We start from the raw sequence: 57,671 nt of genomic DNA on the forward strand, positions 1-57,671 counted from the left end.
GGAACGCATTGGCTGAACAGGGAGGAAACACATGGCCAGAAGCCCCAATATCCTAGTCATCATGGCAGACCAGCTGGCACCGCACTTCTGTGGTGCCTACGGACATAAGGTTGCCAAGACCCCACACATCGATGCGCTTGCCAATCGCGGAATGCGGTTTGACGCGGCCTACTGCAACTCGCCGCTCTGCGCACCATCGCGGTTTTCCTTCATGTCCGGACAGCACATCAGCCGCATCGCCGCCTATGATAACGCATCAGAATTCCGCGCCACTGTCCCGACCTTTGCCCACTACCTGAAATCCCTCGGATATCGCACCTGCCTTTCGGGCAAGATGCATTTTGTCGGCCCGGATCAGAAACACGGGTTCGAAGACCGGGTCACCACCGACATTTACCCCGCCGATTTCGCCTGGACCCCGGATTGGGAAGCCCACGACGAACGCATCGACAAGTGGTATCACAACATGCAGACGGTCAAGGAAAGCGGCGAAGCCATTGCCACCTTCCAGACCGACTATGACGACGAAGTCGAATTCGCCGCCCGCCGCTGGCTGATCGACCGCGGGCGCGACCGCACCGCCGGAAACAACGCCCCCTTCTGCATGGTGGCCAGCTTCATCCATCCCCATGACCCCTATGTCGCCAAGCCCGAATGGTGGAACCTCTATTCCGACGATGAAATCGACATGCCGGACTTCACCCTCGCGCCAGAAGAGCAGGATCCCTTCTCGCGCCGGGTCATGGATGGCATCGAGGCCAGCTACGTTCCCCTGACCGAAGAAGAAATCCGCCGCGCCCGCCGCGCCTATCTCGCCAACGTGAGCTATTTCGACAGCAAGGTCGGTGCGATGGTCAAGGCGTTGGAGGACATCGGCGAACTGGACAACACCGTCGTCATCGTCACCGCCGATCATGGCGACATGCTGGGCGAACGTGGCCTGTGGTACAAGATGAACTTCTTCGAAAACTCTGCCCGCGTCCCCCTCATCATGGCTGGCCCCGGGATTGCCAGCGGCACTGCCTCCAACGCCTGTTCGCTTGTCGATCTGCTTCCGACGTTCCTCGACATCGCGGGCAATGACGGTGCGATCATCGGCGAACCCATCGACGGCCGCTCCCTGATGCCGCTGGCCCGTGGCGAAGACGATCCCGTTGATGAGGCCATCGGCGAATACTGCGCCGAGATGACCCCCTATCCCGTGTTCATGATCCGGCGCGGCGCGCTAAAATACATCCATTGCGATCCTGACCCTCCGCAATTGTACGATCTCGCCATCGACCCGCTGGAAACCACAAACCGCGCCTCTGACCCCTCCTACGAGACGGCATCAGAGGCCTTCGCCGCCGAAGTCACCAACCGCTGGGACAGCGAGAAACTGCGCTCTGACATCATCGCCACCCAGAAATCCCGCCGCGCGCTGCACGCCGCGATGGAAGCAGGGGCAGGTGAACACTGGGATTACAACCCGCCGTCTGACGCCAGCCATCAATACGTGCGCAACCACATGGACTGGACCGTGGCCGCAGAACACTACCGACTGAACAGGAAAGACACCGCAACATGATGCTTGAAGGAAAAACCGCCCTTGTCACGGGTGGGCGTGGCGGAATCGGCCGCGCCATCGTCGCCCGCTTTCTGCGTGAAGGGGCCACTGTCTATGCCACAGACCTCTCGGAGACCGGTTCACTGGACCAGCACGACGACGACGGCAGCCGCTTCATCCGAATGAACGTGGCTGACGAAGGCGATGTGCAGGCCGCCATGGCACAGGTGCAAGCCGAGGAAGGCAAACTCGACATCCTGGTCAACGCCGCCGGGATCGAGATCGAGAAGACCATCGAAGAAACCTCGCTTGCGGAATGGAACCAGAGCTTTGCCGTGAACGTCACCGGCACTTTCCTCACCTCGAAATACGCCCTGCCGCTCCTGCGCGCCGCGGCCAAATCCGGCTCCAGTGCCAGCCTGATCAACTTTGGCTCCTATGATGGGTTCATCGCTGACCCCGGCCTCGCCGCCTATTGTGCCACCAAGGGCGCAGTGCACGCCCTGACCCGTGCCATGGCCTGCGATCATGGGCCCGAAGGCATCCGCGTCAACGCCATCTGCCCCGGCTATATCGACACGCCCATGTTGCAGAGTTTCTTCACCGGAGACGGCTCGGGCGCGGGCGGCAAATCCATCGACCAACTGCAACGGGCGGTGCGCGACGTGCACCCGATGCGCACCTACGGCACCCCCGACGACATCGCCAACCTCGTCAACTGGCTGGCCTCGGATGAAGCCCGCTACGCCAGCGGTCAGCTTTGGGTGCTGGACGGTGGCCTGTCGGCGCAGGTCCAGCAAATGAAGCTCTGAACTAGGAGGCGGTCATGAAATTCATTAAATCCGGTCAGGCCCCACGAGACCCCGCCACAGGTGACCTCTATGTGATGGGCGACATCGGAGCAGCCTTGCTCGCTGGCGCACCCGACACCGGCCAGCTCGACATCTACATGGTTGATTTCGCAGCCGGAGCCCGCAACCGCGTTCACGTCCACAAGAACGATCAGGTTCTGATCGGCGCTTCGGGGCGGGGCATCGTGGCAGACGCCACCGGCGAACGCGTCATGGAACCCGGCGATGTCGCGGTGATCCCTGCCGGTCATCCGCATTGGCACGGCGCAACCGCCGACAGCGCCTTTTCCCACATCGCCATTTCCACCCCCGGCGACGAGATCACCATCGTGGATGGCGACGATCGCGGTGCTTGGGGGGCTTTGCCCGAAGGGTCCGACACATGAGCAAACCCGTCATCATCACCTGCGCCCCCACCGGCGGCATTCACACCCCCACGATGTCCGAACACCTGCCGATCACACCAACTGAGATCGCAGAGGCCAGCATCGAAGCCGCCGAGGCAGGCGCGAGCATCATCCACCTGCACGCCCGCAACCCCGAGGATGGCCGCCCTGATCCGAACCCCGATCTTTTCATGGAGTTCCTGCCGCGCATCAAGCAGGCCTCGGACGCCGTTATCAACGTTTCGACAGGCGGCGGCCTTGGCATGAGCCGCGAGGAACGCCTACGCGCAGCCACCCGTGCCAGCCCCGAAATGGCCTCGATGAACATTGGGTCGATGAACTTCGGCATCTTCCCGATGAAGGACAAGTATTCGAACTGGAAACACGCCTGGGAACCCGAGTTCCTCGACATGACGCGCGATTTCATCTTCCGCAACACATTCGCCGACATCGAATACTGCATCAAGGAACTCGGTCAGGGGCACGGCACCCGTTTTGAATTCGAGTGCTACGATCTCGGTCACCTCTACAACCTCGCCTGGATTCGCGATCAGGGATGGATCGAAGGCCCGATCTTCGTTCAGATGGTCTTTGGCATTCTCGGCGGCGTCGGGGCCGATCTCGATAACCTCATGCACATGCACACCATCGCCAACAAGCTGTTCGGCGATGACTACGAATGGTCCGTGCTGGCCGCCGGACGCCACCAGATGCCCTTCACCACCCAAAGCGCCCTGCTTGGTGGCAACGTCCGCGTCGGCCTCGAAGACAGCCTCTATATCGGCCCCGGGCAAAAGGCCGTCTCAAGCGCACAGCAGGTCCGCAAAATCCGCGAGATCATCGAAAACCTCGGCCTCACGGTCGCCACCCCCGACGAAGCCCGCCAGCGCCTCGATCTAAAGGGCGGCGATCAGGTCGCGTTCTGAAGCGAGGGAAGGAAACCATGCAAACCAAGATGCTAATCAACGGCGAATGCGTCACAGGTGACGGCGAGGCCCTACCCGTGATCGACCCTGCGACCGGTGCCGAAATCGCCACTGTAAACGAGGCCAGCGCCGAGCAGGTCGAGGCCGCCGTGCGCAGTTCCGAGGACGCCTTCGAGACCTTCTCGCGCAGTACCCCGGCAGAGCGTGCCGCACTCCTTCTCGAAATCGCCGATTGCCTGGAAGCCAATCAGGACGAACTGGCGGAACTGGAAAGCCGCGATGTCGGCAAACCCTGGCCCTCAGCGCGAGACGACGAGATGCCGCTGACCATCGACACCTTCCGCTTTTTTGCCGGCGCTGCGCGCACCATGTCCGGTTCAGCGGCCGGGGAATATGTCGCCGGTCACACCAGCATGATCCGCCGTGACCCGGTCGGCCCCGTCGCTGCCATCGCGCCTTGGAACTATCCCCTCATGATGGCCGCATGGAAGCTCGCGGCCCCAATCGCCGCCGGTTGCACGGTGACGCTCAAACCTTCCGAGATCACCCCCCTTTCGACCCTGCGCGCCGCCGAACTTCTGAACGACATCCTGCCCAAGGGTGTGTTGAATGTGATCCATGGCCGTGGCCCCTCGATCGGCGACCAGCTGATCAACGCGCCGCAAATGGAAGCCATCACCGTGACCGGCTCTCCATCGACCGGCATGGCCGCCATGCGCGCCGCCAGCCAGCAGATCCGCCATGTTCACCTTGAACTCGGCGGCAAGGCCCCGGTCATCGTCTTTGACGACGCCGACATCGCCGCCGTGGCCGAGACAATCCGCTATGGCAGCTTCTTCAACGCCGGTCAGGACTGCGCCCAGCCCTGCCGCGTGATGGTGCAGGACGGGGTCTATGACAAGCTTGTCGCCGCCGTCGAAGCACAGGTGAAAGAAATCCGAATCGGCACCCAAAGGGCCGAGGGAACCGAGATGGGGCCCGTGGTCTCCGCCGCTCAACGTGACCGCGTCGCTGCCTTCGTCGATCGCGCGTCGACCTCCTGCGAGGTCGTCATCGGAGGAAGCGCGGGCGACGGCGACGGTTTCTTCTACCGCCCGACCGTTCTTGCCAATGTCGACAACAACGCCGAAGTCGCCCGCAACGAAATTTTCGGACCGGTTGTCACGCTGTCGCGTTTCTCCGAAGCCGAAGAGGCCCTCAAGATCGCCAACAACAGCAGCTACGGCCTCGCCTCCTCGGTCTGGACGGCCAATGTCGGGCGCGCGATGGAGATGACCAGCCGCCTGCGCTATGGGTTCACCTGGGTCAACACCCACGGCGTCGGGACACCCGAAATGCCATGGGCCGCCATGAAAGGCTCTGGCACCGGTTGCGACATGAGCGTCTATGCCCTCGACGCCTATACCGCGATCCGTCACGTGATGGTGGCCCATGGATAAGCCAACAGCAATCGTGACCGGCGGCAGCCGTGGCATCGGCCGCGCCATCGTCAACCGCCTACTCGCCGACGGCTACAACGTCGTCACCTGTGGTCGCGGCCCGCGCCCGGATGACCTTGATAACGCCGTTCACTGGGTACAGGCCGACGTTTCCATGACCGGTGACGCCGCGTATCTGATCAAGGATGCCAATACCGTCTTTGGCAGGGTTTCCCTGCTTGTGAACAACGCGGGCGTTCAGGTCGAAAAGACCGTCGCCCAAAGCGATGATGACGACTGGGATCTGGTGATGAACGTCAATTGCAAAGGTGTCTTCAACATGTGTCGGGCTGCTCTCGTCGACATGTCGGACCATGGCGGCAACATCATCAACATCGGCTCCATTTCCGGCATGGTCTCCGATCCTTCCATGGCGCTTTACAACGCGTCCAAGGCCTTTGTGCATGGCCTGACCCGCTCCATTGCCGTGGATCATGGCCCCAAGGTGCGCTGCAATGCCATCCGCCCGGGCTGGATCATGACCGAAATGGCCGAAGACGGCTTTGCTCTCGCGAATGACCCGGCCAAGGCCATGTCCGATGCCCTCGCCCGCCATCCGGTTGGCCGCTTTGGCGAACCCGACGATATTGCCAATATCGTCTCGTGGCTGGCGTCTGACCAATCCGCCTATCTCACGGGCGAATGTATCACCGTGGACGGCGGCATGACCGCCGCCTCCCCTCTCAATCCGGGACTGTTCTGATGGATTTCCAACACACCGCATGTCTGGGTGGCGGCGTCATCGGCGCCAGCTGGGCCGCGCTCTTTCTCGCTTCGGGCCGCTCGGTCGCCCTTTTCGATCCTGCATCGGACGTCGAAAAATCCGTGCGCGCATACATCGACCGCGCTTGGCCCACGCTTACGGAGATGGGCCTGACCGACCACGGCACCCCCGACGCCATCACCTTCCACCCAAGCGCTGCCGAAGCGGTCGCCGGGGCCAAGTTCGTTCAGGAAAACGTCCCCGAACGCCTGCCGATCAAACACGCCACCTTTGCCGAGATCGAACCCGCCCTTGATGCCGACGCCATTGTCGCCAGCTCCGCTTCCGGCCTCATGCTCTCGCAGATGCAGGGCGGCTGGCAGACCCCCGACCGCTTTGTTCTCGGCCACCCTTTCAACCCGCCGCATCTCATCCCGCTGGTGGAAGTTCTGGGCAACGAAAAGACGGCCAAGGGCGTGGTGGAAGAGGCCCAGCGTTTCTATGAGGCCGTTGGCAAGGTCACCATCCGCCTGCACAAGGAAAAGAACGGCCATGTCGCCAACCGACTGCAAGCCGCCATCTGGCGCGAGGCAATCAGCCTCGTGATGGAGGGCGTCGCCAGTGTTGAAGACGTGGACAAGGCGGTCTGGGCCGGCCCCGGTCTGCGGTGGGCGGCCATGGGGCCAACCATGCTGTTCAATCTGGGGGCGGGAGAAGGCGGCCTGCGCGCCTTCTGCGATCACTTCACCGACACGTTCAACGGCTGGTGGGACGATCTTGGCCAGATCCATCTCACTCCCGAAGTTGCGGAAACGCTCATCGCGGGGATCACCGAGGCGGCCAACGGCCAAACCCCGGCTGATCTCTCCGCGAAACGTGACGCCCTGATAACCGCCATGCAACGCGCCACGGTGGGGATGCGCTAAACAACGGTTTCTCGGAAACGAAATCGGGCGGGGAATTCCCCGCCCGTTTCTATTTCAAATCATCCATTGCGATCAGCCGCACTTGGAATGGCCGCAGCTGCCGCAGGTCATGCATCCTTCGACCATGCGCATGTCGAACTGGCCGCAGCTCGGGCAGGCCTTGCCGCGGGGTGCTTCACCCACGGCCATCACCTCGGCCTGTGGGTCGGTCTTGAGGCCCATGCCTTCGCCTTCGATAAACCCGATGGCGATCATGTGGCGCTCGATCACGCCGCCAATCGCAGCGAGGATCGACGGAATGTACTTGCCTTCCATCCAGGCACCGCCGCGCGGATCAAACACCGCTTTCAGCTCTTCCACGACAAAGGACACGTCCCCACCGCGACGGAACACAGCCGAGATCATCCGGGTCAGCGCCAGCGTCCAAGCATAGTGCTCCATGTTCTTGGAGTTGATGAACACTTCGAACGGGCGACGATGACCATTGATGATCACGTCGTTCACGGTCAGATAAATCGCGTGCTCGCTGTCGGGCCACTTCAGCTTGTAGGTCGCCCCCTCAAGCGATTGCGGACGTTGCAGCGGCTCGGACATATAGATCACTTCGCCGTCCGCCACGTGATCCGCGGGCTTCTCGCCCGGCGCATCCTCGGACTTTTCGGAAACCGCCAGAACCGATCCGGTCACATCGTTCGGACGATAGGTCGTGCAGCCCTTACAGCCGGTATCCCATGCCTGCATGTAGACGTCCTTGAAGGCATCGAACGAAATGTCTTCGGGGCAGTTGATGGTTTTGGAAATCGACGAGTCGATCCACTTCTGCGCCGCCGCCTGCATCCGCACGTGTGCCTGCGGCTCAAGCGTCTGGGCATTCACGAAATAGTCCGGCAGTTCTTTATCGCCGAACTTGTCGCGCCACATCTGCACCGCATAGTCGACCACCTCTTCCTCGGTGCGCGAGCCGTCCTTCTGAAGAACCTTGCGGGTATAGGCATAGGCAAAGACCGGCTCGATCCCCGAAGACACGTTGCCAGCATAAAGCGAAATCGTGCCAGTGGGAGCGATCGAGGTCAAAAGCGCGTTGCGGATGCCATGCTCGGCAATCGCCGCCTTCACGTCTTCGTCCATATCAGCCACAAGGCCGCCGTTGACGTATTTGTCCTTGTCAAACAGTGGGAAGGCACCCTTTTCCTTGGCCAGTTCCACCGACGCCAAGTAAGACGCACGCGCGATCGCTTTCATCCAAGCCTCGGTCTGCGCAGCGGCATCCTCGCTGCCATACTTCAGGCCCATCATCAAAAGGGCATCGGCAAGGCCGGTCACCCCAAGGCCGATCCGGCGCTTGGCCTGCGCTTCCTGAGCCTGGGCATCCAGCGGGAAGCGCGAGGCATCCACCACGTTGTCCATCATGCGCACGGCCATCGCGACCAGTTCGGTCAGTTCGGTTTCATCCAGACGCGCGCCGCCTTCGAACGGGTCTTTCACCAGACGCGCAAGGTTGATCGACCCCAGCAGGCAGGCGCCATAAGGCGGCAGCGGCTGTTCACCACAGGGGTTGGTCGCCGCGATCTCTTCGCAATAGCCAAGGTTGTTCTTCTGGTTGATGCGGTCGATGAAGATCACGCCCGGCTCGGCATAGTCATAGGTCGACTGCATGATCTTGTTCCAAAGGTCACGCGCCTCGACGGTGTGATAGACGCGACCGTCGAACTTCAATTCCCACGAGCCATCGTTCTTCACCGCTTCCATGAAGGCATCGGTCACCAGAACCGACATGTTGAACATGCGCAGCCGCGCCGGATCAGACTTGGCGGTAATGAAGTGTTCGATATCGGGGTGATCACACCGCATGGTCGCCATCATCGCACCCCGGCGCGACCCGGCCGACATGATGGTGCGGCACATCGCATCCCAGACATCCATGAACGACAGTGGGCCCGAGGCATCCGCCGCAACGCCCTTCACATCCGCACCACGCGGACGGATGGTCGAGAAATCATAGCCAATGCCGCCGCCCTGTTGCATCGTCAGCGCGGCCTCCTTCAGCATGTCGAAAATGCCCGACATGCTGTCCGGGATAGTGCCCATGACGAAACAGTTGAACAGGGTCACGTTGCGCGCGGTACCAGCACCGGCGGTGATACGCCCGGCGGGCAGGAATTTGAAATCCTCCAGCGCGCCATAAAAACGCTCTTCCCAGGCTTCCGGGTCTTTCTCAACCTTCGCCAGATCCCGTGCAATCCGCCTCCACGAATCCTCCACCGTCATGTCGATCGGTTTTCCGTCCGCCTGTTTAAAGCGGTACTTCATATCCCAGATCTGTTCGGCGATGGGGGCAGCGAAGCGAGTCATGTGCGAATCCTGTATGGTCTTGATGGCAGCAAAGTGGCGGTCTGGTTATCCGCGCCTCTGGTCTTCATCAACGCAAAAGATGCGGTTGACAAAAAGAAAGTTAATCAGCGCGAAGCCCTAGCGTAACACAACACCTTGCATCTACCAAACTGAAATATACTATATACAGACACCCACGAGTCACACTCAAGCAGGTACATCTTGGCTGGTTTCGTCAATCTCATCAAGCTCAGCGTCGGCAGTGAAAGCGTCGATACGCTTGCCGAATGGCAGGCTTCCCGCGTCGCGCAATCTGAAGACGGCCTGCCCCGCCACGTCACCCGCATGTGGCCAAAACGCGAAAGCGAGATCCTACAAGGTGGCTCGATCTACTGGGTAATCAAGGGCGTGATCCAGTGCCGGCAAAAAATTCTTCGCCTGGACGAGGTCATCGGTGCCGATGGCATCCGCCGCTGCGCCATTGTCCTTGATCCGCAACTGGTGCGCACCGAAACCGCGCTGCGCCGCCCTTTTCAGGGCTGGCGCTACCTCAAACCCGAAGACAGCCCTGCTGATCTCTCAGATGCACGCAAACAGGACGACGACATCCCCGTCGAACTTGCCGCCGCCCTTGCGGAAATCGGGGTGCGTTAAACGCGCCCCGACGACAATCCCAACTTCACCTTGAGCGCCTGCATAACCGCACGCTCCTCGTCATCCATCTGCGCCTTGCGCGACCGGAACAACGTCGCCTGCGATTGCAGCACCAGCGCATCCGACAGGATCTTCAGGTGGTTGGCTCTCAGGGTATCTCCGGTCGAGGTAATATCCGCCACCCCTTCCGCGGTCAGGTTCTTCACCGTCCCTTCGGTCGCCCCTTGGCTGTCAACCAGTTGATAGTCCGCCACGCCTGCATCCATCAGGTATTCGCGTACGAGGCGGTGGTACTTGGTGGCAATCCGCATCCGGAACCCGTGTTCGGCACGAAACGCCGATGCCGCCGCATCCAGATCATCCAACGTATCTACATCAACCCAGCAGTTCGGCACGGCGATAATCAGATCAGCGTGCCCGAAACCCAACAGCGCAAGCTCTTCAACCTGCTGCTCCCACTGGCCAAGCTTTTCGCGCACGAGGTCGGTACCGGTTACGCCGAGGTGAATTCGACCTGCGGCCAGTTCGCGCGGAATTTCCCCCGCCGACAGCAGCACCAGTTCGACACCTTCGACACCTTCGACCGCACCGGCATATTCCCGGTCCGAGCCGGTTCGCGCCATGGACACCCCACGCGCACCAAACCAGTCAAAGGTCTTTTCCATTAGCCGCCCCTTGGACGGCACACCCAACTTGATCGTCATAGCGCGCCCTCCAGTTCCAGAAGCAGACCGGGACGGATCACGCCTCCAACAGCCGGAATCTCGCGCCCCTGACCCAGCGCACGGGTCAGCGCATCATAACGTCCGCCCGTCGCCACCGGCGGCAGGTCCGGCCGCCCCGGCGCATGGAAACCAAAGACAAACCCGTCATAATATTCCATCGACGTCCGGCCATAGCTGGTTTCAAAGTCGAGGTTATCCACATCCACACCGCGCGCTGCCAGCGCATCAATGCGATCCTTGAGCCGGAACACGGCCTCGGTGATCGCGGGCATGTCGACAGCAATGTCACGCAGTTGCTCAAGCGCAAACGGCATGGTTTCGCGCACGTTCAAAAGCGCCTCGATCAATTCGACCTGACCAGAAGAAAGCGGTGCCGCCTCGGCATCTTCACGCAGCCAGCCGATCCGCGCTTCGATCTCCGAAGCCGACCGCAAACCGATCTGCGGGAAATCATTCTCCATCGGTGCCGGATTTTCCAACAGCGCCTTGCGCGTTGCAGGCACCGGGCTTCGCCCCGAGAACCGATCCATCAGCGCGCGGAAACGGCGCGGCCGCCAGACATGGCGCATCAGCGCCGCCTTGCGCCGTTCGGTTGTCTCCAACCCCTGCACCGCTGCCATCAACACGCCAATGTCACCGGTCGACGCCTTCAACTCGGCCCCGCGCAGTGCCTTGCGGATCACATCGAACACTTCGGCATCTGCCGCCGCGGGGTTGTCCCGTTCGAAAACCTCGTAGCCTACCTGCGTATATTCGTTGTCGCGATCGATATCGTCTTCCTGACGCCGGAACACCTGCCCGGCATAGGTATAGCGGGCAGGTTCTGCGCCATGTTCCATGTGCATCTGCACCACCGGCACCGTGAAATCCGGGCGCAACATCTGCTCGCCCAGCAAGGTGTCCGACGTCACATAGGCACGTCCGCGGATATCCTCGCCATAAAGGTCCAGCAAAAGGTCCGCAGGCTGCAATACGTTGGTCTCGACCGACCGCGCACCCTCGGCTTCGAACATGGCTTTCAACCCGGCGGCGCGGGCGCGAATTTTCGCCTTTCTCGGCATCAGTTCTCCTGACCCTCCAGGATCTCGCGCACCTTGGCGACCAGATCAGAGCGCGGCACCTCGAACTGGCTCGGGCGTTCCTTCCACTCTTCCAGCGTCGCGCTTTCGGCGATCTTGGCGCCAAGGATCAGGTCCTTGATCTGCACCACGCCGCGGTCTTTCTCGTCGCCGCCTTCGATAACGGCAATGGGCGAGTTGCGCTTGTCGGCATACTTCAGCTGGTTGCCAAAGTTCTTGGGGTTGCCCAGGTAAACTTCGGCGCGAATGCCCGCATTGCGCAGGTCCGCCACCATCGCCTGATAATCGGCCATCCGACCCTTATCCATCACGGTCACAACCACCGGCCCAACACTGCGGCCACCCATACGGCCTTTCTCGCGCAGCGCCGCCAGCAGGCGATCCACACCAATCGACACGCCGGTCGCAGGCACAGCCTGTCCGGTGAACCGCTTGACCAGATCGTCATAACGACCGCCCCCCGACACCGATCCGAACTGCCGCTTGCGGCCTTTCTCGTCGAAGATTTCAAAGGTCAGTTCGGCCTCGTAAACGGGCCCAGTATAATACCCCAGACCGCGCACGATGCTCGGGTCGATCTCGATCCGATCCGCCCCGTAGCCGCCAGCCTCCAGCAGCTCTGCAATCTGCTCCAGCTCGGCAATACCCTCGGCTCCCACACTCGACGCACCAACCGCGCCGCGCAGGTTCTCGAACGTCTTGGCCACATCCGACGCTTTCGAGGTCAGGAAAGCAATCACCGGCTCGGCCTGATCCGCGCTTAGACCCACGCCATCAATGTAAGCCCCCGAGGCATCCAGACGCCCCTTGGTCAGCAATTCGCGCACGCCTTGTTCGCCCACCTTGTCGAACTTGTCGATGGTGCGCAGCACGTTGTCACGCGCGGCCTGATCATCACCAAGGCCCATGACCTCCAGAACACCGTTCATGACCTTGCGGTTGTTCACCCGCACAAGATAGTCGCCGCGCGGAATGCCAACGGTCTCAAGCGTATCCGACAGCATCGCGCAGATTTCGGCATCTGCCGCCATGCTCGCCGTGCCGACGGTATCGGCATCGCACTGGTAGAACTGGCGATAGCGCCCCGGGCCCGGCTTTTCGTTGCGCCAGACCGGCCCCATCGCATATCGGCGATAGGGCGTCGGCAGATCATTGCGGTGCTGTGCATAGACCCGCGCCAACGGCGCGGTCAGGTCATAGCGCAGGGCCATCCAGTCGCCCTTGTCGTTCTCGTCGAACTCCTGCCATGCAAACACGCCTTCATTCGGGCGATCTACATCCGGAAGGAACTTGCCCAGCGCCTCAACGGTTTCCACCGCCGACGATTCCAGCGCCTCGAACCCGTAATGATGATAGACCCCGGCGATCTGTTGCAGCATATGGCTGCGCTCGGTCACTTCGGCACCGAAATAGTCGCGGAACCCTTTTGGCGTCTCTGCCTTGGGGCGGGGGGCTTTCTTCACTTTGGCCATGTCTCATGGTCCTTTCGGGTTTACTCGCCCGTGCGTTTACCCAATGCCCCGCACGGGGGCAAGCAACGCCTTTACGACAAAGCGCCCCGCCCCGGTTTTCTTCTGGATACAGGTGCACGGAAGCCACCTAGGTAAACCGCTTGGCACAAGGCGCGGAAAACGAAAACGGGGCCGCCAAGGCGACCCCGTTCCAATCATGGCTTCAGAAGTGTTTAGTCTTCTTCGTCGAGCATGCGAACCGCACCCAAAGACGCGTTCGAAACATGCGCGGCATAGACCTTGAGGGCCTTCGACACCGCGCGCGGACGACCTTCGGCCCTCCACACTTTCTTGTCGGCTTGCGGGTGGTTGGCACGGCGTTCGGCCAGAACCTCATCGCTCACATCCAGATGGATGGTGCGGTTGGGAACCGAGATCTTGATCTTGTCGCCGTCTTCCACAAGCGCGATCACGCCTTTCTCGGCGGCTTCCGGCGAAGCGTGACCAATCGAAAGGCCAGCGGTACCGCCCGAGAAACGGCCATCCGTCAACAGCGCACAGGTCGTATCCAGCTTCTTCGACTTAAGGTAAGCGGTCGGATAGAGCATCTCCTGCATACCCGGCCCACCTTTCGGACCTTCATACCGGATCACGACCACCGAATAAGGCTGAACCTCGTTCTGCAGAATGCCGTGCATCGCGTCTTCCATGGATTCGAACACCTTCGCAGTGCCTTCGAACTCATACATTTCCTTGATCACACCGGCGGTCTTCAGGATACACCCCTGCTCGGCAATGTTGCCGAACAACACGCAAAGCCCACCCTCTTCCGAATAGGCGTTGTCAAAATCACGCACACAGCCGTCTTCGATGTCGAGATCAAGCTCCGTATACATGCGCGACTGGCTGAACGCCTCGGTGGTGCGCACACCACCCGGCGCGGCGATGAACAGGTCACGCGCTTCGTTGCCTGCGCTTTCACGGCGCACATCCCACTTGTCGATGAACTCACCAACGGTCTTTTCATGTACCGTGGCACAGTGGCGGTGAATTTTGCCTTCGCGATCCAACTCGCCCATGATCCGGGCGATACCACCGGCGCGGTGAACATCTTCCATGTGGTACTTGGGCGTCGAGGGCGCCACTTTACACAGATGCGGGATCTGGCGGCTCATCCGGTCCATGTCAGCCATGGTGAAATCAACGCCACCCTCATGCGCGATCGCCAGCAGGTGCAGAACCGTGTTGGTCGAGCCACCCATGGCAATATCCAGCGCCATTGCGTTCTCGAAAGCTTCGAAGTTGGCGATACCACGCGGCAGGGCGGTCTCGTCACCGTGCTTGTACCAGCGTTCGCAAAGTTCGATGATCTTGTGACCGGCTTCCTCGAACAGACCACGGCGTTTCGAGTGTGTCGCCAGAAGCGAGCCATTGCCCGGCAGCGCAAGGCCCAGCGCCTCGGCCAGACAGTTCATCGAGTTCGCCGTGAACATCCCCGAGCAGGACCCGCAGGTCGGACACGCAGAACGCTCAAGCTTTTCAACTTCTTCTTCGGAACGGTCTTCATCGGTCGCGCCAACAATCGCGGTCACGAGGTCGGCCTTGTGCTCACCGTCCTGAAGGATCACCTTACCGGCTTCCATCGGACCACCCGAAACAAAGATCGCAGGGATGTTCAGACGCATGGCCGCCATGAGCATACCCGGGGTGATCTTGTCACAGTTCGAGATACAGACCAGCGCGTCGGCACAGTGCGCATTGGCCATGTACTCGACACTGTCCGCGATCACTTCGCGCGAGGGCAGCGAATACAACATGCCGTCATGGCCCATTGCGATACCGTCATCCACCGCGATGGTGTTCATTTCCTTGGCAACACCGCCCGCCTTCTCGATCTCGCGCGCAACCAGTTGGCCCATGTCCTTGAGGTGGACGTGACCGGGCACGAATTCGGTGAACGAGTTGACCACTGCCACAATCGGCTTGCCAAAATCTTCGGTTTTCATACCGGTCGCACGCCACAGGGCGCGCGCAGCTGCCATACGGCGGCCAAACGTGGACGTCTTAGAGCGAAGATCAGGCATTGCGGCTCTCCTTGAGATAGCTGTTTCCCTGCATATGGGATTGATCCTGACGGGTGCCATCAGAAATGCGCATTTGCAAGCCGGAACGGCAATTTTATTACCAGAATCCCCCTGTTTTCCTAAGAAACACGATCGCCCTGAAAGGAGTCCCTTTCGGCGGAGCAAAAGACTGGCCGAAATAGCCTGCCCCTCTCCAATCAACAAGCGATTCTCCAACGGTTACGTACGGCGCAAAGGCAAGCCATCGATAAGTAAGTGCAAGTCATTAAAATTTTAATCCTAATAGCAAAAAACACCCTCAATTGATGAAATCACCCGCCCATGACACAAATTCTTCATCCAAATTCTCTAGCGCACGGCACGAAAACGGCCGGTCTGTCGCAGTCAGGCCAGCCGGAAAACACACTCGTCATTCATTCTTCAGGAAGAAGCTCGAAAAGGAACGCGCAAATGGATCGAAAGGTCATCCTCGTCATCATGGACGGCACTGGCTACAACGCTGCCCTGTCGCAATGTGGCTACCTCGAAGGCGCCGTCGAACTTGGTCAGGCGCGACGCTGGAAGATGCAGACGGCCCTGCCTACGCTGTCCGGACCGATGTACGAGACCATTCACACCGGTCTATGGCCGCACGAACACGGCATTACCTCGAACGAAGGCATGCGCGCATCGACCTCGGCCAATGTCTTCTCGCTTGCGCGGTCCGCGGGCAAGACCACCGCCGCCGTTGCCCAGGAATACTATCACCGTCTTTACGTCGACCGTCCCTGGGATCGGCTGCGTTCGATCGAGCATCACGATCCCGACACCGACATCCAGCACGCCCGTTTCTACTCGATGGAGGGCTATGGACCGGTCAACGCCGTTGCCCCCGCCGAAATCGACCTCTGCGCGCAGATGACGATCCTCGCCGAAGCCCACCAGCCTGACTACCTGCTGCTGCACACATGCGCGGCAGACACCCTTGGCCACACCTACGGCGGCACTAGCGCTGAGTATCACTATCAGGTCTGGATGATCGACAATGCCCTGTCCCGCGCGGTGCCCACATGGCGCGAGCTTGGATACGAGGTTATGGTCACTGCTGACCACGGAATGAACGCAGACAAACACCACGGCGGCACCGAAGACATCATGCGGGATGTCGCCTTCTACTATTTCGGGGATGCAGAAGGCCCCGACGGTGACACCGTCCTGAGCCAGCTTGGCATCGCCGCAACAATCCTCGAGCGCATGGGCGTTGAACCGGATACCGGGATGCGCCCGTCCTTCCTGAAAGGCTGAAGAGGTTGCGGGTGGTCCAACGGGCCGCCCCGTCCATGTTTTCCTTCCCACAAGCCGCGACAGCCCCTAGCCTGAAATCACAAGACGATCCGAAAAACGGATCGCAAGGGAGGAACATCGTGAGACTAGAGAACAAGACCGCCATCGTAACTGGCGGAGCTTCCGGCTTTGGCGCGGGCATCGTACGGAAATTCGTGGCCGAAGGCGCCACCGTCATGATCGCGGACATAAATGCCGAAGCGGCGCAAGACATGGCCGCAGAGGTCGGGGGGTTGGCGCAGGAAGTTGATGTCGCCGACAACATCAGCGTGCGCACCATGATCGGCGCGGCGCAATCGGCCTGGGGGAAGGTCGACATTCTGGTCAACAACGCGGGCGTCACCCACCTGCCAGCACCGCTGGACACGATCAGCGAAGAAGACTTCGACAGCGTGTTCGCCGTGAACTGCAAATCGGTCTACCTGACGGCCCGCCATCTCGTGCCCTTGATGAAATCTCGTGGCGAAGGGTCAATCCTCAACGTCGCCTCGACCGCAGGCATCAGCCCGCGACCCAACCTCAACTGGTACAACGCCTCGAAGGGATGGATGAACACCGCAACCAAGACCATGGCCGTGGAACTCGCCCCCTTTGGCATCCGCGTGAACGCCCTGAATCCGGTGGCAGGGGAAACCCCGCTACTCAAGTCCTTCATGGGGGAAGACACCCCCGAAATGCGCCGCAAGTTCCTGTCCACAATTCCGATTGGCCGGTTCTCCACGCCCGAAGACATGGGCAACGCCGCTTGCTTCCTGAGTTCGGAAGAGGCCTCGATGATTACCGGAACCTGCATGGAGGTTGACGGCGGGCGTTGCATCTAGCGATTCAATGACGCACACAAAACAGGCAGACCGCACAATTTTCCACATTTGGTCGCACCAGCTATGCTGCATTGCAGCAAACCCTCTGGCCCCCCTCGGCACCTCGCATTAGTTTCGTACCGTGCGAACAAGCGGGGCAAGAACCGGGCCGTGCCAGAATCTCTTTCCATAATCATTGTCGAACAGGACAAGGATCGCGCCGAGGCCATCGTTGACAGCATTCTGGAAACCGGCGCTCACGAGATCCGGGTTCTGTCGGAACCAACCGGTCTTGCCCGCTTTGTTGCCGAGTTCGACCCGGACATTGTTCTGGTCGATGTCGCCAACCCGTCCCGCGACACGCTCGAAGAACTGGCACTCGCCTCCTCTCCCTTGGACCGGCCCGTCGCAATGTTCGTGGACCGTTCAGACGACAGCCTGACCAAGGCCGCCATCGACGCCGGTGTTTCGGCATATGTCGTAGACGGGTTGCGCGCAGACCGGATCAAACCGGTCATGGATGCGGCGATTGCACGGTTCCACGTCTTCCAGCGCATGCGCACCGAACTCGAGGCAACAAAACGTGCCCTCGAAGAACGCAAGATCATTGACCGCGCAAAAGGTATCGTCATGCGCAACCGCGGCATTGGCGAAGACGAAGCCTATGCCCTGATCCGCAAGACCGCGATGGATCAGGGAAAAAAGCTTGTCGATGTCGCCCAGGCCCTCGTCACTGCGGCGGAGCTTTTGTCATGAGGACGGTTTCACTGAACGTCGGCTTCATGCCCCTTGTCGATGCCGCCCCCCTCGTCATCGCGCGGGAACTGGGCTTTGCAGAAGAAGAGGGGCTCGACCTGTCGCTTCAAGGCGCGCCTTCATGGTCGACCCTGCGGGACCGCTTGGCGCTTGGCCAGATCGAAGCGGCGCATATGCTGTCACCGGTTCCGATTGCAATGGCCCTCGGCCTCGGCGGAATGGCCACGCGCTTTGATGCCCTGTGCGTTCTGTCCATCAACGGCAACGTCATCGGCGTCTCTCGCGAGATGGCCCAGGACCTCAAGGCAAACGGCGCTCGGCTCGATTTCCTCGACGCCACGACAACGGGTCAGGCCCTGTCCTCCTTGAACAAGGACATTCGGATCGGTGTTCCCTTCCCGTTTTCGATGCACGCCGAACTCCTCTATTACTGGCTCGACAGCATCGGCCTGCCCTCCCCGCAGGGTCTCGATGTCCGCACCATTCCCCCACCGCTCATGTCGCAGGCCATCGCGGCCGGTGAAATTGACGCCTTCTGTGTCGGTGAACCTTGGGGGTCCATTGCCGTCGAAAACGGACATGGAGAACTCATTCTGCCGGGCCAGTCGATCTGGCAATTCGCTCCGGAAAAAGTTCTGGCCGTGCGCCATGACTGGGCCGAAGCCGAACAGGATCTGACGGGGCGCCTTATGCGGGCGGTCTGGAAAGCTGGCCGCTGGCTGGGTGATCCAACCAAACTGTCGACGATTGCCGAAGTGCTGTCGTGGCCGGAATACCTCGGGGTCAGCGCGGAAATCATCGAACGCGCCCTGTCCGGGCAGATGGTGATCTCGCAGCGTGGCGAAACCCGCCGTGTTCCGCGCATGATCGGCTTTTTCGAAGGCGCGGCAAGCTTCCCGTGGAAATCCCAGGCCGCCTGGATCGGCAACCGCATGGCAACGCGCTTCGGACTCGACCGCGTGCAGGCCGCAAAAGCAGCGTCGGATGTCTTCCGCTCCGACCTCTACAGAAAACACCTGGCCTCAACCGGCGCGGAAATGCCCGGCGCATCCCAAAAAGTCGAAGGCGCAATCTCTGTCCCAACCCCTGTGGCCTCCAAGGCGGGCACCCTGATTCTTCAGCCGGATCGCTTTTTCAACGGTGCAATCTTCGACTCGAGCCAGACGAGTTGATTAAAAATTGTGCAATCCCCCGCGCATTGCGGCATTGCAGCATGAAATTCGCACTCGCAGCATCCCCCAACCTTGTTCGCCGACACTTCACCCGCCTTAATGGTCTCAAGACGGAGCAATGGCGTTCCGTTGTCACCTCCTCCCATAGACTTGGGAACGCTGAGCAAAGCCGCTCGACCCGCTGCCTTCGAAGGGCAGTGTGCGTCAGCGGCTTTTTTGTTTTTACCGCCCGCGAACAGGGCCACATCGAGGAAAGACACATGAAACGGATTGCATCCATCCTCGCGGCGACCACCATGATGGTCACACCCGCAATGGCAGAACTGGAACTCGAAAAAGACGAACTGACCTTCGGCTTCATCAAGCTGACCGACATGGCACCCCTGGCCGTCGCCTATGAACAGGGCTTCTTCGATGACGAAGGCCTCTTCGTTACGCTGGAAGCACAAGCCAACTGGAAAGTGCTGCTGGATGGTGTGATCGACGGCCAACTCGACGGCGCGCACATGCTTGCAGGCCAGCCGCTGGCGGCCACCATCGGTTTCGGTACCGAGGCACATATCATCACCCCCTTCTCGATGGACCTGAACGGCAACGGCATCACCGTTTCCAACCAGATCTGGGAAGAGATGAAGCCGCACATTCCGCATGACGCCGAAGGCAAGCCGATCCACCCGATCTCGGCCAAGTCGCTCGCACCGGTTGTCGAGAAGTACAAATCCGAAGGCAAGCCCTTCAACATGGGCATGGTTTTCCCGGTTTCGACCCACAACTATGAACTGCGCTACTGGCTCGCAGCTGGTGGTCTCGAGCCCGGCTTTTACAGCCCCGAAAACATCACCGGCCAGATCGGCGCAGACGTTCTCCTGTCGGTGACCCCGCCGCCGCAAATGCCCGCCACCATGGAAGCCGGCACCATCTACGGCTACTGCGTAGGTGAGCCCTGGAACCAGCAGGCCGTCTTCAAAGGCATCGGCGTTCCGGTCATCACCGACTACGAACTCTGGAAGAACAACCCCGAGAAAGTCTTCGGCATCACCGCAGAATTCGCCGAGGAATATCCGAACACCACCCTCGCCGTGGTCAAGGCTCTGATCCGCGCCGCGATGTGGCTGGACGAGAACGACAACGCCAACCGTCCCGAAGCCGTGAAGATCCTGTCGCAACCGGAGTACGTGGGCGCCGACTATGAAGTGATCGCCAACTCGATGACCGGCACCTTCGAATACGAAAAGGGTGACAAGCGTGAAGTTCCTGACTTCAATGTGTTCTTCCGCTACAACGCGACCTACCCGTTCTATTCGGACGCCGTCTGGTACCTGACCCAGATGCGCCGCTGGGGTCAAATCGCCGAGGCCAAGCCGGACAGCTGGTATGACGAGGTCGCCAAATCGGTCTACAAGCCCGAAATCTACCTCGAAGCTGCCAAGCTCCTGGTTGAAGAAGGTCTCGCCAATGAAGCCGACTTCCCCTGGGATAGCGACGGCTACAAGGCACCGACCCCGGCCGAAGACATCATCGACGGCATTGCCTATGACGGCAAAACCCCGAACGCCTACCTCGACAGCCTGCCGATTGGTCTGAAAGGCCAACAGAAAGTCGTCGGCACCGAGGTCCAAGGCTGATCTCTAGCGAGCCACAATTCCCTCCCCCTCACAGGGGGAGGGCAAGCGAGCGGGTCTGACCCGCCCCGCGACGGGAGCCGCGCCTCCCCCAACAGAAAGCAAGCCCATGACAACCGTAGATCCCGATTTCGCAGAACGGGAAGCCCGCCGCGCCCGTCTGTTTACCCGCATCAACAAGGCCGACACCTGGTTCCAGGTCCTTGGCCTCAGCTTCCTCACACCCGTTTTGAAAGCCCTCGCCGGTGACAACCCGCGCGCCCAGGTCAAGGAAATCTGGCGCCTGCTTGGAGTTCCGCTGCTGGCGATCTGTGCCTTCCTGTTCCTGTGGGGGTCGCTCGCACCCACCGTTCAAACATCTCTCGGCGCGGTTCCCGGTCCGGCACAGGTCTGGTCCGAAGCCGTCAACCTGCACGAGGACGCGCAGGCAAAGGCCGCGAAAGAGGCCAAATTCTATGACCGCCTCGAAGCCCGCAACCAGAAATACATCGAGAAGGGCCAGCCCGAGAAGGTCAAGAACATCGCCTACACCGGCGCGCCGTCCTACTACGATCAGATCTGGACCTCGATCAAAACCGTCTTCTTCGGCTTCCTGATCGGTTCGATTGTCGCGATCCCGCTGGGCATCCTCGCAGGTCTGAGCCTGACCGCCAACGCCGCCATCAACCCCCTGATCCAGATCTTCAAACCGGTCTCCCCGTTGGCCTGGCTGCCCATCGTGACGATGGTTGTCTCGGCGACTTACACCGTGGATGACGGCCTGTTCTCGAAATCCTTCCTGAACTCGGCCATCACCGTGACCCTGTGTTCGCTCTGGCCGACCCTGATCAACACCTCCCTAGGTGTGGCCTCCATCGACAAGGATCTGGTGAACGTCTCCAAGGTTCTGAAAATGAACACCTGGACCAAGATCACCAAGCTGGTCCTGCCCTCCGCCCTGCCGTTGATCTTCACCGGTCTGCGCCTGTCGCTCGGTGTTGGCTGGATGGTGCTGATCGCCGCCGAAATGCTGGCCCAGAACCCCGGTCTCGGCAAATTCGTCTGGGACGAATTCCAGAACGGCTCGTCCAGCTCGCTGGCCAAGATCATGGTGGCCGTCTTCACCATCGGCATCATCGGCTTCCTGCTTGATCGCCTGATGTACGCCATCCAGTCGCTCTTCACCTTCAGCTCGAACCGGTGATCGACATGAGCATTCTGAAATTCGACAACGTCAGCAAAAGCTTCGGTGAGGGCACAGCCCGCACCGAGGTCCTGAAAAACATCAATCTCGAAGTCGAGGAAGGCGAATTCCTGGTTCTGCTGGGCTTCTCCGGCACCGGCAAAACCACGCTGATCAACCTGATGGCAGGCCTCGAACAGCCTTCTGCCGGCACCGCGACCTTCAAGGGTCAACCGATCACTGGCCCCGGCCCGGAACGCGGTGTCATCTTCCAGAGCTACTCGCTCATGCCCTGGCTTACGGTCAACGGCAACGTCTCCCTGGCGCTCGACTCGGTCTTCCCGAACATGCCCAAGGCAGAGAAAGCCGAAAAGGTTGCCCATTACGTCGACATGGTCGGCCTGTCACACGCCACCGCACGTCGCCCCGCCGAACTGTCGGGCGGTATGCGCCAGCGCGTGAACGTCGCCCGCGCACTCGCCATGAACCCCGAGGTTCTGCTGCTGGACGAGCCGCTCTCGGCGCTTGACGCCCTGACCCGCGCCAATCTCGCGGACGAGATCGAAGCGATCTGGCAGGCCGACAAGAAAACCTGCGTTCTCATCACCAATGACGTGGACGAGGCCATCATCCTTGCCGACCGCATCATCGCCCTGAACCCGGACGGCACCCTGGGCGAAGAGTTCCGCGTGTCCATTCCCCGCCCGCGCGACCGGATGGAAATGAACCACCACGACGGCTTCAAGCAACTGCGCGCCGACATCACCAAGTACCTGATGGACGTGGGGATCGAGGCCAAGGCCGACGTGACCAAGGAACTGCCCAATGTCACCGCCATCCACAACCTTCCCAAGGCCCAGGCCGACGTGAAGGCCAAGGAAAGCACGCGGACCGACAAGTACCTCGAGTTCTCGAAACTGCACAAGATCTACCCGACCCCGAAGGGCCCGCTGACCGTTGTCGAAGACTTCGATCTCAAGCTCGAAAAAGGCGAGTTCATCTCGCTGATCGGTCACTCGGGTTGCGGCAAATCGACGGTTCTCACGATGGCCGCCGGATTGAACGAGATTTCCAAAGGCGTGATCAATCTTGATGGTCGCGGCGTTGTCGGGGCTGATCCGGAACGTGCGGTTGTCTTCCAGTCGCCTAACCTCTTTCCCTGGCTCACCGCCAAGGAAAACGTGGCGATTGGCGTCGACAAGGTCTATCCCCGCGCCAGCCAGGCAGAGCGTCAGGACGTGGTAGAATACTACCTCGAACGCGTTGGCTTGGGTGACGCAATGGACCGCCCCGCGCACTCCATGTCGAACGGCATGAAGCAACGTGTCGGCATCGCCCGCGCCTTTGCCCTTTCCCCCAAACTGCTCTTGCTGGACGAACCCTTCGGCATGCTCGACAGCCTCACCCGCTGGGAGTTGCAGGAAGTTCTGATGGAAGTCTGGGACCGCACCAAGGTAACCGCGATCTGCGTCACGCACGACGTCGACGAAGCCATCCTTCTGGCTGACCGCGTTGTCATGATGACCAACGGCCCGCAGGCCACGATCGGCAAGATCGTCGATGTTGACCTGCCGCGTCCGCGCAGCCGCAAGGCCCTACTGCAACACCCCGACTACTACGAATTCCGCCAGGAAGTGCTCGACTTCCTCGAGGAATATGAACACGGCGCCAAGCCCAAGCCAAAGGCCGAAAGCAAAGCTATCGCAGCGGAGTAAGACACATGGAAGAAACCCAGATCGCATTGGTCCAGGACAGCTTCAAAAAGGTCGCCCCGATCACAGCACAAGCAGCAGAGATTTTCTATGCGCGCCTGTTCGAGATCGCCCCGAATGTGAAGCCCTATTTCACGGGTGACATAGACGAACAGGGCATGAAGCTGATGACCACCCTTGGCGTGGTCGTGAATGGCCTGCGCGATCTGGACAAGATCGTCCCCGTTGCCGAGCAACTGGCGATCAAACATGTCGAATACGGTGTGAAAGCTGAAGACTATGAACCCGTGGGAGCAGCGTTGCTCTACACGCTCAAAACCGGGCTGGGCGACGATTTCGACGCTGAAACCGAAGCCGCCTGGACAACCGCCTACACGACCCTTGCAGGCGTGATGACAAGTGCCGCCTACAAGACGGCAGCGGAGTAATCATGAAAAAGAAACTGATCATCATTGGTGCTGGCATGGCCTCGGGCCGTGCACTGGAGCACCTTCTCGAACAGGCACCTGACGCCTACGACGTCACCCTGTTCAACGCGGAACCGCGCGGCAACTACAACCGCATAATGCTGTCGCCCGTCCTCTCCGGCGAGAAGACCTTCGAAGAGATCGTCACCCATACCGCCGAGTGGTACGAGGAAAACGGCGTCACCTGCCGGTTCGGCGAGCGTATCGTGTCGATCGACCGTCAGGCAAAGACCGTCACCGCGGAAAACGGCGACGTACTGGCCTATGACAAGCTGATGTTCGGCACCGGCTCGAACCCGTTCATCATCCCGCTTCCCGGACATGATCTCGACGGGGTCATCGCCTACCGCGATCTGGAAGACACCAACCGCATGATCGCCCTTTCCGAGCAGCCCGGCGCCCGCGCCGTGGTGATCGGCGGCGGCCTTCTCGGGCTTGAAGCCGCCGCCGGTCTGAAAGCGCGCGGGGTCGAGGTCACTGTCGTGCACATCATGGGCCACCTGATGGAGCGCCAACTGGACGAAGCCGCCGGATACCTGCTGCGCAAGGCGCTGGTCGACAAGGGCATCACCGTGATGTGCTCGGCCAACTCCAAGGAAATCCTTGGCGAGGATGGCAAGGTCAAGGCGTTGCTGCTGGATGACGGCACCGAATTGCCCTGTGACCTTCTGGTCATGGCCGTAGGCATCCGCCCCAATGTCGCGCTGGCCCAGGCGGTCGGTCTGGACACGGACAAGGGTATCCTCGTCAACGACCAGATGGTCACCTCTGATCCCGACATCCTCGCTGTTGGGGAATGCGTGGAGCACAACGGTGCCATCTTCGGCCTCGTCGCCCCGCTCTATGATCAGGCCAAGGTCATCGCCAAGACCCTCATGCAGGAAGACGCCGCCTTCGTGAACAAGGAGGTCTCCACCAAGCTCAAGGTAACGGGATGTGACCTCTTCAGCGCAGGCGACTTTGCCGATGCCGAAGGCCGCGAAGACATCGTCTTCCGTGATCCCGCCCGCGGTGTCTACAAGCGCTTGGTCCTTGAAAACGACCGGCTGATCGGTGCCGTGATGTACGGCGACACCGCTGACGGCAGCTGGTTCTTCGGTCTCATCAAGGATGGCACCGATGTTTCGGACATGCGTGACACCCTGATCTTTGGCCCTGCCTACCAAGGGGGAGCCGCCGTGGACCCTATGGCGGCCGTTGCAGCCTTACCGGCTGACGCAGAAATCTGCGGCTGCAACGGCGTATGCAAAGGTCAGATCGTTGACGCCATCAATGGCGGTGCCACCACCCTCGAAGACGTTCGTGCCCAAACCAAGGCCAGCGGATCTTGCGGCACCTGCACCGGTCTCGTGGAACAGGTGCTTGCCTCCACGCTTGGCGATGATTTCGTTATCCCCGCGGCTCAATCCGTCTGCGGCTGCACCGATCTCAGCCACGAAGATGTGCGCCGCCTGATCAAGTCGCAGGAACTCAAGTCGCAGGCCGCGGTCTGGCAGGAACTGGGCTGGTCCACGCCCAATGGCTGTCATGTCTGCCGTCCGGCGATCAATTACTACCTGCTCGCCGACTGGCCCGTGGAATACCAGGACGATCCGCAATCGCGCTTCGTGAACGAACGCAACCACGCCAACATCCAGAAAGACGGCACCTATTCCGTTGTGCCCCGCATGTGGGGCGGCGTCACCACGCCGGACGAACTGCGTGCCATTGCCGATGCTGCGGACAAGTATAACGTGCCAACGGTCAAGGTAACGGGTGGCCAGCGCATCGACCTTCTCGGCGTGCGCAAAGAAGACCTCCCGGCAATCTGGTATGACCTCAACCAGGCGGGCATGGTTTCGGGACACGCCTACTCCAAGGGCCTTCGTACCGTGAAAACCTGCGTCGGAACCGACCATTGTCGCGTCGCCACGCAGGATTCCACCGGCCTCGGCATTAAGCTGGAAAAGGAACTCTGGGGGTCCTGGACACCGCACAAACTCAAGCTCGGCGTCTCCGGCTGCCCGCGCAACTGCGCCGAAGCCACCTGCAAGGACATCGGCGTCATCTGCGTCGACTCGGGCTACGAAATCTCTGTGGCTGGCGCGGCCGGCATGGAGGTCAAGGAAACCGAGGCTCTGACCAAGGTCGACACCGAGGAAGAAGCGATCGAGATCATCACGGCCTTTACCCAACTCTACCGCGAGCAGGCCAAGTACCTCGACCGCGTGTTCAAATGGGTCGCCAAGGTCGGCCTTGATTGGTGCAAGGAACAGGTGGTTGACGACCTCGAGAACCGCAAGGCGCTCATCGCCCGCTTCGAACTCTCGCAAAGCGTCTATCGCACCGACCCATGGGCCGAACACGCACAACCCCAAAAGGCCGCGACCTATGCGCCGCTGGCTGATCTGACACTGGAGGCCGCAGAATGACCTGGCTCGACATCGGAAGCATCAACGACATCCCCGAACGCGGTGCCCGCATCGTGAAAACCAAGGTTGGCTGCGTCGCCGTGTTCCGGACAGCAGAAAACGAAGTCTTTGCAACAGCGGACCGCTGCCCCCACAAGGGCGGCCCGCTTTCCGAGGGCATCGTCCACGACCGCAAGGTCACCTGCCCACTGCACAACTGGGTCTTCAGCCTTGAAACCGGCGAAGCACAGGGTGCGGACGAAGGCCAGATCGACACCTACGCTGCCCGCGTTGTTGACGGTCGTATCCTTCTGGACGTTTCGCAACTGTCCAACCGGGCCGCCGCATGATGGACGGTGCAGACTTTCCCGCCGCCGTTTCGGACATTACTGCTGGCACAACGGTCTGCACCACCTGCCCCTATTGTGGCGTGGGTTGCGGGGTTCTGGCATCCCGATCCGATGCCGGCGACCCCAAGATCAAGGGCGACCCTGCACACCCTGCCAATCTGGGCCGTCTCTGCTCAAAGGGCTCGGCTCTCGGAGAGACTCTGTCACCCGACGGCCGTCTCCTTGCACCGCAAGTGGATGGGCAAAGCACCGACTGGGACAGCGCGCTTGATCTTGTCGCCCACCGGTTCAAGGACACCATCGCCAAACACGGTCCCGACAGCGTCGCGTTCTACGTCTCCGGACAACTCCTGACCGAAGACTACTATGTCGCCAACAAGCTGATGAAAGGCTTCATCGGTTCGGCGAACATCGACACCAATTCACGTCTCTGCATGGCCTCGACAGTTGCTGGCCACAAACGCGCCTTCGGCACCGATACCGTTCCCGGCATCTATGAAGATCTCGAACAGGCCGACCTGATCACGCTTGTCGGGTCCAACCTCGCCTGGTGTCACCCGGTGCTCTATCAACGCATTGTCGCCGCCAAAAAGGCGCGCCCATCGATGAAGGTCATCAACATCGACCCACGTCGCACCGCAACCTGCGACATCGCCGATCTGCACCTTCCCATCACCCCCGGCACCGATGTCGCGCTCTTCAATCACCTGCTGTCTGAAATCCACCAGCAAGGCGCCCTCGACAGCGAATTCATTGCCAACCACGTCACCGGTTTCGAAGACGCTCTCAACGCCGCAAGTTCGGATTCCGTATCGGTCACTGGCCTGCGTCACGAAGACATCACGCGCTTCCTGAGCCTTTGGATCGGTTCCGAAAAAACCGTTACGATCTTCAGCCAGGGCGTAAACCAGTCTTCGCAGGGGACCGACAAGGTCAACGCGATCCTGAACTGCCACCTGGCCACCGGCCGCATCGGCAAGCCCGGCATGGGACCGTTCAGCGTAACCGGCCAGCCCAACGCCATGGGCGGGCGCGAAGTGGGCGGTCTGGCCAACATGCTTGCCTGCCACCTCGACATTGAAAACCCGGCCCATCGCATGACCGTGCGTGATTTCTGGGATGCCCCCGCCATGCCTGAGGCCGCAGGTCTGAAAGCTGTCGATCTCTTCGAAGCCGTCGGGCGCGGAGACATCAAGGCGCTTTGGGTCATGTGCACCAACCCCGCGGTGTCCATGCCCGATGCCGATGCCGTGCGCGATGCCATCGACGGATGCGATTTCGTCGTGGTTTCCGACCTCTCGAACACAACCGACACCGCCCGCCTTGCCGATGTGGTGCTTCCCGCGACCGGCTGGGGGGAAAAGGATGGCACCGTCACAAATTCGGAACGCATGATCTCGCGCCAGCGCCCGATCACCGCGCCGGTCGGAGACTCCCGCCACGACTGGGACATCATCAGCGACGTGGCCCGCCGCATGGGGTGGGCGGATGCCTTCGCCTACGAAACCCCGGCAGAAATTTTCCGCGAATACGCGGCGCTTTCCGGTCTGGCCGCTGGCCACGGACGTGATTTTGATATCTCGGGACTAAGCGATCTGAGCGACAAAGACTACGCGCTGTTCGCGCCTACGCGCTGGCCCATCCCCACCAAAGACAGCCAAAGCACGCGTATGTTCAGGGACGGCAAGTTCTTCACCCCCTCCGGACGCGCCAACATGCTGGCGGTCTCGCAATCCGAGGCTGCTCCCGAAACCCCCGACACCTTCCGTCTCAACACAGGCCGCATCCGCGACCAGTGGCACACCATGACCCGCACGGCCAAGTCGCCGCGCCTGAACAGCCACATGGGCGAACCCTTCCTCGAGGTACATCCACAAGACGCGGTGGCCATCGGCCTGACGCCAGCCTCGCTCGCCCGTGCCTCTTCCCCCCAGGGTTCGGCCATCCTGCGTGTGCTGGTCACGGACCGCGTACAACAGGGCAGCGTTTTCGCACCGATCCACTGGACGTCGGAATACACCGGCAACGGACGCATCAGCAGCCTCGTGAACAACCAGACCGATGCCATCTCGGGCCAGCCCGATTCCAAGGCGGCGCGCGTGGAAATCGAACCGCTGAACCCGGCCTGGTATGGGTTCGCAATCTCGGCGCAGTCGATCGACCCCGACACCACCTACTGGGCCAAAGCCCGCCATTCCGGCGGCTGGCGCACGGAACTGGCCGACAACACCATCCCCGACGACTGGGAGGCCTATGCGCGATCCCTGTTCGCCGCCACGGATGCCGAAGTCTCCAGCGTGATCGACCCGAACAAGGGCACGGCCCGCGTCGCCGTCCATCAGGATGGCCAACTGGTCGGCGCCCTTTTCGCGTCGCCAACCCCGGTCTCCGTGGCGCGCAGCTGGGTTTCCGGCCGATTGGGTGATGCGGACACCGCCGTCCTTGCAGGGTTCCCCGGTGCCGATCAGCCCGACCCCGGGGCAACCGTCTGCGCCTGTTTCAACGTCGGCATCAACACCATCACCGAGGCCATCACCGCGCAGAACCTGATGACGGTCGAACAGATTGGTATCGCTTTGGAAGCAGGGTCGAATTGCGGCTCCTGCCGCCCAGAACTTGCGGCCATTCTACAGGCGGCACACGCCAAGATCGCCGCGGAATAAAACACGCCCCGCCCTTTGGCTGGGCTTGTCATCACGCCACACGGTTGCCCTTGCTCCAGACCGCACGCAGCGCCGGAACGCCCTCGGTCAGCCGGAAGCGGATCAAGTCCCCCTGCATCCCGACTTCCAGACGCCCCCGATCATGCAATTCGGTCATCTTCGCGGGCGTCGCCGTCACCGTCGCCAGCCCCTTGGCCATATCGCCCCAATGCTGCCCCAGCTGAACCGCGCTCAACAAAAGCGAGGCAGGCACATAGTCCGACGAAATAATGTCGAGCAGGTCGAGGTCTGCCAGATCAATCGCCGCCACGTTCCCCGAATGCGAACCGCCCCGCACAAGGTTGGGTCCACCCATGATATTGGCGATCTGGTTCTCGCGACATGCTTTCGCCGCCTCAACCGTGGTCGGGAACTCTGCCAAATGGATGCCATAGCTTGCTGAAACCGCCACCTGCTCCGAGGTGGTGTCATCATGGCTTGCCAGGACCGCGCCAAACCGCTTGGCTGCATCCACCGTCGCCTTCTCGTGTTTTTCGCCAAGCGTCTCGCGCAGACCGAACAGGAAATCGCAATACTCTGAAAACCCGTCAGCAGGCATCGCGTATTTACCACGAATGTAGGATTCGAACTTGGACATGTCCGTGAACTGACGCTGCCCCGGCGTGTGGTCCATCAGGCTCACAATGCCAACACGATCCTCAGGCCCAAACTCTGCCAGCTCTTCGACCAAAGTCTCCGAACAGGTCTCGGCCCGCAGATGCAGATGGTGGCTGATCTTCAACCCGCCATGTTCGCGCATCGACAGGATCTCGCTCGCCATCTGGCGCGCGTACTTGCCGTACTTCTTGTTCGGATCGGAAATGATCGACCCAACCCGGATAGCATCGAACACTGTGGTGATACCGACACTGGCCAGCTCCGCATCATGTGCGACGATCGCGGCCTGATGTGGCCAGTCAACCTTGGGGCGCGGGTGAATATGGCGCTCGAGGTTGTCGGTATGCAGTTCGATAAGACCGGGTGCGATGAAATCGCCTTCGCAGTCTTCCGCGCCGGCGGGCACCGCAGTGCCGCTATCGACCGCAGCAATCATGCCGTCCTTAACAACAATACTGCCCCGTATGGTCTCATCAGGCAGAACCAAAGTGGCATTGGCGAGGATCATGTCTTGTGTCATCAGGATGTTACGCTGTTTTGGCAGTGGCGGGTAAACAATGGAGGCCCCGGTGCACGATAAGCCGCAATTTAGCAGATACGCTATCTATTACACGCCCCCCAATGGCGCGCTTGCCACTTTTGGCGCGCAATGGTTGGGCTGGGACATTGAAACGGGTTGCGCCGTGCCGCATCCCGAGATTGCCGGGCTGCCCGCCCCAATCTCCGAGATAACGGCCACGCCGCGCAAATATGGTCTTCACGGGACGATCAAACCCCCATTCAGACTGGCCGAAGGCACGACCGAAGACGGGCTCAAGGCGGCGTTCTCCGACCTCGCCGCGCAATTGCCAGCCGTGTCTCTTGACGGCCTTGAACTCACGCGCCTCGGCGGTTTCCTGGCGCTGACGATCAAGGGCGATCAAACCCCGCTGGCCAATCTCGCGGGGTCCGTGGTGCAACAGCTTGACGCCTTCCGCGCAAGCCCGTCCGAGGCCGAACTTGAACGCCGCCGCAAGGCCAACCTCTCGCCCCGACAGGAAGACCTCCTGATGCAATGGGGCTATCCTTACGTGATGGACGAATTCCGCTTTCACATCACCCTCACCGGCCGTTTGGGACGCAAGGATGCCGAGACGACAAAAGCCATCCTTGCCCCCCATGTCGCGGCTTGTCTGCCCACGCCCTTCACGGTTGGCGATCTCACGCTGGTTGGCGAAGACGAGAATGGGATGTTTCACGAAATCCACCGCTACACCCTCTCCGGGTAAAGCGCAGCAAGGATGGTGGCGACGGTATCTTCCAGAGCGCCATCATTCCAAACCTCGATCACGTCGTCCCCTTCGGGACGGTTGAGCCCTGCCCTCTCAAGACGACGCGCGATGTCTTCCGCGCTCTCTCTGCCGCGTGCGCCAAGCCGCGCGGCAAGCGTTTCGGGCGACGCGATCAAGGACAATACACGGAACCCTTCAAACGTCTCCCGCGCGCTGTCCAGAACGGCGCGTGACAGGTTCACGAGCGCGACACTGCCATCCGGCTTGCCCTCAACTTCGCGGCGCGGGATGCCATAGGACAGGCCATGCGCATCCCACCACAGACAGAAAGCGCCAGAGGCCACTCGGCGGTCAAACTCTTCCCGGCTGACACCGTCAAAGTCTTCACCGCCGGCCTGGCTTGGTCGCGTGATCACGCGGCGCACTAAGGACACTCCGGGCACGGCGTTGGCCACGGCTTCCATCACCGTGTCCTTGCCCACCCCGGAAGGGCCGACCACCGCTATCAGGCGCGCCGTCATCAGGCGGCCTGCGGCGTATAGACCGACACGTCGATCTCGCGGTCGCACACACGGTCACGTGCGGCTTCGTCGTGGAAGATACCAACGATCGCAGCCCCCCGCGCCTTGGCTTCCTCAATCAGCGTCAGAACAGTTTCGCGATTGGCCGCATCAAGGCTCGCCGTGGGCTCGTCCAAAAGCATCGCGGGATATTCGTGCGCGAACCCGCGTGCGATGTTCACCCGCTGCTGTTCCCCACCGGAAAACGACGTCGGGCTCAACGACCACAGGCGTTCGGGGATACGCAAACGGCTCAGAAGGTCACGCGCCCGCGCTCTTGCAGCATCCCCATCCACGCCCACCGCCAAAAGCGGCTCGGCCACCACATCAATGGTCGCCACGCGCGGCACCACCCGCAGAAACTGGCTGACATAACCAAGCGTTTCGCGCCGCAATTGCAGGATCTCTCGCGGCTCGGCCTTGGTGACGTCCACACCATCCACAAGGATGCTGCCCGACGCCGCCAGATAGTTCCCATAGATCATCCGCATCAGGGTCGACTTGCCGGCCCCCGAAGCCCCCGTCAGCGCCACGCATTGCCCGCGTGCCACACTAAGGTTTGCCCCCTGCATCACCGGGATCACCACACCGCCCTGATTGTGCAGGGTGAACGTTTTGGAAAGATTGGTAATTTCAATCATGATCTCACCCTCAGACTTGCAGAACCGAGCTGACAAGCAGCTGTGTATAGGCGTGTTGCGGATCATCCAGAACCTGATCAGTCAGGCCGGTTTCAACCACGTGACCGTCCTTCATCACCATCAACCTGTCCGCAAGAAGACGCACAACCGCCAGATCGTGGGTCACGATAATCGCGCTCAGCCCCATTTCGCGCACCAACCCGCGTAAAAGATCCAAGAGGCGCGCCTGCACGGAAACATCCAGTCCGCCGGTCGGCTCGTCCATGAACACAAGACGCGGCCCCGTCACAAGGTTGCGGGCAATCTGCAACCGCTGCTGCATCCCGCCCGAGAACTGTGTCGGGCGGTCATCGACACGGCTTTCGTTGATCTCGACCCGCCCCAGCCAGTCGATCGCCTGGTCCCGGATATCGCCATAGTGACGTGCCCCAACCGCCATAAGCCGCTCGCCCACGTTGCCACCGGCGGACACGTTCATGCGTAGGCCGTCGCGTGCATGTTGATGCACAAAGGCCCAATCGGTGCGCGACAGCATCCGCCGCTCCGGCTCGGACATGGTGACAGTGTCTTTCATGCCCTCACTGCGGGTCTCGAACAAAACCTCGCCGCGATCCGGCGCGAGATGCCCCGCCAGACAGTTAAGCAGGGTCGACTTGCCTGACCCGCTCTCGCCCACGATGCCCATGACTTCGCCGGGATAGAGATCAAAGCTCACATCGGTGCAGCCAATCCGCCCGCCATAGAACTTTGCGATATTCTGAACCTTGAGCAGCGGTGTCATGCTGCGTCCTCCTCAAAGGCTGTACCTTTTGCGCCCACGAACCCGGCCTTGCGGCGCGAACAGCAGTAATCCGTGTCAGAGCAGACAAACATGCGCCCGCCCGCGTCATCCATGATCACTTCGTCAAGATAGCTGTCCTCAGCCCCACACAGATCACAGGCCGCATCGGCCTTGGTGGCTTCGAAGGGATAGTCATCGAAATCAAGGCTGACGACTTGCGTATAGGGCGGCACCGCATAGATGCGCTGCTCCCGCCCCGCGCCGAACAGCTGAATGGCCGCCATTTCCATCTTTGGATTGTCAAACTTCGGGATGGGCGACGGGTCCATCACGTAACGCCCCTCCACTTTCACCGGATAGGCATAAGAAGTCGCAATCGCGCCGTGGCGGCTGATGTCCTCGTAAAGCTTCACATGCATCAGCCCATATTCCTCAAGGCTGTGCATCTTGCGGGTCTCCACCTCGGACGGCTCAAGAAACCGCAAGGGTTCCGGGATCGGCACCTGGTACACGAGGATCTGGTCTTCGCGCAGCGGCTCTTCCGGAATGCGGTGACGGGTCTGGATCACGCTTGCCTCGGCCGTTTCCTCGGTCGTCGCAACTCCGGCGGTCTTTTCAAAGAACTTGCGGATCGAAACGGCATTCGTCGTGTCATCGGCCCCCTGATCAATCACCTTCATCGTATCATCGGGCGTCAGTGTTGCCGCCGACACCTGCACGCCGCCCGTTCCCCATCCATAGGGCATCGGCATCTCGCGGCTGGCAAACGGCACCTGATAGCCGGGAATGGCCAACCCCTTGAGGATGGCGCGACGGATCATCCGCTTGGTCTGCTCATCCAGATAGGCAAAGTTATAGTCGCTCATTCCGCAGCCTCCTGTACTTCGCCCATCGCCTCGCGACGCAGCTTGCGGATCAGTTCAAGTTCAGACTGGAAATCCACGTAGTGTGGCAGCTTGATGTGCTCGAGAAAGCCCGTCGCCTGGATATTGTCCGAGTGATACAGAACGAACTCTTCGTCCTGCGCGGGCGCGCCCATATTGTCCTCGCCCAACTCTTTCCAGCGAAGCGCCCGGTCAACCAGGGCCATCGAAATCGACTTGCGCTCGGACTGGCCGAACACAAGCCCATAGCCGCGCGTGAATTGCGGCGGCTCGGTCTTGGAGCCGGCAAACTGGTTCACCGTCTCGCATTCCGTGACCTCGATCTCGCCGATGTCGATGGCAAAGCCCAACTCGGGAATATCCATCTCGACCTCGACCTTGCCGATGCGCAATTCGCCGACAAAGGCGTGGTTGCGGGCATAGCCACGCTGGGTCGAATAGGCCATGCCCAGCACAAACCCCTCGTCCCCACGCGTCAGCGACTGAAGGCGCAAGGCGCGATCAGCCGGCAGCTCCAGCGGTTCACGGGTCAGGTCGCCCGGCACGTCATCGTTTTCGTCTTCGGTCTGGATCAGGCCTTCGCGGTTCAGGAACCCGGTGATATGCGGCGTCGGTTCCGTACGCGCCTGACCCTGCGGCGCTTCGGGCACCTCGCCTTCCGCCGCCAATGCAAAATCCAAAAGACGGTGGGTATAGTCGAAGGTCGGCCCAAGAACCTGCCCCCCCGGCGCGTCCTTGAAAGTCGCGGAGATCCGGCGATCACAGGCCATGTCGGCGGTATCAATCGGATTGGAATAGCCAAACCGCGGCAGGGTCGTGCGATAGGCCCGGATCAGGAAAATCGCCTCGATCATGTCCCCACGCGCCTGCTTGATCGCAAGGGCCGCAAGATCGGGATCATACAACGACCCTTCCGCCATCACGCGGTTCACGGCCAACGCCAGCTGCTCGCGGATCTGGGCAATCGAAAGCTCCGCCACATCCAGACTGCCACGGCGTTCCTCGGCCAGCCAGGCATGCGCATTGTCAATGGCGCGCTCGCCACCTTTCACGGCAACATACATCAGGCAACCACCTTTGTTGTGCGGGGCAGCGCGGCAACGCGGCTGCCTTCGGTAAAGTAGAAATCAAGCCCCAGCGGAAACAGCATCGCATTCTTCTGGAACACGGCCACGTCGGGCAAAGACAGCGTGGCTGTCTCCTTGATGCCCGGCCCGCTCAGCGTCGCGCCTTTGGCCTCCAAAGTCTCCATCTCGACAATCAGGGTGGCCGAGCGGTCCGGATATTCCGGCGTGCCGATTGCAAACCGGTCCAGCACACCCAGATCGTCCCAGCGCCCAACCGCGAACATCGCCCGTTCCGGCGCCACAACCGGCGCGCCGACGTGGAAGGAAATCCAGTCACGTACTGCCGCGCAATCCACGGCACCACACAGGGCAACGGGCGTTTCGGGATCACACAACGTGAGGATCAGAACCCCCGCCGCCACGGACAGCGGCGCGGGCGGCACGGCTCCCGCCAAATCCTCGATCGTGCCCGGCCGTGCCATCACGTTCATCAGCACGCGAAAAGCATGGGCCGAATCCACCGGCGCATTGGCAAAGCCGCCTTTCAGTACATCGGCGTTCATCAGTCTTCCCCCCGTACCATCGTGAAGAAATCAACCTTGGTGGCCGCGGCCTTGGCTGCGCGCGTTTCCCTGGCGTCCAGCATGGCTTTCTCCAGAGGCTCCAGCACCGTCGCCTTCACGACGTCCGCCTTGTCCCCCTGCATCAACGCATCCACCAACGCGGCAAGCTTCGCCTTGTCCTTGTCACGGCCCTGCACATAGCCATGCCCAACCTCGCCACTGGCAAGCTGCAGCGAACACCGGGTCACGGTCATTTCTCCGAGATTGAAGGGCGCCCCGGTCCCACCGGTACGCCCGCGCACCATGGTCGCGCCGATTTCCGGCGCACGAAGCCAATTGAATTCCGGCGCAAAGGATTGCGCATCCCACAACACCCTGAGCCGTTCAGCAGGCGCTTTGGCCAAGAGGCTCATCCATGCGCGACGATTTGTTTCTGCGGCCATCTAGACACCTTGTCGATTTGTCTATTTTCCTATACAACTAGACAAATACTAACCCTAGAGCGATGAGTCGCACAATCCCGGCATCCGTGAAACTTTGATGACATGAACCGTTTCCAGAAAAAGACACCCGTATGGGAATCCATTTCCCGCAGCCTCACCGCCGACATCGCCGAAGGCCGCTATGGACCCGGCGATAAGCTTCCAACCGAGGCCGAGCTTTCCTCGCGCTTTGGCGTAAACCGTCACACCGTGCGCCATGCGCTGAAGGACATGGCCGAATCCGGCCTTGTGCATTCCCGACGTGGGTCTGGCGTCTTCGTGGCGCAAACCCCCACCGACTATCCCATCGGCAAACGGGTGCGCTTTCACCGCAACCTCCAGCAGTCAGGCCGCCTGCCCTCCAAACAGACGCTCTCGGTCGAGACACGCGCCGCCGATCTGCGCGAGGCAGAGGCCCTGCAACTGAACAAGGGCGATCCGGTTCATGTCTACGAAGGCCTGTCCCTTGCGGACGGCCAGCCGATCTGCGTCTTCAAAAGCGCCTTCCCCGCCGATCGCTTCCCCGAAATGCTCGATCACATCACCTTTTCGAACTCGGTCACGGCGGCACTGAACGCCTGTGGCATCCTCGACTACACTCGCATCTCCACCCGCCTGACTGCGAAGCGGGCAACCGCAACCCAGGCGCTGCACCTGCGCATTCAAGAAGGTGATCCGATCTTGCGCACCGTCGGCATCAACGTCGATCCCGATGGAAACCCGATTGAATACGGTGTCTCGTGGTTCGCCGGAGACCGGGTAACCCTGACCCTTGCAGAGGCGGATGCGCCATAAAACATTGGGCGTCCTGTCACGTAGGCGACATACTAGACAGCTAGACATATCGAAAACCTCGGAAATGAGCAGATCGATGCCCAGACGCCCCCTCTCCCTTCGCCTCAAAGGCGCTACTGTCCTGCGCGACGGCGAAATGCAAAAGCGGTCCCTCGTGATCCAACAGGGTCGCATTTCCAAAGGCCCGCTCCCCGAAGTTGACCTCACGGGCTACCTGCTGCTGCCCGGTATCATCGACATGCACGGCGATGCGTTTGAACGCCATATCGCACCGCGCCCATCGGCGCCGTTCCCTCTGGAAACCGGCCTGCGCGCCACCGATCGTGACGCGGCAGTCAACGGGGTCACCACCGCCTGGCTCGCCCAAAGCTGGAGCTGGGAAGGCGGCCATCGCGGCCCAGACTTTGCCGAGAAACTACTGACCGGTCTCGACCACTATCGCAGCCACGCCCTCAGCGACCTGCGAATCCAGATCCGCTGCGAAACCCACACCGTTGACACGGCCGAGCGGCTCTTGTCGGCTGTCGAACGGCACAAGATCGACTACGTTGTCTTCAACAACCACCTCGACGAAGCCCTGCACCTCGCCCGCCTGCGCCCCGAGGAAATCACCCTCTGGGCCAAAAAGGCGGGCCGCACCCCCAAAGAACACATGGCGCTTGTCCATGCTGCGCAGGAGCAAACCTCGCGGGTTCCGCGCTACCTGTGCAAACTTGCCGAACGCTTCGATCAGTTGGGGGTCCGCTACGGATCGCATGACGATCCCGACGGCGACACCCGCGAGCGCTTCTCGATGATCGGCGCCAAGATCTGCGAATTCCCCACAGCCCGCCCTGCGGCTGCCTTGGCCAAGGCCGTGGGCGATCACGTTGTCATGGGCGCGCCAAACATCGTGCGCGGCGGGTCCCAGTCGGGCAACATCGCGGCCTCGGACCTGGTCGAGGCCCGCCTCTGCGATGCGCTGGTGTCCGACTACTACTATCCGGCGCTGGCCCAGTCGGCATTCCGCCTCGTCGACGACGGCATCATGACCCTGCCCAAGGCGTGGAAGATGATTTCCGAAACCCCGGCCCGCATCATGGGTCTGGCGGATCGCGGTCATTTCGATTTCGGGCGTCGCGCCGACGTTGCCATCGTCAACGCCAAGACCCGCGCAATCGAAGGCACCATTTCCGGGGGGCGTATCACCCACCTGGTGGGCGAAGCCGCGCACCGGTTCTTCTATTCAAGCGCGTCGATGCAACTGGCCGCAGAATGAAAAAGTAGGGCGCCAACCGGCGCCCTTGTCATTCGTATTTCTCAAGAAAAGCATCCGCGTCCAGATTGCGGAAATCTTCAAGCGCATCCCTGATACTGTCGTGATCCCAATCCCACCACGCAAGCGCCATCAGGCGCTCGGCGATTGGCGCTGGCTGACGGAGGCGCAGCACCTTCGCAGGCATCCCCGCTACAATCGTATAGGGTGCAACGTCCTTGGTCACCACGGCACCCGCGGCAACAACCGCACCATGCCCCACCGTAACCTCGGGCTTGATCTGCGCGTTGTGGCCGATCCAGGTGTCATGCCCCACGACCGCCAACCGTGATCGGCGGTGTTCAAAGAACGCCGCATCGGGTTCGGCATCGGGCCAGTAGTCCGACGACCGGTACATGAAGTGATGAAGGCTCGCCCGCTCAAGCGGATGGTCTGTCGCCCCGATCCGCACACCGCTTGCGATATTGGCGAACTTGCCAATCTGAGCATTTGCCACGTCGCAGTTGCGGTCACAGTAGGAGTAGTCGCCAAAGACCGAATGCTGCACCCGCGTGCCACTGTTGATCCAAGTATAGGCCCCGAAATCGCTGTCGACGACAATACAGCCATCTGCAATCACGGGACCATCGGCTTTCAACGGATTATGCATCAGCGGCCACTTTCATCGCCAGCGATCAGACGTCGACGCAGCCAGCCCGAGAACCAGTCCATCAGCATCACCATCAGGATGATCAGCACGATATAGTAGCTCACCTCTTCCCAGTCCTTCTGGGTAATCATCGCCTGCGTCAGCATCAGACCGATACCACCGCCCGTGATCGCACCAATGATGGTCGCGCTACGGGTGTTGGATTCGAGATAATACAGGATCTGGCTCAAAAGCACCGGCGTCACCTGCGGGATCACGCCAAAGCGATACCGCTGGATCGGGTTCGCCCCTGTCGACTGGATACCTTCGATCTGCTTCTTGTCCACGTTCTCCAAAGCCTCAGAGAACATCTTGCCGAAACTGCCGGTGTCGGTGATCAGGATCGCCAAGGCACCGGTAAGCGGCCCCGGCCCGAACGCCCGCGCCAACACGATGGTCCAGATCAACGCATCCACGCCGCGGAAGAAGTCAAAGAAACGACGGGTCACCTGACGCACCGTAACCAGTGGCGAAAAGTTCTTTGCCGCCAGAAACGCCAGCGGCAGGGCGACAATCGCGGCCCCCATGGTGCCAAGGAAGGCCATCAGGATCGTTTCAAAGATCGCCCAGACCACCTCTTGGTGACGCCACATCTTGTTGGTCCAGATGTCATTGAAAATCGCACCGGCCTCACCGTCAAAGGCGCGCGCCATGACCTCGCCAACGCCCATGCCGTGATAGGGGCTGTCGAGGGTAAAGAAGAACAGCTCCCAACCGGTGAAATAGCGGAACACCTCGGTCCGGTTCCGAGTCACGGTCAGGCGGCCCGCGTCCGTCGTGATCGCCAGACGGTTCTTCGACAGGTTGATCCACTCCGGAACCTCATCCGTCGGCAACTGCGCCTGAACGCCCTTCCGCCGATCCGGCTGTGCGGTGATCACCCCATAGCCCGGAATGTCGAAAGACACGAGATTCTCAGCACCGAAGGTCACCAGGTACCCGCCCTCAAGGTCAATCACCGTATCGCGACCCAGGTCCACCCATTCGGGCGAGGTGCCCGGTGCATAGGTGCCCTTGCGCTCGCCTTCGATGGCGATGACCACGTCACCCGAACGGTTGTCGCGGGTCACATGCGTCTTGTAGCTATAGCTGTCCGCCACCAGAGCGCGGGCATTGTCGACCTCGAAGCGCTTGGCCAATCCCAGAATATCAAAGGCAAAGAAGATGTAAGTCAGATAGGCCAGCACCATCAACGGCAGGCCAAAGGCCATCAAGCGTTTGCGGCGAAAAAGCGCGTTCGCGCCGCTTCTCAGCGTGGTCACATCGGTCGCGGTCATGGTCATGCCGACACCTTCACTTTCTCTTTTTTTCCGTGGGTCAGGCGGTCGCGGTAAACACTCGACACCTGGTCCACCACGACAATCGACAGGAACAGCAGGATAAAGATCGCGGCAGCTTCGTCATACTGCCCCTTGCCCCAGCTCATAGCGTTCTTCAGCTCATAGCCGATACCGCCAGCGCCAACGAAGCCAAGGATGGCCGAGGCTCGAATGTTGATCTCGAACCGCAACAGTGCATAGCTCAGATAGTTCGGCGCCACCTGTGGCATCACGCCCAGAACCATTCGCTGCGCCCAGCTCGCGCCAACGGATTGCAGGCCCTCAACCGGCTTCAAGGATGCGTTCTCGTTCACTTCCGAAAACAGCTTGCCCAGCGCGCCTGCCGTGTGAAAAGCGATCGCCACCATCGCAGGCACCGGGCCACCGCCCATGATAAAGATCAGCACCAGCGCGATCACGATTTCCGGCATCGCACGCATGATATCCATGATGCGGCGGAACAGCGGAATGAGACGCGGCCAGCGGGCCATGCCTCGGGTCGACAGCAACGACAGTACAATCGCCAGCATCGCACCGATCAGCGTGGAGGCCGCCGCAATGTTGATCGTCTCGATCAACGAGGGAAGGAAGGTCACGAAATGCGCGGGAAGCTCAGAAATCTTCTCAACGGCCTCGCCCAGAACTTCCTTCGGGAAATCAAAGAAACGATGCAGCCCTTCCCAGAAACCACCGGCGTTGCGATCATCGGCGATCATGAAACCCGAAACCATCAACGCGATGAAAATGACCAGAAGAATGCCATCCATCATGCGCTTGCGCCGCACCTGCGCCATGTAGTCGCTGCGCATCTCGGCGATACCGCCCGTGAGTTCTGCCATTGCTGCCTCTCGTTCTGAAAAACAGGCCCCGCAAATGTCGCGGGGCCTGCCAAAAAGGGTGAAGAGAACCTTAGTTCGACTTCAGTTTGCGTGCTTCGACGATCACTTCGTAGGCGTCGTGACCAATCGGCTGCAGGCCTTTTGCTTCACCGGCCAGAACGCCATAGGCGCAATCCGGGTCGATCGACGGCATCGAAGCCATCAGCGCGGTGAACTTGACTTTCACGTCTTCCGGCAGAGCTTTGCGCAGAACGATCGGGCCTTCCGGGATCGGCTTCGACTGCCAGATTTTGACCATGTCGTTCATGTCGATCAGACCGGCATCAACCGCACGACGCAGCGCGCCCGAGTTGTAACCGTCTTCCCAGTTGCCAAGGCCGTCGGCCCAGGTCACGCCGCCATCAACGTCACCCGCGTTCACGGCAACGATGGTCTGCTCGTGGCCACCGGTGAACTTGACTTCACCAAAGTAGTCACCCGAAGTCATGGTCGAACCGGTTGCTTCCGGGATTTCGATCGACGGGATCAGGAAGCCCGAGGTCGAGTTCGGATCGCCGAAACCAAAGACTTTGCCCTTCATGTCTTCCAGCGATTTAATGCCGCTGTCCTTGCGGGCGAAACCAACCGAATAGTAGCCATAGCCGCCATCGGTGTTCACTTTCACGAGGATCGGCTCAACCGCTTCCGGGTCCGACAGATAGGTCTTCGCGTAACCCGAGGCACCCAGCCACGCCATGTCGATGGTACCGCCCAGCAGGCCCTGGATAACGCCGTTATAGTCGGCCGGCGCGAACAGCTTGGTCGGAACACCCAGCAGCTCTTCGGTTTTGGCGCGCAGGCACTCGTTGTTGTTCAGACGGTCTTGGGCGTTTTCACCACCCAGCAGGCCGATACGGAACTCTTTGATGTCTTCAGCCATGACCGGTGCGGTCAGAGCGGTGGTTGCCAGGACGGCAGCGATCAGTTTTTTCATCTTCTTTCTCTCCAGTTGATAAAGCCCCGCCGGATCAGGACGGGGCAGATGAAATTCAGGCAGGAACGCGGGTAAGCGTCTGGATCTCGGTCGATGTGTAGGCTTCGTTAAAGCTGTCATCCGCACCGTAGATGTCGCGCGCCACACCGGTTGTCAGTTGCTCCGGCGTACCGTCAAAGACGATGCGGCCGTCGCGCATACCGATCACGCGGTCACAATAGCGGCGCGCGGTATCCAGTGTGTGCAGGTTGGCAATGACCATGCGGCCATCTTCTTCGTGAATTTGGCGCAACGATTGCATCACCACCTGCGCATTCATCGGATCAAGCGAGGCAATCGGCTCGTCCGCGAGGATGATACGCGGGTCCTGCATCAGCGCACGGGCAATCGCCACTCGCTGCTGCTGGCCACCCGAAAGCGCCTCAGCGCGTTTGGGGCCATGCTCGGCAATGCCAAGACGGTCAAGAATATCAATCGCGCGGTGGATGTCTTCGTTCGGATAAAGGTTGAACATCGTCGCCAGCGTCGAACGGCGGTTCAACGTGCCGTGCAAAACGTTCGAAACCACGTCCATGCGAGGCACTAGGTTAAACTGCTGGAAGATCATCGCGCATTCAGACTGCCAGCGGCGCTTCTCTGCACCTTTCAGCCCGGTCACATCACGGCCTTCAAACTCGATCTTGCCAGAGGTCGCATCGCTCAGACGGTTCAGCATGCGTAGCAGGGTCGACTTGCCTGCCCCCGAACGCCCGATGATGCCGATCATGGCGGATTTCTGGACGTCGATGTTTGCCGCATCAACAGCCGTGTTTGGACCGAATTTCTTGGTCAGGTTCGTTATTTGAAGCACAGTATTCCCCCGGCACAGTCAGCCGTTGGGATAGGCGCCATCTGATAAAGACTCTTGTCAGTTCAATGAATGTTTTGTGACCAGCACCCACGTCTAGCCCAGTCTCGACCTGCCGAATACGCCCCCCGACAAACGAAAGGCACCGGCCGAAAAAGACGGCCGGTGCCCTTAATCTTAATGCGCATACCGCTTGTCGCGGCCTGCGGTTCCTAGAACAGGAAGCTGTCCTCGGTCAGATCGGTAAGGTTGCCAGCCAGAGTGACATCAATGCTGTCACCCTGCGCACCATACTCAACCGTATAGTTATCCGAACCGTTGTCGGTGATGGTCAGGTCCGCAAAGCTAAGCCCGGTTGCGCTCAGATCGATGCGGTCCTTTCGCGTCAGGTCAAGGATCACGTCGTCACCAGCCCCCAGATCGAACACAAAGACGTCCTTGCCGATGAAACCCTTCATCACATCGTCGCCGGTACCACCAATCAGGCGATCCTTGCCGACGCCACCGCCAAGGGTATCGTCACCCGCACCGCCGCGAATGGTGTCATGTCCCCAGAAGCCACGCAGGTTGTCATCTCCCGCCCGGCCGCTGATGTCATCATGACCAAAGCCCGCGCGCACAAAGTCGTCACCGCTGCCGGCCACAACAGTATCGTGTCCGAACCCTGCAAGAATTTCGTCAGCACCAATACCGCCTTTGATCATCTCGCCCGCGTTGGTGCCCAGGATTTGCTGACCGAACTGCAGATCAAATACCGCGGTGGTGCCCGAAACCTCATAGGACACCGCGATCTGCGCCACACCGGTCGCGCTCTCGCTGGCGGGAATGAAATCGATGACTTCGGGGCTGACGTTCCCGTTGCCCTGGCCCTCGATGTAGGTCAGAAACGAGGCATTCGCCGGATCGGTGATGTCGTAGATCATGATGCCGCTGTCGCGCTCGAGGCCGATAAAGGCAAGGGTGACACCCTCGACTTCACCCACCGCGATGGCTTCCGGCTCGGGGCCCTTGTTGTCGGAACGGTTCTCGTCAACGGTGCCTGCGTCATCCGACGGATAATCGTCGTTGTTGAACGCGTTTGCCGGACGATTGGCGGCGATCCACTGTTCGAAATCATCGCCTGAGTCAAAGACGACATTGCCGTCCGCGTCATAGATGGTGAACGAACGCGACCCGTAGGAATGCAGAACGTCGATGTCGCCATCATTGTCGGTGTCACCATCGATGATCGACACGTTCAGACGCTCCAGGCCGGTGGTGTCCACCGAAGCATCAATCGACACACCCGCAACATCGCCGTCCAGGATATCCTTGACGCGGGCCGCATCGCCACCTTCGTCAAAATCACCGCGATCATCGCCTTCGTTGGCCGTCAGGAAATAGGTCTTGCCCCCGATCTCCGCCGTCGCGAGGGCGTCGGGCATGCGCAGGCCAAGGGTGTTCACAACCTTGATGTCGATCGCGTCATCCTTGTCATTGGCATCCATACCGAACCCCTCAACCGAGTGATCCACGGTGCCGAGCGGCAGGATCTCGTCCCACTGCATGGTGGTAAGATCAAACACGGCAACGGCATTGGCCTCCTGCAAGGTCACGTACAGCTTGCCGTTGTCGCCCTCGGCAATGTACTCCGGCTCAAAATCGGTCGACGGCAGCTTGCCCGGGAAGATGCGCACACCGGCAGCTTCCAGCGCAGCAACCTGGGTGTCGAAGGCGGAAAAATCAAAGGTCTGAACCTGCTTGGTCGCCACGTCGATGATCGAGATCGAACCGGCGGGATCAACACTGTCGGTCGGCTCACCTTCATTGGCGACAAAAATCTTGGTGCCATCTTTCGAAAAGGTCACCATGTCCGGCAGGTTGCCGGCTTCCACGGTACCATTCGGCGTGCCGTCCAGCGCAAACAGGGCGACCACACCATTGTCAAAGCTTGCGATGTCACGCTCAACGGCAACCGCAACCCCAGCCGCCGAAGCTGCAACCGAGTTAATGCCATCAAAGCCCGGGATGGTCGACAGGTCGATCGAGCTGATCAGAACGCCGGTCGTCGCGTTGATGATGTCGACACGGTCCTGTTCGCCGTTGGTCACATAAAGCTTGCCGTCATGGAACGACACGACTTCCGAGCCGCCTTCGCCTGCGCCGCTGTCAAAAGTCACGGCCTCCTCGAAGCCAAGGGTATTCAGCCGTGTTGTCGTGAGAGGTGTCATGTCAAATCATCCTTGTTCAGTTTTTTTGCGCTCACACGGGACAGCCCCGGACGAGCAAAGGCGCAAAGCCCCCCTCCGAACGGAGAAAGGCGGTTTTCGTGTCAGCCATGAGATGAGGCATTGGGATCACGCCGCGAAAGCGTGATGCTGGCCCGCCGAAGGGTATGAAAACGCAGGGAGATCACGCACAGTTTCCGCAACAACAGGTCCAACTCTAGAAATTCCGAAGCAGGCCTAGTCGCAAAATGAAACGTCCAACTGAACATTTTGAAACAGAAATATGAATAATGGGGCCTGCTCCACAAAGGACGGGTCCATCACGTCTGAACAGTGTCGAAACTGCCTTAAAAGGGGTCAGGTCTCGTCTTTTGGCAGGGGCAGACCGGGAAAACCCCAGTCGTCTACAACGCTGCGGCAGTGTTCGACAAAGGTCTGCACCGTCAGCACATTGGTCGCCCCTTCCGGCACCACCAGCCCCATGCGCAACCGCCGGACGCTCCCGACCAGCGGCACAAACCGCAAACGCCGGCCGTCGGGGGACTGGTCAATCTGCGGCCGAAGGTTGGCAATCGCATAGCCAAACCCGTTCGCCACAAGACTGCGCAAAACCGCCATGTCCCGCGTCCGCTCGGCGATATTCGGCTTCACACCGATTTTCGTAAAGAACGACAGAAAGTATTCGCTACTATGCGGCAGGTCCAAAAGCACCATCGGGTGTTTCTGCAATTCCTCGACCGAGACCACCGCCTCGCCCGCAAGAGGATGCTCCTCGTCCAGCATGGCAAAGGGCGGCAACTCCCGCAGGGGAATGAACTCAAGATCGGCGGGAATATCAAGATCGTAACTGATCGCAACGTCGATCTCCGCCCGCCGCAGCTTTTCGAAAATCTCCAGCTGATGCAGCTCGTACTGCGATACGCGCACGTCCGGATAGTTGGTCTCGAACAGCCGCCGCATTGCGGGCAAAACGACCTGCGCAAAGGTCAGCAGACAGCCAATCGCCAAAGGCCCGCGCACGCTCCCGGAAATATCCCCCGCAAGGTGGTTCAGCGCATCCGCCTCGGCCAACACCTTCTTGGCCTGCTCCATGAACCGCTTGCCCGCCTGCGTAAGCGACAGCCCATGCGCATGCTTGCGCACGAACAGCGGCAGGCCGAACTCGTCCTCCAACTGCGCAACGGCGGTCGAAATCGAAGGCGAAGACACATTCACCCTGTCCGAGGCCTGGGCAATAGACCCGGCCTCACCCACAGCGATGAAATATTCCAGTTGTCGAAGAGTGAAACGCGTTGCCATCCAACGACTATTCACCGCCGTTGAAACAGGTTCAAGCCCGATACGACCGGACCGATGTCGCGAACCGACATCGGCCCAACGCATTATTCCGCCGCCATCTCCTGACGGTCCTGCGCCGCCAGCCACAGCTGGAAGTCGCGGATCGTGCCTTCATAGTCATCCCCCGCCAAAGGCCCTTCCAGCGCATGGGCCGACGACAGGGCAACCTGCATCTTCTCGAGCTTCTCGCGGTCCTCGCGGTTCACCTCTTCCCACAGGCCAATGCGCTGCTGGATGGTCTCGTCGTCCAGATCATCGCCATAGACCGACATCGTCCATTTCACACGGATTTCACCGGCGCTCAGCGGGAAAATCGAAATCGACACAAGAAGACTCGCGGCCTGGCTGGCCACCTGGCACGGGAACTTTGAAAACAGCGTAGACCGTTCCCGTTCTTCCTTGCTCAGGTTCGGCGCCCCAAGCCCACGCGAGGGAATGTCCTGCGGATAGTTTGCAGCATAAGACGTATACCCCTCACCGGTGATCAGCTTGCGCGCCAATCCGGTGGGCGTATAGCCATGCAGGGTCTGCGGATGCACGACCGAAAGGTGATAGCCTTCCATGAAGTTCTCAACCAGACACTTCCAGTTGGTCTGCCAGTTTTCCTCCGCAACATGGACCAGCCGCAGCTTTTCGCTCTCGTAAGGCTCCAAAAGCGCATCAAGTTCCGGATGTTCGAACGGGGCCGCGTCCACATCGAGGTTCACATAGATGAACCCTTTCCAAAGCTGCACATTGTGCCCATGCAGGCGGCAGTTCTTGGCGTCAAAGCCGGCATTCTCCATGCGCGCAGCCCGCAGCAAGTCGCCATTTAGGCCATAGGCCCAGGCATGATAGGAACACACAAAGCGTTTCACCTTGCCGCGCCCCTCGGCAAGCGGCATCCCGCGGTGACGGCACACATTGGCCAGCACGCGAATATCACCGTCATCGCCGCGCACAACGATCAGCGGCTCATTCAGCAATTGTACGGTAAAGAAATCACCCGCTTCGGGGATTTCATCTTCGCGCCCCAGGCAATGCCAGCCCCGACGCAGCACGCCGGCGGCCTCGTGTTCGAACTGCGCCTGCGACGTATAGAACGCCCCCGGCATACACATCGGACGATCCGCGGGCAGCGCCGCCAACTCCTGCAATTTCTGACGCATGTCCATCAAACACCTCCAAACACGCCATAAGAACAAGCGCCGCGCCAAGCCTTCATGCGCCAGACACGGCCATTGATGTGCGGCCCCTGCCCAAGGGCCGGATGGGGCCTTGCCTAGGCCCGCCCCTCGTCGATCTTTGCAATCAGGTACTGCGCAAAGTCGTAGTTCGGACGCTCCAGATGCGAGAGGTGCCCCGGCTCGGCAAGCCGCGAACTCAGCCCCTTGAACACCTTCTCCGTGCACCCGCGATCCTCGACATTCACATCGTCCAGAAGCGCCTTCAGGTCGGCAAAGTTCTGGTCAAGGTCGGCATCGTCGGCAAAGTCATTCGACATCCCGCCACCAAAGCGGATGTGCACCTGCCCCGGCCCTTTCGGATGCAGGCTCAGATACCAGAAATACCCGGGCGTCAGCGTGATCAGCAGCGAAGGATAGATCGCCAGCAGGAACGTCGTGCGCCGCTCGTCCCCTTCAAGCCGGGTGTTGTCAGGGTGCGCCATGGCAATCCTGAGCGACTCTTCCTTGAGGATCGTATGATAGTTGAACGCCGGCAGGCCCGGCGGACAGATCATGTCTTCCAGCTTCGACAACCCGCCGATGGTGCCCGCGTGGCAAACCGGCAGGTGATAGCTCTCCATGAAGTTCTCGGCCAACACCTTCCAGTTGGTGTCCCAGACATGCTCTTCATAGAAAGCCTCGGTATAGTTGGCCATGTCATAGCCACCGATCAGCTCTTCAACCTGCGAGAGCACCTCGGTCACCGGCTTGGCATCCGCGTTAAGCGTCACGAACACCCACCCCAGCCATTCTTCGCAACGCACCTTCGGCAGCGAATAGGCTTCCTTGCAGAACCCCTCGTTCAGCGTCATCGCCGGGGCGCCGCGCAACGTGCCGTCAAGGTTGTAGGTCCAGGCATGGTAGGGACAGACAATCGCCCGCGTGTTGCCGCGTCCGTGCAAAAGGGTCGACATGCGGTGCATACAGACATTCGAAACCGCCCGAAGTGTGCCATCCCGATCCCGGATCACGGCAATCGGTTGTCCCGCCAGTTCCGCACTCACATAGTCGCCCGGATTGGCCAGCGCACTGGCGCGACCAATACAGTACCACTCCTTGGCAAAGATCTGATTCAATTCCTCCTGAAGGAACTCATCCGAAGTGTATACCTCCGGCGGCATCGCCCGCGCCTGTTCGAACGGCACGCTCGTATTGGCCCGCAGGGCATCTACGGCAGACATCTCCACACCGTCTTTTGCCATGGTTTCCTCCTTTTCCAGGAACCCGCATCTCGCGCGCGGGATACGTCAATTTCATCAGGGAGGCAGGAAAGACTCCGGCTTCGGTGAAACCGTCTTTCGCGCATCCATGACAAAAGAATTCCGCCGAATTGACGGTTTGGAAAAGAAGTCTCTCGTTCAGCCGTGATTAGGCTTCCCCTAAGATCACTCTCAGGATTTCTCAAACATTTGGAAAACTGCACCTTTTTCCGCGCGACTGGATAAACAGCCCCCTAGAGCGCAACCATATGATTGTCCCAGCGAAGGTCTTGGCGACCAAGGTCGACAAACCGATTCTCATCAACACGTGCCACGCGGCCATCCCCGGACGTCAGGACAAACCCGTTTTCATCGGCCCCAATTCCACAGACATCCGGCATCTCGACGCTGTGCGCCACGCGCATCTCTGCCACATCGATCACCTGCACGACACCACCGCGCGGTGACGAGATCGCCACCTGCGCGCCGTCCTGCGAAAACGTCACGCTCCCGACATAGCCCCGAAGCGCATCTTGCTCCTGTTCGGTAGGCCAAAGCAGGCGCGGCGCCTCTCCGCGCATGTGAACCCCGAACAAGACCGGCGCCTGCGCCACATCGCCTTGCCACTGCATCCCAAAAGCGACGAACCCATCTTCCCGCACCGCCATATGCCGGATCGAATTCTTGTGCATCGCACGCGGCAATTCCACGATCTCTTCAACGCCATCACCGCGCAGATAGGCCAGGTTCGGCTCCATCATCGGGATGTTCAGCTTGGCACGCCCGCTGTCGGGATGGGTCTCAATACCGCCATTGGCCACCACCAGAACATCCGTTCCCGGCAGGCGTCGGATGTCATGCGGCCCCACACCTCCTGACGGCATCTCGTCAACGCGCGCATACCCGAGCGAGCGATCCCAGATGCCAATCACACCCTCTCCGGCCTCATAGTCGTTTTCCGTGGTGAACAGGAAACGGCCATCCATCGAAAACACGCCATGCCCGTAAAAGTGCCGCCCCTCAGGCGCATCCAGACGATGCAGCACCCGCCCGCTCACGCAATCCAGGACAAAAGCGAAAACACCCGGTCGACGAGCAAAACCAACCGCTTCCGGCACCTCGGGATGGGCTGCCGCCGCATGGCCGCGCTCGGGCAAGGGCACCGAAAACACCGGTGTCCCCGACGCCGAAATCCCGAACAGCGCATAGGCCCCATCCGGCCGCTGCGCCGCATTCAGAAACCGCACGCCCCCCAATCCTGCCCAACCAAAACCCGGTGTCGCCAACGCCAACGCGCCTGCCATGAATCCCCGTCGCGAAACCACCAGCTCAATCCCCATCCAGTGCGTTGAACCCGGCAGTCACACCAAGGTGCACGCTCAATTCCAGCGCCGCGATTTCGCGCATGTCATCAAGGCTCAGCTTCAGGATTTCCACCTTCAGGCGACCAACCGGATCAGACACGCCCTGAAACGCCGGATCATCCAGCCCTGCGCCGTGCTCCTGCACATAGGCAAACCCATCCCGGAGCCGTTGTTGCAGACCCTCGGTCCCGCCTTCCGACAGGATATCGGCAAGCTCGGCCAGAGACTCGCTCGCCACCAGAACATGCCGCAGGGACCGCTGCGAACGCCAAAGCTCGGCGCGTCTCGGGCGCGGGCGTTCAAACGTCCCCAAGGGACGACCAAGCCGGGTATCGGCCGTGAACTGAAGCCCGGTTCCAAGCGCCTTGAATACCTCCTGAACCACTTCGTCCTCGCTGCGGTAAATGTCGTTGCCCGGCACCTTCAGCACATCGGCATAGGCCTGCCAATCGGCATGGATCGCCGTCGCATTCAGCGCGATATTGCGGGCAATCGCTTGCACAAGATCACAGCGATACTCTGCGTCACCCGCCATCGACACCTTCGGATCAAACAACAGGAACTCAAGCGCGTAGTACCCCTGCGCGGCGATGGACACCTCGGCAAATCCTTCGGCATCCCGCACCACCGGATCACTCTTCCCAATCAGTTGCATCAACGCCTTGGGCGTCTTGCCCCGCGTATCCGGCCAGAACGCCAGTGCGAAGGCGCGATTGTCCACCTCGCTCGGACCAAACCGCAAGTGGCTGACGGCAATCCACGCATCAAACGCCGCACCCCACGCGCTGCGCAGGGCGTCCGAGTCACCCGCACACGCGCCCTCGGCCACATCCTCCAGCGCCACCGCCGTCTCGGCAAGTTCCGCCATGCGGGGCAGGACATGGTCATCCACCACCCGCGTCACAAGATCGGTCTTTTCCAAAGCCGACGCGGACACGCCTGCAAACATCATCAAAACAAGGGCAACAACAGCCAGAAGCCGGTTCATCTTACAAACTCTCCAGGAAACGGATCAGGGCCTCGCGATCATCCGTCGACAAGGCAACAACCCTGTCTCGCACAGCTTGCGCCTCACCGCCATGCCAAAGCACAGCTTCCAGCAGGGACCGCGCCCGCCCGTCGTGTAAATAGCTTTCCCTGCCGCTCACCTCGGCAGTGCGCCCGATGCCCCACAAGGGCGGCGTTTTCCACTCTTGGGCATCCACATCTGCTTCGATACCGCCATCCGCCAGGGCCGCGCCCATGTCGTGCAACAGAAAGTCGGAATAGGGCCAGATCAGCTGGAAGCTCCGGCTCGGGTCATTGCTCAAACGGTGCGTGACAAACGCGGGCTGGTGACAATCCGCACAGCCGATCTCGGAAAACAGGGCCTTGCCCGCCAGAACCTGCGCATCACCTGCATCCCTGCGCGACGGCATCCCCAGATGCACACCATAAAGCGTCACGAGGTCCAGCGCCCTGCCGTCCACCTCGAAACCCCGCACATCCTTGTCGCCATGCGGCAGCCCCCGACAGTCAACCTGCGCCGCCGTGCAATCCCCCCAGGGTGCGGGAAACATCGGCGTGCTGATCCCGATATCATGCGAAAACGCATCCGCGGTCTGTTGCTTGATGGTTGGCGTGCCTGCCTTACGCCCGAACCGCCCGATCATTGGCTGGCCGTACTCAAGCGAGTGCACGATCCGCGCCCGCCCAGAAATACCGTCACCATCCGCATCCTCCGGATCGGCCAGTGCCAGAATATCCTCTGCCCGGATAACCTCGACCATTCCCAGCCCCGGCACCTGCGGGGCAATGCGCGGGCTGATCCGGTCAGGCGCGGCCAAATCCCCCTGCGCCAGATCGCTCACCTGATAGGTCGGATGGTGCATCACCACCTCTGTACCGTCCGCGAGCGTCACGATCTCCTGCCGGGTTTCCACCCGCATCACCGCCTCTGCGGCCAAACCAGACACCGAATTTGTCTGCAACTGCAATCCATAGATCGGGTCTTTGCCCCCCGCCCCATCGGTCATCTTGAGAACCAGCGACAGTGGCCGCTCTCCGGGTTCTGGAACAACGCCGCGCCCGTTGCCCGGATGACACGCCAGACAGGATCGCGCGTTATACAACGGCCCAAGGCCATCCGATGCCTTTGTCGAACTCGGCGACGACACCCACAGCTTGCGAAACAGGCTGCGCCCGACAAGGAAATCAAGCTCCCTGTCTTCCGGCAGATTGGCAAACGCCCGCGTAAAAGCCTCATCCCCTTCGGTATCCAGAACCGTCGCTGCCCCAAGCGGCAGGTGTTCAAACGGCGAAAGCACGCCCGGATCGGCCTCCAGAACCGACACAACTCGCGCCTCCTCGCCCGGCGTACGTGGCACGATATCAAGATGGGGTTCGAACGATCCTTCCGCAGCTGCAATACTCGCAGCCCCGATCAGAACAGGCAGTAAGCGTACCACTTTCATGGTCAATCCTTGTTGGCATGAGGCACGCACCTGTCTGGCGCATTTCACCTCGGCTTGCAATTTTGCCCGGACCGCGGGGGACGATCCGGGCGGAAAGACACCGCTAACGCGCGCCTCTCGAGGGAATTCGGATCACCCCCCCAAGGGGATGACCAGGTTCAGACCGATTTGCTGGCTGTTGGTGCCGGCATCATCAACATGGGCCAGCGCCGCGCCCAACACCATGCCGTTGGCAAGCTCATAGTCGAGACCAACCGAATACAGGTTTGTCTTGCCCGCGCTGTCCACGTCACGTTGCGAAATCAGGCCCGAATAGGTGATCTGACCAACGGTATAGGCCGCGTTCAGCGTCACGAAGGTCGCGTCATCCGCGGTCCCGCCGAACCCGTCGAAATGCGCCACCTCGGCAAACAAGCCAAGCTGGTCGTTCACCTGATGACCAATACCCGCCACATAGCCGGTCTCGTCCTTCACATCACCCGCACTGGCCGAAAGCCGACGCGCGCCGACATGATAGAAGGTATCGCCAAGCTCCTGCGACCACTGCACAGCGAAGTTGTCGAACTTGCCGGTGTTGCCTGCCCCACCGTCCGAGGCGCGGTTGCGGCCACGGTTGAAACCGGCCGATTGCGACAGATAGGTATCGTCGGCGTGGAATACTCCGAACGACAGCGTACCGCCTGCAACGGCAAAGTCCGCCGTCGCACCAATCATTTCGGTCAGCTCGTAATCTCCGGCCAGCGCATCACCATAAAACCCCGCAGCGGAATCCCAGGTCGACCCAAAGCTTGGCGTGATCTTACCAAAGCTCACCGCGCTTTCGCCGATAGAATACCGCAAACCCAATTCGTGAACGTAGAATCCCAGATCGCCAAAGACGCGATCCCCGGTCGGGTCAGTCACCGACTCGCCCGTGATCCCGCCAAAAACCGAGAGGTTATCGGTCAGCGCGAATTCTCCGTTCAGTTCGAGAGTGCCGTAGAAATCGCTGAGTTCGTCCGCTGCCACATCCGAATTCACAACCGAGTCGACACCGAGTTCAACTTCGCCGTCCCAAGTAAAACGGCTTTCCGCCAGACCTGCGGACGCGGCAAGAGAAACGGATGCTGCCGCAGCACCCATCGCAAGATAGTTCATTTTGTTTTCCTGAAGTCTTTTTGTTGAGGAGGTCTAAGCACCCAGCCCAGCGGCTGTCCTCCCGTTGGCTAAACAGGCTGGGTGCAAGATTTTATTGGAAGACGGCGTTCGGGTTATCGAGGCTGTCCGAGCCTTCGACTGCAATGCCGTTCAGACCAAGGGTCGAAACAACGCGCTCGATGGTTTTGGTCTGATCAACAAGGCCGTTCACCCCGCCCATGATCAGGGCCTCACCCTTCTCGCTGCCCGCAGCCAGCATCTGGTCATAGGCAAACCCGGCGTCCGCTGCGGCCTTCATCTCGCCCAGCGCCGCCATGGTCACCTCCAGCTTGCCTTTCATTTCCGCATCCAGCGCCGCATCTTTCGCAGCAACCAGATCCGACAACGACGCGCCGCTCAGAACGGTGCCATCAACGCGGGTGTAGGTGCCAAGATAGACGTTCTGGATACCCTGCCCGTCGTAATAATGGCTGTTGTGGGTGTTGTCCGAAAAGCAATCATGCTCTTCTTCCGGATCGTTCAGCATCAGGCCAAGACGCATCCGCTCACCCGCCTGCTCACCATAGGACAAAGAGCCCATACCGGTCAGGATCGCGGTCAGGCCAGCAGTCTCATCCGCGAGAACCGTCTCGCGTGCTTCACCACCTTCAGCCCATTGCGCCGCCATGAACTCGAGGTCCGAAACCAGCAGATCGGTCGCCGCCTTCAGGTATTCACCCCGACGATCACAGTTGCCACCGGTACAGGCATCCCCCGACGCATAGTCGGTCGCTGGACGGTTGCCCGCGCCGGCATCCGTGCCGTTCAGGTCTTGGCCCCAAAGCAGGAATTCAATCGCGTGGTATCCGGTGGCAACGTTGGCCTCGACACCATCCGCCTCGTGCAGGGTCTCTTCCAGCAGCGCCGGAGTGATGGCCGAAGCATCAACCATCGCGCCCGACATGTTGAACTTCGGGTTGGCGATCACATTGGCCAACGAAAGCGGATTCTCGTCGCTCTCGCCATAGGACGCATCCACATAGTCGATCAGACCTTCATCCAGCGGCCATGCGTTGACCTTGCCTTCCCAGTCATCAACGATCGCGTTGCCGAAACGGTAAACCTCGGTCTGCTGATAGGGCACGCGTGACGCCAGCCAGGCATCCTTGGCCGCCGCCAGCGAGGCCTCGCTCGGGTCCGCCAAAAGCGCATCAACCGCCGCCTGCAACGCCTGCGCCGTAATCAGGCTGTCTGCATATTTTGCGGCAGCAATGTCGGCATAGTGTTCCAGCACAGCGCGTTCATCCGCGAACGCCATCTGCGCCGCGCACAGCGCAGCAACCGCCACGCCAAGCTTCATCGTGTTCATTGCGGGTTTCCTTTGTCCCTCAATGGGCCGCGAACACGCGACCCATCACCGTGTTATTTTGTAAGAATAAGTTTGTTCGCGCGGGTAATGCGCAGCGTGTAGACCTGACCATCCAGAACGATACGTGCCTGCACCTGACCACCGGTCAGTTCCTTGGCGTCATGCACCGGGTAAGCGTCAGCCGTCGAGATATTCGCATTCATAAACATAGTCACATCCTGAGTTGCCAGATTCCTGTTCACGGATTTATTTCTGACTATTTTTATCAGCAATGTCAATTCCGACTTTTTTAATCGGATATATTTTCTTTCAACCCACTGCGCGCAATCGCCCGCCCCAGCGCCAGCCGGAAAAGCTGTTCCTGCGGCGAAAGCGTTTCGTCCGGGCGTGACATCAACCCCACCGGACCGCGGGTAATGCCTGTTTCAAAAGGCAGGGGAACAAGGAAACCATCGGCAATTTCATTCGCCACCACCCCGGCCGAGATGATCCAGATTGCATCCGACCGCCGCGTATAAACGCGCCCGAAAGCGCCCGAAACACTCTCCAGCCGGTCCGGTATTTCCCCCACGCCATGCGCGATCAGGAAGCGTTCCACAAGCGGTCGAATCGCGGCCCCCGCCGGCGGATAAATCACTTGCCACTCTCCGATTCGCTTGAGATCGGGCGCGTCCAGCAATGGGTGCCCTGCCCGAACGATGAACTCGACCCGCTCTTCGTAAAGCTGCGTGAACGAAAGCCCCTGCATGGTTTCCGGCTGCCCCAGTCGTCCGATCACAACGTCCAGCATCCCCAGCCGCAGTCGATCCACCAGATAGGCATGCGGCCCGTCCATGATCTGGATTTCCACATCCGGCGCGATCTCGGCCATTTCGCGCACCACTTCGGGCATCAACCGCGCCGCCACAGAGGGCAACGCCCCGACGGCGAGGCGCACCTTGCCCTCTGCACCAACCTGCTCGACCCCCGCCAGACCCTGTTGCAACGCAGCCAGCGATTGTTCGGCGAAATGCAGGAACACCTCGCCCTCCTTGGTCAGCGCGACCCCCGCGCGATTGCGCACCAATAGCGCCGCCCCAAGGATCTCTTCCAGCTCTTTCAGCGTTTTGGAAATCGCGGGCTGCGTAAGGAACAGCTTCTCCGCCGCCTGCTTCAGGCTTTTCTCCCGGCAGATTTCGACAAAACACTGGATGTGGCGAAACTTGATGCGTCGATCGATCATTTACTTATCCGTTTTGGCAACAAACTAGCACGCATCATCAATTTACATCCAGAAATTTGGCAAGCAGTATGCCATCAGGAGGAGAATTCATGCGCACCCAAGTAGCCATCATCGGCGGTGGTCCATCCGGCCTGTTGTTAAGCCAGCTTCTGCACCGCAAGGGCATCGACACCGTCGTGCTTGAACGCAAAACAAGGGACTACGTGCTTGGCCGCATCCGCGCCGGCATCCTAGAGACCGGCTTCGTGAACTTGATGCGCGAAGCGGGCGTTGCCGATCGCATGGACAAGGAATGCTTTGTCCACGACGGCACGGTGATTTCGCACGGCGACACCCAATTCACCATCGACTTCAAAGACCTCACTGACACCTCCGTCGTGGTCTATGGCCAGACCGAAGTCACCCGCGATCTCTACGACGCGCGCGAAGCGATGGACGGCACGGTCATCTTCAACGCCGAGAACGTCCAAATTCATGGCGCCGACAGCGACGCACCGCATGTCACCTACACCACCGATGGCGACGAACACCGCATCGACTGTGATTTCGTGGCGGGCTGCGACGGGTTCCATGGCGTCAGCCGCCAGACCATCCCTCTGACCGTGCGCCGCGAATACGAAAAGCTCTATCCCTTCGGATGGCTCGGCATTCTCTCCGAAACGCCGCCCGTCCACGACGAACTGATCTACTCCTGCTCAAGCCGCGGCTTTGCCCTCTGCTCGATGCGCAACGAAAACCTCAGCCGCTACTACATTCAATGCTCCCTGTCCGACAGCCCCGACGACTGGAGCGACGATGCCTTCTGGCAGGAACTCAAGCGCCGCATTCCGTCCGAATATGCCGACAAACTGGTGACCGGCCCCTCGATCGAGAAATCCATCGCGCCCCTGCGCTCTTTCGTCACCGAACCCATGCGCTGGGGGCGCCTGTTCCTCTGCGGCGACGCGGCCCACATTGTACCCCCGACAGGTGCCAAGGGCCTCAATACCGCCGCCAGCGACATTCACTACCTCTACAAC

General features: G+C 60.5%; 52 protein-coding genes (1 of these 52 running past the window's edge). 23 read left to right on the plus strand and 29 right to left on the minus strand.

Going from position 1 to position 57,671, the window contains the following annotated elements; translation table 11 throughout:
- Positions 1 to 31 precede the first annotated feature (31 nt).
- The 7 genes from betC to NNA36_RS12455 are packed head-to-tail and all read left to right on the plus strand — an operon-like array spanning position 32 to position 6,816.
- Positions 32 to 1,567: a choline-sulfatase gene (gene betC / locus NNA36_RS12425; RefSeq protein WP_255107444.1), complete on the plus strand. Its 1,536-nt coding sequence runs from the start codon at positions 32 to 34 to the stop codon at positions 1,565 to 1,567.
- Positions 1,564 to 2,358, plus strand: coding sequence for an SDR family NAD(P)-dependent oxidoreductase (locus NNA36_RS12430; protein ID WP_255107446.1), 795 nt, complete (start codon positions 1,564 to 1,566; stop codon positions 2,356 to 2,358). Before betC ends, NNA36_RS12430 begins: the two co-directional genes overlap by 4 nt.
- Before the next feature lie 14 nt (positions 2,359 to 2,372).
- Positions 2,373 to 2,783 (plus strand): cupin domain-containing protein, encoded by a 411-nt coding sequence (locus NNA36_RS12435; RefSeq protein ID WP_255107447.1) that lies wholly within the window; start codon positions 2,373 to 2,375, stop codon positions 2,781 to 2,783.
- On the plus strand, positions 2,780 to 3,709 hold the full coding sequence (locus tag NNA36_RS12440) for a 3-keto-5-aminohexanoate cleavage protein (RefSeq protein ID WP_255107449.1): 930 nt from the start codon (positions 2,780 to 2,782) through the stop codon (positions 3,707 to 3,709). Before NNA36_RS12435 ends, NNA36_RS12440 begins: the two co-directional genes overlap by 4 nt.
- 17 nt (positions 3,710 to 3,726) lie before the next feature.
- Positions 3,727 to 5,148: an aminobutyraldehyde dehydrogenase gene (locus tag NNA36_RS12445; RefSeq protein WP_255107451.1), complete on the plus strand. Its 1,422-nt coding sequence runs from the start codon at positions 3,727 to 3,729 to the stop codon at positions 5,146 to 5,148.
- The gene (locus tag NNA36_RS12450) at positions 5,141 to 5,890 is read left to right on the plus strand and encodes an SDR family NAD(P)-dependent oxidoreductase (RefSeq protein ID WP_255107452.1); all 750 of its coding nucleotides are present in this window, start codon (positions 5,141 to 5,143) and stop codon (positions 5,888 to 5,890) included. The genes NNA36_RS12445 and NNA36_RS12450 overlap by 8 nt, the downstream gene beginning before the upstream one ends.
- Entirely contained in the window at positions 5,890 to 6,816 is a 927-nt protein-coding gene (locus NNA36_RS12455; RefSeq protein ID WP_255107453.1) for a 3-hydroxyacyl-CoA dehydrogenase NAD-binding domain-containing protein, read from the plus strand. Before NNA36_RS12450 ends, NNA36_RS12455 begins: the two co-directional genes overlap by 1 nt.
- Positions 6,817 to 6,888: 72 nt before the next feature.
- On the opposite strand, the gene NNA36_RS12460 is transcribed toward NNA36_RS12455, so the two are convergent.
- Positions 6,889 to 9,168 carry an adenosylcobalamin-dependent ribonucleoside-diphosphate reductase gene (locus NNA36_RS12460; RefSeq protein ID WP_255107454.1) on the minus strand — a complete coding sequence of 760 codons (2,280 nt, stop codon included), beginning with the start codon at positions 9,166 to 9,168 and terminating at the stop codon, positions 6,889 to 6,891.
- A gap of 201 nt (positions 9,169 to 9,369) precedes the next feature.
- Between NNA36_RS12460 and NNA36_RS12465 the strand changes: the two genes are divergently transcribed.
- Entirely contained in the window at positions 9,370 to 9,801 is a 432-nt protein-coding gene (locus NNA36_RS12465; protein ID WP_255107455.1) for a DUF1489 family protein, read from the plus strand.
- Here the strand turns inward: NNA36_RS12465 and hisG are convergent.
- The 4 genes from hisG to ilvD all read right to left on the minus strand — a co-directional run bounded on the left by hisG (position 9,798) and on the right by ilvD (position 15,140).
- Positions 9,798 to 10,505 (minus strand): ATP phosphoribosyltransferase, encoded by a 708-nt coding sequence (gene hisG, locus NNA36_RS12470; RefSeq protein ID WP_255107456.1) that lies wholly within the window; start codon positions 10,503 to 10,505, stop codon positions 9,798 to 9,800. The two genes, NNA36_RS12465 and hisG, sit on opposite strands and share 4 nt — an antisense overlap.
- The gene (locus tag NNA36_RS12475) at positions 10,502 to 11,587 is read right to left on the minus strand and encodes an ATP phosphoribosyltransferase regulatory subunit (RefSeq protein WP_255107457.1); all 1,086 of its coding nucleotides are present in this window, start codon (positions 11,585 to 11,587) and stop codon (positions 10,502 to 10,504) included. Before NNA36_RS12475 ends, hisG begins: the two co-directional genes overlap by 4 nt.
- Positions 11,587 to 13,077 carry a histidine--tRNA ligase gene (hisS, locus tag NNA36_RS12480; RefSeq protein ID WP_255107458.1) on the minus strand — a complete coding sequence of 497 codons (1,491 nt, stop codon included), beginning with the start codon at positions 13,075 to 13,077 and terminating at the stop codon, positions 11,587 to 11,589. The genes NNA36_RS12475 and hisS overlap by 1 nt, the downstream gene beginning before the upstream one ends.
- Before the next feature lie 212 nt (positions 13,078 to 13,289).
- Positions 13,290 to 15,140: a dihydroxy-acid dehydratase gene (ilvD, locus tag NNA36_RS12485; RefSeq protein WP_255107459.1), complete on the minus strand. Its 1,851-nt coding sequence runs from the start codon at positions 15,138 to 15,140 to the stop codon at positions 13,290 to 13,292.
- A 450-nt stretch (positions 15,141 to 15,590) separates the two neighbouring features.
- Between ilvD and NNA36_RS12490 the strand changes: the two genes are divergently transcribed.
- The 11 genes from NNA36_RS12490 to NNA36_RS12540 all read left to right on the plus strand — a co-directional run bounded on the left by NNA36_RS12490 (position 15,591) and on the right by NNA36_RS12540 (position 29,557).
- Positions 15,591 to 16,424 carry an alkaline phosphatase family protein gene (locus NNA36_RS12490; protein ID WP_255107461.1) on the plus strand — a complete coding sequence of 278 codons (834 nt, stop codon included), beginning with the start codon at positions 15,591 to 15,593 and terminating at the stop codon, positions 16,422 to 16,424.
- 119 nt (positions 16,425 to 16,543) lie between these two features.
- A complete protein-coding gene (locus tag NNA36_RS12495; protein WP_255107463.1) occupies positions 16,544 to 17,284 on the plus strand; it encodes an SDR family oxidoreductase in 741 nt (246 codons plus the stop codon).
- A 150-nt stretch (positions 17,285 to 17,434) separates the two neighbouring features.
- Entirely contained in the window at positions 17,435 to 18,019 is a 585-nt protein-coding gene (locus NNA36_RS12500; protein WP_255107465.1) for an ANTAR domain-containing protein, read from the plus strand.
- Entirely contained in the window at positions 18,016 to 19,191 is a 1,176-nt protein-coding gene (locus NNA36_RS12505) for a CmpA/NrtA family ABC transporter substrate-binding protein (protein WP_255107467.1), read from the plus strand. Before NNA36_RS12500 ends, NNA36_RS12505 begins: the two co-directional genes overlap by 4 nt.
- A gap of 260 nt (positions 19,192 to 19,451) precedes the next feature.
- Entirely contained in the window at positions 19,452 to 20,816 is a 1,365-nt protein-coding gene (locus NNA36_RS12510; protein ID WP_255107469.1) for a CmpA/NrtA family ABC transporter substrate-binding protein, read from the plus strand.
- A gap of 106 nt (positions 20,817 to 20,922) precedes the next feature.
- Entirely contained in the window at positions 20,923 to 21,996 is a 1,074-nt protein-coding gene (locus tag NNA36_RS12515) for an ABC transporter permease (protein ID WP_255107471.1), read from the plus strand.
- Between the two features lie 5 nt (positions 21,997 to 22,001).
- Positions 22,002 to 23,690 carry an ABC transporter ATP-binding protein gene (locus tag NNA36_RS12520; RefSeq protein WP_255107473.1) on the plus strand — a complete coding sequence of 563 codons (1,689 nt, stop codon included), beginning with the start codon at positions 22,002 to 22,004 and terminating at the stop codon, positions 23,688 to 23,690.
- A 5-nt stretch (positions 23,691 to 23,695) separates the two neighbouring features.
- A complete protein-coding gene (locus tag NNA36_RS12525; RefSeq protein ID WP_255107475.1) occupies positions 23,696 to 24,115 on the plus strand; it encodes a globin family protein in 420 nt (139 codons plus the stop codon).
- Positions 24,116 to 24,117: 2 nt separating this feature from the next.
- Positions 24,118 to 26,565: a nitrite reductase large subunit NirB gene (nirB, locus tag NNA36_RS12530; RefSeq protein WP_255107477.1), complete on the plus strand. Its 2,448-nt coding sequence runs from the start codon at positions 24,118 to 24,120 to the stop codon at positions 26,563 to 26,565.
- Positions 26,562 to 26,894 (plus strand): nitrite reductase small subunit NirD, encoded by a 333-nt coding sequence (gene nirD / locus NNA36_RS12535; protein WP_255107479.1) that lies wholly within the window; start codon positions 26,562 to 26,564, stop codon positions 26,892 to 26,894. The genes nirB and nirD overlap by 4 nt, the downstream gene beginning before the upstream one ends.
- A complete protein-coding gene (locus tag NNA36_RS12540) occupies positions 26,894 to 29,557 on the plus strand; it encodes a nitrate reductase (RefSeq protein WP_255107861.1) in 2,664 nt (887 codons plus the stop codon). Before nirD ends, NNA36_RS12540 begins: the two co-directional genes overlap by 1 nt.
- A gap of 31 nt (positions 29,558 to 29,588) precedes the next feature.
- Here the strand turns inward: NNA36_RS12540 and NNA36_RS12545 are convergent, their stop codons facing one another.
- Positions 29,589 to 30,734 (minus strand): alpha-D-ribose 1-methylphosphonate 5-triphosphate diphosphatase, encoded by a 1,146-nt coding sequence (locus NNA36_RS12545; protein WP_255107481.1) that lies wholly within the window; start codon positions 30,732 to 30,734, stop codon positions 29,589 to 29,591.
- A gap of 49 nt (positions 30,735 to 30,783) precedes the next feature.
- Here NNA36_RS12545 and NNA36_RS12550 point away from each other — a divergent pair, with 49 nt between their 5' ends.
- Positions 30,784 to 31,482 carry a DUF1045 domain-containing protein gene (locus tag NNA36_RS12550; RefSeq protein ID WP_369681663.1) on the plus strand — a complete coding sequence of 233 codons (699 nt, stop codon included), beginning with the start codon at positions 30,784 to 30,786 and terminating at the stop codon, positions 31,480 to 31,482.
- Here NNA36_RS12550 and phnN read toward each other — a convergent pair.
- Genes phnN through phnG form a run of 7 tightly spaced genes read right to left on the minus strand, consistent with a single transcriptional unit; the run spans position 31,464 to position 36,424 of the window.
- Complete coding sequence (gene phnN / locus NNA36_RS12555) at positions 31,464 to 32,006, minus strand: phosphonate metabolism protein/1,5-bisphosphokinase (PRPP-forming) PhnN (RefSeq protein WP_255107485.1); 543 nt, start codon at positions 32,004 to 32,006, stop codon at positions 31,464 to 31,466. The two genes, NNA36_RS12550 and phnN, sit on opposite strands and share 19 nt — an antisense overlap.
- Complete coding sequence (gene phnL / locus NNA36_RS12560; protein WP_255107487.1) at positions 32,006 to 32,686, minus strand: phosphonate C-P lyase system protein PhnL; 681 nt, start codon at positions 32,684 to 32,686, stop codon at positions 32,006 to 32,008. The genes phnN and phnL overlap by 1 nt, the downstream gene beginning before the upstream one ends.
- A 10-nt stretch (positions 32,687 to 32,696) precedes the next feature.
- Complete coding sequence (gene phnK / locus NNA36_RS12565; protein ID WP_255107488.1) at positions 32,697 to 33,467, minus strand: phosphonate C-P lyase system protein PhnK; 771 nt, start codon at positions 33,465 to 33,467, stop codon at positions 32,697 to 32,699.
- On the minus strand, positions 33,464 to 34,333 hold the full coding sequence (locus NNA36_RS12570; RefSeq protein WP_255107490.1) for an alpha-D-ribose 1-methylphosphonate 5-phosphate C-P-lyase PhnJ: 870 nt from the start codon (positions 34,331 to 34,333) through the stop codon (positions 33,464 to 33,466). The genes phnK and NNA36_RS12570 overlap by 4 nt, the downstream gene beginning before the upstream one ends.
- The gene (locus tag NNA36_RS12575; RefSeq protein WP_255107491.1) at positions 34,330 to 35,415 is read right to left on the minus strand and encodes a carbon-phosphorus lyase complex subunit PhnI; all 1,086 of its coding nucleotides are present in this window, start codon (positions 35,413 to 35,415) and stop codon (positions 34,330 to 34,332) included. Before NNA36_RS12575 ends, NNA36_RS12570 begins: the two co-directional genes overlap by 4 nt.
- Positions 35,415 to 35,981, minus strand: a complete 567-nt coding sequence (gene phnH / locus NNA36_RS12580) for a phosphonate C-P lyase system protein PhnH (protein ID WP_255107493.1) — start codon at positions 35,979 to 35,981, stop codon at positions 35,415 to 35,417. The genes NNA36_RS12575 and phnH overlap by 1 nt, the downstream gene beginning before the upstream one ends.
- Positions 35,981 to 36,424, minus strand: coding sequence for a phosphonate C-P lyase system protein PhnG (phnG, locus tag NNA36_RS12585; RefSeq protein WP_255107495.1), 444 nt, complete (start codon positions 36,422 to 36,424; stop codon positions 35,981 to 35,983). The genes phnH and phnG overlap by 1 nt, the downstream gene beginning before the upstream one ends.
- A gap of 102 nt (positions 36,425 to 36,526) precedes the next feature.
- Between phnG and phnF the strand changes: the two genes are divergently transcribed.
- Positions 36,527 to 37,258 carry a phosphonate metabolism transcriptional regulator PhnF gene (gene phnF, locus NNA36_RS12590; protein ID WP_255107498.1) on the plus strand — a complete coding sequence of 244 codons (732 nt, stop codon included), beginning with the start codon at positions 36,527 to 36,529 and terminating at the stop codon, positions 37,256 to 37,258.
- Positions 37,259 to 37,334: 76 nt separating this feature from the next.
- Positions 37,335 to 38,516, plus strand: coding sequence for an alpha-D-ribose 1-methylphosphonate 5-triphosphate diphosphatase (locus NNA36_RS12595; RefSeq protein WP_255107500.1), 1,182 nt, complete (start codon positions 37,335 to 37,337; stop codon positions 38,514 to 38,516).
- Between the two features lie 28 nt (positions 38,517 to 38,544).
- Here the strand turns inward: NNA36_RS12595 and NNA36_RS12600 are convergent, their stop codons facing one another.
- The 16 genes from NNA36_RS12600 to pcaQ all read right to left on the minus strand — a co-directional run bounded on the left by NNA36_RS12600 (position 38,545) and on the right by pcaQ (position 56,652).
- Positions 38,545 to 39,162, minus strand: a complete 618-nt coding sequence (locus NNA36_RS12600; RefSeq protein ID WP_255107501.1) for a chloramphenicol acetyltransferase — start codon at positions 39,160 to 39,162, stop codon at positions 38,545 to 38,547.
- Positions 39,162 to 40,484, minus strand: a complete 1,323-nt coding sequence (gene phnE / locus NNA36_RS12605) for a phosphonate ABC transporter, permease protein PhnE (RefSeq protein ID WP_255107503.1) — start codon at positions 40,482 to 40,484, stop codon at positions 39,162 to 39,164. Before phnE (NNA36_RS12605) ends, NNA36_RS12600 begins: the two co-directional genes overlap by 1 nt.
- Positions 40,481 to 41,359: a phosphonate ABC transporter, permease protein PhnE gene (phnE, locus tag NNA36_RS12610; protein WP_255107504.1), complete on the minus strand. Its 879-nt coding sequence runs from the start codon at positions 41,357 to 41,359 to the stop codon at positions 40,481 to 40,483. The genes phnE (NNA36_RS12605) and phnE (NNA36_RS12610) overlap by 4 nt, the downstream gene beginning before the upstream one ends.
- A 70-nt stretch (positions 41,360 to 41,429) precedes the next feature.
- Positions 41,430 to 42,332, minus strand: coding sequence for a phosphonate ABC transporter substrate-binding protein (phnD, locus tag NNA36_RS12615; protein ID WP_255107506.1), 903 nt, complete (start codon positions 42,330 to 42,332; stop codon positions 41,430 to 41,432).
- Positions 42,333 to 42,387: 55 nt separating this feature from the next.
- Positions 42,388 to 43,182, minus strand: a complete 795-nt coding sequence (phnC, locus tag NNA36_RS12620; protein ID WP_255107508.1) for a phosphonate ABC transporter ATP-binding protein — start codon at positions 43,180 to 43,182, stop codon at positions 42,388 to 42,390.
- 209 nt (positions 43,183 to 43,391) lie between these two features.
- Entirely contained in the window at positions 43,392 to 45,389 is a 1,998-nt protein-coding gene (locus NNA36_RS12625; protein WP_255107510.1) for a choice-of-anchor I family protein, read from the minus strand.
- Between the two features lie 354 nt (positions 45,390 to 45,743).
- Positions 45,744 to 46,685 (minus strand): LysR family transcriptional regulator, encoded by a 942-nt coding sequence (locus NNA36_RS12630; RefSeq protein ID WP_255107512.1) that lies wholly within the window; start codon positions 46,683 to 46,685, stop codon positions 45,744 to 45,746.
- Positions 46,686 to 46,768: 83 nt separating this feature from the next.
- Positions 46,769 to 47,878, minus strand: a complete 1,110-nt coding sequence (locus tag NNA36_RS12635) for an aromatic ring-hydroxylating dioxygenase subunit alpha (protein ID WP_255107513.1) — start codon at positions 47,876 to 47,878, stop codon at positions 46,769 to 46,771.
- A gap of 107 nt (positions 47,879 to 47,985) precedes the next feature.
- Complete coding sequence (locus tag NNA36_RS12640) at positions 47,986 to 49,131, minus strand: aromatic ring-hydroxylating dioxygenase subunit alpha (protein ID WP_255107515.1); 1,146 nt, start codon at positions 49,129 to 49,131, stop codon at positions 47,986 to 47,988.
- A gap of 251 nt (positions 49,132 to 49,382) precedes the next feature.
- A complete protein-coding gene (locus tag NNA36_RS12645) occupies positions 49,383 to 50,375 on the minus strand; it encodes a DUF1513 domain-containing protein (protein WP_255107517.1) in 993 nt (330 codons plus the stop codon).
- Between the two features lie 82 nt (positions 50,376 to 50,457).
- The gene (locus NNA36_RS12650) at positions 50,458 to 51,480 is read right to left on the minus strand and encodes an imelysin family protein (RefSeq protein WP_255107518.1); all 1,023 of its coding nucleotides are present in this window, start codon (positions 51,478 to 51,480) and stop codon (positions 50,458 to 50,460) included.
- Between the two features lies 1 nt (position 51,481).
- Positions 51,482 to 52,945: a di-heme oxidoredictase family protein gene (locus tag NNA36_RS12655; RefSeq protein WP_255107520.1), complete on the minus strand. Its 1,464-nt coding sequence runs from the start codon at positions 52,943 to 52,945 to the stop codon at positions 51,482 to 51,484.
- 132 nt (positions 52,946 to 53,077) lie between these two features.
- The gene (locus tag NNA36_RS12660) at positions 53,078 to 54,082 is read right to left on the minus strand and encodes a porin (protein ID WP_255107528.1); all 1,005 of its coding nucleotides are present in this window, start codon (positions 54,080 to 54,082) and stop codon (positions 53,078 to 53,080) included.
- A gap of 91 nt (positions 54,083 to 54,173) precedes the next feature.
- Entirely contained in the window at positions 54,174 to 55,430 is a 1,257-nt protein-coding gene (locus tag NNA36_RS12665) for an imelysin family protein (protein ID WP_255107530.1), read from the minus strand.
- A gap of 53 nt (positions 55,431 to 55,483) precedes the next feature.
- A complete protein-coding gene (hemP, locus tag NNA36_RS12670; RefSeq protein ID WP_255107532.1) occupies positions 55,484 to 55,639 on the minus strand; it encodes a hemin uptake protein HemP in 156 nt (51 codons plus the stop codon).
- Between the two features lie 80 nt (positions 55,640 to 55,719).
- Positions 55,720 to 56,652, minus strand: a complete 933-nt coding sequence (gene pcaQ / locus NNA36_RS12675) for a pca operon transcription factor PcaQ (protein ID WP_255107534.1) — start codon at positions 56,650 to 56,652, stop codon at positions 55,720 to 55,722.
- Positions 56,653 to 56,741: 89 nt separating this feature from the next.
- Between pcaQ and pobA the strand changes: the two genes are divergently transcribed.
- Positions 56,742 to 57,671, plus strand: the 5' portion of a protein-coding gene (gene pobA / locus NNA36_RS12680) for a 4-hydroxybenzoate 3-monooxygenase (protein WP_255107537.1). Its footprint extends 240 nt past the window's final position; only the first 930 of its 1,170 coding nucleotides appear in the window; its start codon is at positions 56,742 to 56,744; its stop codon lies off the right edge, out of view.

This window comes from Shimia sp. CNT1-13L.2 (assembly GCF_024331145.1).
In the GTDB taxonomy this organism is placed as follows: Bacteria; Pseudomonadota; Alphaproteobacteria; order Rhodobacterales; family Rhodobacteraceae; genus Shimia.

Bases quoted from the DNA above. Each gene is read 5' to 3' on its own strand.
- NNA36_RS12455 (WP_255107453.1), top strand. From the start codon at position 5,890: ATGGATTTCCAACACACCGCATGTCTGGGTGGCGGCGTCATCGGCGCC.
- NNA36_RS12570 (WP_255107490.1), bottom strand. From the start codon at position 34,333: ATGAGCGACTATAACTTTGCCTATCTGGATGAGCAGACCAAGCGGATG.
- NNA36_RS12490 (WP_255107461.1), top strand. From the start codon at position 15,591: ATGGATCGAAAGGTCATCCTCGTCATCATGGACGGCACTGGCTACAAC.
- NNA36_RS12665 (WP_255107530.1), bottom strand. From the start codon at position 55,430: ATGAACACGATGAAGCTTGGCGTGGCGGTTGCTGCGCTGTGCGCGGCG.
- phnE (WP_255107503.1), bottom strand. From the start codon at position 40,484: ATGACCATGACCGCGACCGATGTGACCACGCTGAGAAGCGGCGCGAAC.
- NNA36_RS12630 (WP_255107512.1), bottom strand. From the start codon at position 46,685: ATGGCAACGCGTTTCACTCTTCGACAACTGGAATATTTCATCGCTGTG.
- NNA36_RS12445 (WP_255107451.1), top strand. From the start codon at position 3,727: ATGCAAACCAAGATGCTAATCAACGGCGAATGCGTCACAGGTGACGGC.
- NNA36_RS12660 (WP_255107528.1), bottom strand. From the start codon at position 54,082: ATGAACTATCTTGCGATGGGTGCTGCGGCAGCATCCGTTTCTCTTGCC.
- phnH (WP_255107493.1), bottom strand. From the start codon at position 35,981: ATGAACGCCGATGTACTGAAAGGCGGCTTTGCCAATGCGCCGGTGGAT.
- NNA36_RS12640 (WP_255107515.1), bottom strand. From the start codon at position 49,131: ATGGCAAAAGACGGTGTGGAGATGTCTGCCGTAGATGCCCTGCGGGCC.
- NNA36_RS12655 (WP_255107520.1), bottom strand. From the start codon at position 52,945: ATGAAAGTGGTACGCTTACTGCCTGTTCTGATCGGGGCTGCGAGTATT.
- NNA36_RS12625 (WP_255107510.1), bottom strand. From the start codon at position 45,389: ATGACACCTCTCACGACAACACGGCTGAATACCCTTGGCTTCGAGGAG.
- phnE (WP_255107504.1), bottom strand. From the start codon at position 41,359: ATGGCAGAACTCACGGGCGGTATCGCCGAGATGCGCAGCGACTACATG.
- phnD (WP_255107506.1), bottom strand. From the start codon at position 42,332: ATGAAAAAACTGATCGCTGCCGTCCTGGCAACCACCGCTCTGACCGCA.
- NNA36_RS12450 (WP_255107452.1), top strand. From the start codon at position 5,141: ATGGATAAGCCAACAGCAATCGTGACCGGCGGCAGCCGTGGCATCGGC.
- phnF (WP_255107498.1), top strand. From the start codon at position 36,527: ATGAACCGTTTCCAGAAAAAGACACCCGTATGGGAATCCATTTCCCGC.
- betC (WP_255107444.1), top strand. From the start codon at position 32: ATGGCCAGAAGCCCCAATATCCTAGTCATCATGGCAGACCAGCTGGCA.
- NNA36_RS12475 (WP_255107457.1), bottom strand. From the start codon at position 11,587: ATGCCGAGAAAGGCGAAAATTCGCGCCCGCGCCGCCGGGTTGAAAGCC.
- NNA36_RS12435 (WP_255107447.1), top strand. From the start codon at position 2,373: ATGAAATTCATTAAATCCGGTCAGGCCCCACGAGACCCCGCCACAGGT.
- NNA36_RS12635 (WP_255107513.1), bottom strand. From the start codon at position 47,878: ATGGACATGCGTCAGAAATTGCAGGAGTTGGCGGCGCTGCCCGCGGAT.
- NNA36_RS12440 (WP_255107449.1), top strand. From the start codon at position 2,780: ATGAGCAAACCCGTCATCATCACCTGCGCCCCCACCGGCGGCATTCAC.
- phnG (WP_255107495.1), bottom strand. From the start codon at position 36,424: ATGGCCGCAGAAACAAATCGTCGCGCATGGATGAGCCTCTTGGCCAAA.
- pcaQ (WP_255107534.1), bottom strand. From the start codon at position 56,652: ATGATCGATCGACGCATCAAGTTTCGCCACATCCAGTGTTTTGTCGAA.
- ilvD (WP_255107459.1), bottom strand. From the start codon at position 15,140: ATGCCTGATCTTCGCTCTAAGACGTCCACGTTTGGCCGCCGTATGGCA.
- hisS (WP_255107458.1), bottom strand. From the start codon at position 13,077: ATGGCCAAAGTGAAGAAAGCCCCCCGCCCCAAGGCAGAGACGCCAAAA.
- NNA36_RS12505 (WP_255107467.1), top strand. From the start codon at position 18,016: ATGAGGACGGTTTCACTGAACGTCGGCTTCATGCCCCTTGTCGATGCC.
- NNA36_RS12525 (WP_255107475.1), top strand. From the start codon at position 23,696: ATGGAAGAAACCCAGATCGCATTGGTCCAGGACAGCTTCAAAAAGGTC.
- phnL (WP_255107487.1), bottom strand. From the start codon at position 32,686: ATGATTGAAATTACCAATCTTTCCAAAACGTTCACCCTGCACAATCAG.
- NNA36_RS12430 (WP_255107446.1), top strand. From the start codon at position 1,564: ATGATGCTTGAAGGAAAAACCGCCCTTGTCACGGGTGGGCGTGGCGGA.
- NNA36_RS12540 (WP_255107861.1), top strand. From the start codon at position 26,894: ATGGACGGTGCAGACTTTCCCGCCGCCGTTTCGGACATTACTGCTGGC.
- NNA36_RS12650 (WP_255107518.1), bottom strand. From the start codon at position 51,480: ATGAACCGGCTTCTGGCTGTTGTTGCCCTTGTTTTGATGATGTTTGCA.
- hisG (WP_255107456.1), bottom strand. From the start codon at position 10,505: ATGACGATCAAGTTGGGTGTGCCGTCCAAGGGGCGGCTAATGGAAAAG.
- NNA36_RS12575 (WP_255107491.1), bottom strand. From the start codon at position 35,415: ATGTATGTTGCCGTGAAAGGTGGCGAGCGCGCCATTGACAATGCGCAT.
- NNA36_RS12520 (WP_255107473.1), top strand. From the start codon at position 22,002: ATGAGCATTCTGAAATTCGACAACGTCAGCAAAAGCTTCGGTGAGGGC.
- NNA36_RS12515 (WP_255107471.1), top strand. From the start codon at position 20,923: ATGACAACCGTAGATCCCGATTTCGCAGAACGGGAAGCCCGCCGCGCC.
- hemP (WP_255107532.1), bottom strand. From the start codon at position 55,639: ATGTTTATGAATGCGAATATCTCGACGGCTGACGCTTACCCGGTGCAT.
- nirD (WP_255107479.1), top strand. From the start codon at position 26,562: ATGACCTGGCTCGACATCGGAAGCATCAACGACATCCCCGAACGCGGT.
- NNA36_RS12595 (WP_255107500.1), top strand. From the start codon at position 37,335: ATGCCCAGACGCCCCCTCTCCCTTCGCCTCAAAGGCGCTACTGTCCTG.
- NNA36_RS12600 (WP_255107501.1), bottom strand. From the start codon at position 39,162: ATGCATAATCCGTTGAAAGCCGATGGTCCCGTGATTGCAGATGGCTGT.
- nirB (WP_255107477.1), top strand. From the start codon at position 24,118: ATGAAAAAGAAACTGATCATCATTGGTGCTGGCATGGCCTCGGGCCGT.
- NNA36_RS12510 (WP_255107469.1), top strand. From the start codon at position 19,452: ATGAAACGGATTGCATCCATCCTCGCGGCGACCACCATGATGGTCACA.
- NNA36_RS12545 (WP_255107481.1), bottom strand. From the start codon at position 30,734: ATGACACAAGACATGATCCTCGCCAATGCCACTTTGGTTCTGCCTGAT.
- phnK (WP_255107488.1), bottom strand. From the start codon at position 33,467: ATGACACCGCTGCTCAAGGTTCAGAATATCGCAAAGTTCTATGGCGGG.
- NNA36_RS12460 (WP_255107454.1), bottom strand. From the start codon at position 9,168: ATGACTCGCTTCGCTGCCCCCATCGCCGAACAGATCTGGGATATGAAG.
- phnN (WP_255107485.1), bottom strand. From the start codon at position 32,006: ATGACGGCGCGCCTGATAGCGGTGGTCGGCCCTTCCGGGGTGGGCAAG.